Origin of the sequence: Methylosinus sp. Sm6 (assembly GCF_019802345.1) — a bacterium.
In the GTDB taxonomy this organism is placed as follows: domain Bacteria; phylum Pseudomonadota; class Alphaproteobacteria; order Rhizobiales; family Beijerinckiaceae; genus Methylosinus.
Window position 1 is genome coordinate 1 of record NZ_JAINDZ010000041.1, and the last position, 40655, is coordinate 40655.

Genomic DNA, 40655 nt, shown 5'->3' on the forward strand with positions numbered 1-40655 from the left:
AACCCCCGCAACGCCCACCGAAACCCCTCGTTCGGCGAGCCGCAACCATTTCCGTACAAGGCCTCAATGACAATATCCAATAGGGTAGGAGAAAGTAATCTATCGAGTAGCAGGAGCAATCCGCTCAGGCTGTTTATATGGCGCCGCAAACAGGCTCGTCCCTCCCCAGCCGACAAGGTCGGAGCGGCGCCCACACGCCCGATAAAAGCTCAAAATAAACAACTTGCTTTGCCAGATTCCGGACCGCCGCTCCGCCCCTGCCCGAATGCCGACCCGATAGGGCGTGCGGACAGCGCCGTAGCGGCAGTGCGGCGCCGGGTTCACGCGGAGGACCGGCGCCGCTCGGCGGTCAGCGGGCCGCGGCGCTGTCGGTCCGCGACGACGGGAGCAGCGCATTGCGCAGATCCGCGGCGCGGGCGTCGCGGTCCGTCAGCGGCTCGAGACCGAAGCGCATTTCGATCGTGCGCAGGATGGACGTCGTGTCATAGGCCGTATGGTCGACGAAGCCCTTTTTGGCGAGGGGCGAGACGATTAAAGTCGGAACGCGGGAGCCCGGCCCGAATCGGTCGATCTTCGGCGGCGCCACATGGTCCCACGCGCCGCCGTTCTCATCGGCGGTGATGATGATCAGCATGTCCTTCCAGTTCGGGCTGGCGCGCAGCCGCGCCACCACCTCGGCGATATGCGCATCGCCGCTCTTCAGATCGGCGTAGTCGGGATGCTGATTCACGCGGCCGATCGGCTTGTAGAAGGAGACGGCCGGCAGGGTTCCGGCCGCCGCGGCGGCGAAGAAATCCTCGGCGTCCTTCAGATGCCGCTCGCGCTCGGCGCTTCCCGGCGCATATTTCGCAAAATAGAGGAACGGCTGGTGATGCGTCTGGAAATAATCCGGCTTGTCCCGCTGCCGGATGCGCCCGGCGCGCATATCGTTCCAGCCGCCCGCAAACCAAGCCCAGCCGACGCCTTTTTCGGTGAGGCGGTCGCCGATCGTCGGCGCCGCCTGCGGCGGCAGCGTCTGCTCGGCGGGAACCGGCAGGTCGATCGGCGAGAGCGGCGACGGCGGCTGCAGCGTGCTCACGGCGAAGCCGTCCGGCGTCACGCGACCGGTTTTGCGATAGCGCGGCGGACCGTCGAGCGCGCTCTTGGGCGAATTGTCGGCGCGCGCCAGAAAGCCGGTCTTCTCGTCGATCTCGGCGACGAGGCTCGGCGGCGGCGAGGGATAGACGGGCGCGCAGGCGCAGACCAGGAACACGTGATTGAGAAAGGAGCCTCCGAACGCCGCGTGAAAAAAATGGTCGGCGAGCGTGAACTCTTCGGCGAGACGCCATTGCGCGAGGCCGCGTCCGTCGTAATAGCCCATGACGAGGCCGCCGGCGCTGGAGACCGCGGCGAAGCGGTCCATCCTGCCGCCGTTGATCTGCTCCTGCTCCTGATAGAAGTCATGGGTGAGATCGGCCGTCTTCTCGCCATTGGGCGCGAAAGCGTCGATCGGGAACGGCGCATTGGGCAGGCTCTGGGGAAAGCGCGGGTCGAGGCTCTTATGCGCCGGAATGGGCGGCAGCTTCGTCAAGACGGAGCCGTCGGCGTCCGCCTGGGCGAAGCGGTCGGCCGCGACGCCGAGGCCATCGGCCCCCGGAAACAGCCCGAACACATTATCGAAGCTGCGGTTTTCCGTGTAGATGACGACGATGTGCCCGATTTCGGCGAAGGGATTGGCGGCTTCTTGCGCCGAGCCCGGCGCGTTCGCGAGCGCGAGCAGAGCCGTCGCTGCGGCGAAGGAACGGAAAATCGACATTCTCATGGGCGATCCGGCTGCTGTCGTTTCGGGGAATGCGTCGAAATGCGAGCCTGAAAGGCTCGCGGTCCGACATCCCCGGACCACGGGCCTAAAAGGCTCGCTCTCGACCAGAATGAGGAAACAAGCAGACGGAATCGTGACGGCCCCGCCTTCGCGCCGGCGGCGCGAAGGCGTTTCGTCACGCGCTCGCGCGCGTCAGTGTCCGCCGGCGGTCGCCGTGGTCGTGGTCTGCGCGGGACGCGGCGTGTCGTTGGTGCGCCCCGGCAGCACGGGATAGTCCACGCGCGGCTGCTCGCCCGTGAGGGAGCCGAGGAAGGCGACGATCGCCTTGGTCTCGTCTCCCGCGAGCTTCACGCCGAGCTGGTCGGCCGCCATGATCGACACGGCCTCCTCCAGCGTCCACACGCTGCCCGTGTGGAAATAAGGCGCGCGCAGCGCCACATTGCGCAGCGGGGAGGCGCGGAACACATAATCGTCCGACGCGCTCTTGGTGACGGCGGCGCGGCCCTTGTCCGCGGCCGGCAGCACGTCTGCCGAGGGCTTCTGCGCGACGCCGAAGGGGAAATAGCCGGCGCCGCCGACATTGACGCCGCCGTGACAGGAGACGCAGCCCTTGTCCATGAACAGGCGAAGGCCTTGCTTCTCGGTCGCGTCGAGCGCGGCCTCGTCGCCGGCGAGGAATTTGTCGAAGCGCGAGCCGGGCGTGATCAGCGTCGCCTCGAAGGCTTCGATCGCCAGAGCGAAATTGTCGAAATTGGCCGGCTTGGCGTCGCTCGGGAACGCCTTCTTGAACTCGGCGACATAGGCGGGAATCGAGTTCAGCGTCGCCTCGACATTGGCGGGCGTGTTGTTCATCTCGACGCCGGCCTGCACCGGGCCCTTCGCCTGCGTCTTGAGATCCGGCGCGCGGCCATCCCAGAACTGCGCGACGTTGAACACGGCGTTGAGCACGGTCGGCGCGCGGCGCGGGCCCTTCTGCCAGCCGTGGCCGATCGAGGTCGAGCCGGCGTCGACGCCGCCGAGGCTCAGATTGTGGCAGGAGTTGCAGCTGATGATCTGGCTCGACGACATGCGCGGATCGAAGAACAGCTTCTTGCCGAGCTCGATCTTGGCAGGCGTGATTTCATTGCTCTTCACGGCCTTGGCGGCCGCGGCCGACGTGATCGGCGCGAACAGGGCGTTGGCGTCCGCCCTCAGATCGCCCGCCATGGCGGCGGCGGGCAGCAACAGCATCGCGCTCAGCGACGCGACAAAGGAACGAGACATTTTTGGACGGGCTCCCTCGAATGTGTCGAGCGTGCGCTGCGAACAAGGCCGCTCGAGCCACGTCCGCCTAGCACAACCGCGGCCGCCGAGCAAAGGCGAACGACTGCAGCTAAATCCGAAATTTCAAGTATCTGTGACGCTGCCATGACAGTCGCGGCGGTTCTCCGCCAAAGCTGAAGTCGTATTGCGTTTCTTGGCATGTCATCGCGGCGAATGCCTGAGCATTTACTGCGCCGCACAAGCCCGGATACTGCGCTGGCGATAATCGAGAAGAGACGAATGTGGACGGATTTGTCACGACGACGCCTTGCCGATCGGTCGGATTGGGGGCAAGATCGCGGTGAATAGCGTCCAAAACAGAAGCGGCTCACGTCCGACAGGCGCACAAGGGGAGGAAAACATGGCCGTGCTCATGCGCGTCGCGACGGCGCTCGCGGCTTGCTTCAGCCTTTCGGGCGCGGCGAAGGCCGAGCCGCTCGGCCTTCCGCCCATTCCCATTCCCGCCGACAATCCGCAGAGCGCGGACAAGATCTCCCTCGGCAATCGGCTGTTTCACGATCTGCGCTTCTCCAGCGACGGAACAGTCGCCTGCGCGACCTGCCATGCGGACGACAAGGCCTTCACCGATGGTCCGCTGCGCACATCGGAGGGGATCGGCAAGAAGACCGGCACGCGCAATGCGCCGACGGTGATCAACTCCGCTTATTTCACCTCCTTCTTCTGGGACGGACGCTCTGCTTCGCTCGAGGATCAGTCGCAGCATCCCTTCGTCAATCCGGTCGAGATGGGCCTGCCGACGCATGAGCCGATCCTGAACATCGTCCGCTCCGACGACTTCTATGTCGATCTGTTCAAGCGCGCCTTCGGCAAGACTGGCGACGCCATCACCATGGAGGAGGTGAAGAAGGCCATCGCCTCCTATGAGCGCACCCTCGTCTCCGGCGATTCGCCCTTCGACCGCTGGCGCTTCCGCAAGGAGGAGAATGCGATCTCGGCGGACGCCAAGCGCGGCTTCGACCTCTTCGTCGGCCAGGGGCGCTGCGTCTCCTGCCATGTGATCGAGGAGACGCAGGCGCTGTTCACCGACAATCGCTTCCACAATATCGGCGTCGGCATCAATCGCGCGCAATTCGACGTGCCGCGGCTCGCGGCCGAGTTCCTGACCGCCAAGGCGAAAGGGGCCGATGTCGACAAGACGGTTCTTTCCGATCCGAAGACCTCGGAGCTCGGCCGCTTCGCCGTCACCGATCAGTTCGACGTGATCGGCGCCTTCAAGACGCCGACGCTGCGCAATGTCGCGGTCACCCCGCCCTATATGCACGACGGCTCGCTGAAGACGCTGAAGGACGTCGTCAAGCATTACAACAATGGCGGGCGCAGCGACGGCGATCCGGCGCAGGTCAACGACTATCTCTCCGGCGGCATCAGGCCGCTCGGCCTCACCGAGCAGCAGATGGACGATCTCGTCGCCTTCATGGGGACGCTCACCACGCCCGCCTATTTCGGCGCGAAGACCAAATGAGACGCCGAAAGGCGCGAATGAAAAAGGGGAGCAGCCGATGAGCGAATTGATCACGAGGCGCAGCGTGCTCGCCGGCGCGAGCGCCGGCGCGGCGATCGCGACCCTGCCGATCAGCATGGTCACTCTCGCCTTCGGCGGAACGCGCGAGGACTTCACCTTCACCTATATTTCCGACGCCCATATCCAGCAGATCAAGGGCGCGACCTTCGTGCGCAATTGGGACCAGGGATTGAAGCGCGCGGTGGCCGAGGCCAATCTGGTGAAGCCCGAATCCGACTTCGTGATGTTCGGCGGCGATCTCGCCCAGCTCGGCAAGCGCGAGGAGCTCGACCACGGCGCCGAGATGCTCTCCAAGCTCGAGGGCAAGCTCTATTGCGTGATGGGCGAGCACGACTATTACCTCGACCTCGGCGATTATTGGAGCAAGCTCTATGGTCCGCATTATTACAGCTTCGACCATAAGGGCGTGCATTTCGTCGTGCTGAACTCGATCCTGACCAGCGAGCATTGGACCTTCCATCGCTGGCCGACGGCCGAGCAGCGCATGCTGGAAATGGCGGGATTGGACAATCCAAATGGCTCGCCCTTCATGGTCGGCGACAAGCAGCGCAAATGGCTCGCGAACGATCTCGCCAAGGTCGACAGAGCGACGCCGCTCGTCGTCTTCTCACACTCGCCGCTGCAGAAGATCTACAAGGGCTGGAATTTCTGGACCGACGACGCCGAGGACGTGCAGGCGCTGCTCGCGCCTTACGACAATGTCACCGTCGTCTACGGCCATGTGCATCAGATCCAATATAATCAGATCGGCAACATCAGCTTCAACTCGGTGATGTCGACGGCCTGGCCCTGGCCCTATCCGCAAACCTATTCGCAGGCCGAGAGCCATCTGCCGGTGCTCACCATTCCGATGAATCGCGCCGATCCCTTCTTCGAGCGCGACGCCACCGGCTGGCAGCTGATCGATATCGGCTCGGGGCGCGTCGCTGCGCGCTATCAGCTCTGGGACAATGAGCCGCGCACCGTGGCCTATGACCGCAAGGCCGGGCGTCCGGTCGATGTCGCCTATCAGGAGCCGACGCAGCGCCGTCCGCCTCAGACCCATTATTGATCGGGAGCTCGACATGCCTCGCTCGACATTGCTTCTCGCCATCGCGCTCACCGCCTTCGGCGCCTCGGCGCGGGCGGACGAGTTCACGCGCGCCGATGTGGACCGCTATCTGAAGGAATTCGAGAGCGTGGCCGCGGAAGGCCGCAAGCTGTGGACCAATGGCTCCGTCGGGACCAATGGCGTCGCCTGCGCGCAATGCCATCCCAACGCCGCCAACACCCATCCGGAAACCTATCCGAAGTTCCAGAAGCAGCTCGGCAAGGTGGCGCAGCTGTTCGAGATGGTGAACTGGTGCATCCGCAATCCGCTGCAGGGCCAGAACCTCGCGGCCGATGATCCGCGCATGACCGCGCTCGTCTCCTACATCACTTTCGAGCGGCGGGGCATGAAGCTCACGCCGGGCGTTCATTGAAGGAGCTTGTCATGCGACGAGCATTGCTGATCGCTTTGCCGGCCGTCTTCCTCGCCTGCGCCGCAATGGCCGCGCCAAATCCGGAGGACGCGCCGGCGCAAGCGTGGCAGTCCGCCCCGGAGTCTGGGCAAGCGGTCGCGGCGCCGTCGCCCTGCAGCGGCTGCGCCGGCCATGATTGCGCGAATTGTCCGCTCGCGCGCGCCGCGCTGGCGCGGGCGGAAACGCTTCCGCCCTGCCCGCACTGACCGCCTATTCCACGATGGCGGGCGCGGGCGCCGTCGCGATCAGCGGAATGCCGAAAAAGCTCTCGTCATCGGCGCCGGCGGCCTTGTGCAGTTCGAAGGCGTCCTTCCAGACCGCCGTCTCGGTCGCGTCGGCCGGCCGATAAGTGCATTTGCCCTCGGCATTGCCGGCCTGCAGCCATTTGCGGCTGTTGCGGACGAAGCGGTCGAGGGCTTTCTGATCGGTCGGGCGAATCACGCAGCGCGGAACGCCATCGACCATCACGACTTGCGGAAGCATGTCCGATCTCCGACAAAGGGCCGCGGTCGTCTCGTCGGCGCGCTCCACCCTCCCCGAAAGGGGACGACGGAAACGCCGCGTCCGGGCTGAGATCGCCTTTCGGCCCGTCTGATTGCTCGTCTCATAATTTGAGAGCAATCACGGCGCCACCCGTCCGATCCCCTCACCCCGAGGAGCCCGCGCAGCGGGCGTCTCGAAGAGCGGGCCACAGCGCGCGCTCTGAAACATCCATCGACACGCGCGCTGCGGGCGCTCCTCAGGATGAGGCGTTCGACTGCAGTGATCGAGCCGAAGCCGTCTCAGCCGATGAAATCCTGCACGACATCGCCCAGAATGCGGTTCACATCGTCGAGGGTCGAGAGGTCGTAACGGGCGGTCTTCTCGCCGGCCTCGTTGTCGCGCTCGAATTTGGCGTGGCCGAGTGTGATCGAGGCGCCTTCGATCTCGAAGGGAACGCCAAGCGGCTCCTTCAGCGGCCGCGTGACATAGAGGAGCCCCCTCACCTTCTGCTCGACGGCGCTTCCCATGAGGGTGACGTCGACGCCGAATTTGGGCCCGATATCCTTCTTGATCATATCGTCCAGAAAGTCGATCCACCGGAAAAAGCTGGCGAAACTCCTGCGCACCTCGGCGATGAGCTGCTCTTCGGCCCTGACGAGGCTCTCGCTCGACTCGGTCATGATAAGTCCCCGCTCGCCGGCGCCTGTCGCCGGACTTGCGGCAAATTACGCGAAATTTGTGCCGTGAGGGCCTGAAGCGAGCCCGAAGAGGCTCGCGGATCAGTGGGCGCCTTTGGACCGATGCGCCGACTGACGCCCTATCTCATAGGCGCGGACATGGGTGAGCGCGATCTCGAGAAACGGCGTCTCCACTCCGGCGCGCGTCGCGCGCGCGTGCATGTCGCCTAAAATGTGCTCGCCTTCTGTCGGCGCGCCGCGCTCGATGTCGCGCAGCATCGAGGCTTTGAGCGGCGAGTCGCGCTCTGTCAGAACCGCGAGCAACGCCTCCGCCTCGGGCGACGGACGCCAGCCCTCGGCGCGGGCGACACGCTCACATTCGTCGCGACAGCGCAGCGCGAGACGCTCGCCCGCAGGCGTCGCCAAAATATCTCCGACGCTCGCGCGCATCAGCGAGGTGACGCCCGCGAGCGCCGCGAGCAGCACGAATTTGTCCCACATCCAGCAATCGATGTCGTCGACATGGCGCGCATCGACCGGAGTCTTCGCAAAGGCTGCGTGAAGCACCGCGAGCCGTGCGTCCGCCACGCCGTCGCGCACGCCGAAAATCATGCGGTTGCGCTCGCCGAAATGACGGACGGAGCCGTTCTCGCCCAGTGTCGCGCTGATCTGCGCCACACCGCCGAACACTCTCGCCCGCGAAAAGCGCGCGGCGATGAGATCGAGATGAGCGAGTCCGTTCAGCAATGGCAGGATCGCCGTCCCCGGCCCCACGGCGCCGGCGATCGTCTCCAGCGCCGTGTCGAGGTCATAGGCCTTGCAGGTCAGGATCACGAGATCAAAGGCCGAATCGGCCCGGGTCTGCGTCGTCACGGCGAGCCGCGCATCGCCGAGCGGGCTCTCGATCACCAGCCCGCGCTCGGCGAGAAGGCGCGCCCGCGCCTCGCGCACGAGAAAGGTCACATCGGCCCCGGCCTCGACGAGCCGGCCGCCATAATAGCCGCCGACCCCGCCCGCTCCGAGAACCGCGATGCGCATCTCAGGCGCCGCCGGTCGGATAGTTCGGGCTTTCGCGTGTGATCGTCACGTCATGGACATGGCTCTCGCGCAGGCCGGCGTTGGTGATGCGCACGAATTCCGCCTTGGATTGAAATTCGGGGATGGTCGGCGCGCCGACATAGCCCATCGCCGAGCGCAGGCCGCCGGCGAGCTGATAGAGGATCGGCGCCACCGGCCCGCGATAGGGCACCTGTCCCTCGATCCCTTCCGGCACCAGCTTCAGGCTCTCCTTCACATCCTGCTGGAAGTAACGGGCCGCCGAGCCCGCCTCCATGGCGCCGACCGAGCCCATGCCGCGATAGGATTTGAACGAGCGGCCCTGATAGAGGAACACGTCGCCCGGCGCCTCCTCGGCGCCGGCGAGCAGCGAGCCGACCATCACCGCCGAGGCGCCGGCGGCGATCGCCTTGGCGAGATCGCCGGAAAATTTGACGCCGCCGTCGGCGATCACCGGCACGCCGGCCTTATGCGCCTCCTCGGCCGCGTCCATGATCGCGGTGAGCTGCGGCACGCCGACGCCGGCGACGATGCGCGTCGTGCAGATGGAGCCCGGGCCGATGCCGACCTTGATCGCGTCGGCGCCGGCGTCGATCAGCGCCTTGGCGCCGTCGCGCGTCGCAATATTGCCGGCGACGATCGACACTTTGTTGGAGATTTTCTTGATTCGGCCGACCTGATCGAGCACCGCCTGCGAATGGCCGTGCGCCGTGTCGATGACGATGAGATCGACGCCGGCGTCGATGAGATGCTGCGCGCGCTCGAAACCGCGGTCGCCCACGGTCGAGGCGGCGGCGACGCGCAGCCGCCCTTCGGCGTCCTTGGCGGCGTGCGGATGCAGCGTCGCCTTCTCGATATCTTTCACGGTGACGAGGCCGACGCAGCGATAATCCTCGTCGACCACCAGCAGCTTCTCGATGCGATGCTGGTGCAGGAGGCGGCGCGCCTCGTCCTGGTCGACGCCCTCGCGCACGGTGATGAGCTCTCGCGTCATCAGCTCGGCCACCGGCTGCGAGCTGTCGTCGGCGAAGCGCACGTCGCGGTTGGTGAGAATGCCGACCAGCTTGCCAGGCTTGTCGGAGGCGCCGCGCTCGACCACCGGAATGCCGGAAATGCCATTGCGCGCCATCAGCGACAGCGCGTCGGCGAGCGTCTCGTCGGGATGGATGGTGATCGGATCGACCACCATGCCGCTCTCATAGCGCTTGACCTTGCGCACCTCGGCGGCCTGGGCGGCGGGGGTGAGATTCTGGTGGATGACGCCGAGACCGCCGGCCTGGGCCATGGCGATGGCGAGCCGCGCTTCGGTCACCGTGTCCATGGCCGAGGAGATGATCGGCAGGTTGAGCGTGATCTCGCGCGTCAGCCGGGTCGAAATATCGACATGCGAGGGCATGACCAGCGAATGGCGAGGGCGCAGCAGCACATCGTCGAAGGTCAGGGCCTCGTGCAACGCCGGTCGTGCGTAGGATGTCATGGAGCCAACTCCCTCGGGGCGGTGAAAACGGCAATGAGGCCGTCTTCCGGGTTGGCGCGTGCTCATAGCATCAATGTGACGGAAGGCAAAATCACCGAAGACGGCGGTGGAAAACTGCAGCCGGCTCGCAAGGCGCGCGAAGCTCTTTGTCGCGCCTTTCGCGGCGCTCGCAGCCGCCCGACTGAACGCAAAACGCCGGGCGAGAGCCTCGCCCGGCGAAAGCTGCGCGGCGGGATCGCTCCCGCCGCGATGAGGATCCGGCTCAGGGACGGATGATCTCGTAAACGCGGTTCTGGCCGTGCTGCTTGGTGAAGAAGGCGCGGCCGTCGACGAGCCCGCCCACCGTGCCGACGATCGCGCTCTTCAGAACGCTGCCGTTGGAGGTGATGAGGCCGGTCGGCTCATTATCGCTGGCGCCGAGCGGAGACGTGAGCGAATCGCTGCCGAGGGCGACGAGGCGCTTCGACGACAGTCCGCCACGCACGGAGAACGTCCAGATCGAGTCGAATTTCTTCAGCTGATCATGAAGCTTGTCGCCGCGGTCCTCGGTGATGAACAGCTGATTGCTGTTGGCGAAGGCGATATTGTCGAAGGCGGCGTGGTCGGCGTCGCCGAGATAGGCGGTCGAGATCACGCCGTCATAGGCGACGCTGCCGGCGAGCGGGAAGCGGCCGATCTTCTCGATGCGCATGATCGCGCCCCAGGCGCCGCGCTTCGCCAGCTGCGGAACCTGGCCGGTCGGCGCATCGGTGTCGCCGGTCACGGTGATGTAGAAGGTGTTGAAGTCCGAGGTCGGGTCGAACACCAGATTCTCGGGACGCTTGAGCGGCGTCGCGCCAGCCGCCCGCGCCGCCGCGGTGGCGTTGAAGGGCGCGGTGTCGCCGGCATTGGAGGTGTGGATGGTGACCCACTTGAACGGCCAATAGCGGCCCGGCGAATAGAGGAGACGCTGCTTGGTCGAGGTGATGTCGCCCACGACGTCGTCGGCATGGAACTTCAGCACTTCGCCGTCGACCGTCGCCTGCAGAGCCTGCAGCTTGCCGCCGGCCGACAGGTCCTTGGGATTGTTCGGCAGGTAGCGATAGATGAAGGAATGGGGCTGTTTCGCGTTCAGCAGCGGCACATTGCGGACGCCGTCGACCGTCGCCTTCGTGCCCGCCGGAGCCGTGACGCCGCCGATATCCTCGACGAGGTAGATATTGCCCTTGTTGTCCGGATGAACGCCCTCGAAGCCGCCGAGGCCGATGAACGCCTCATAGGACTTGTGGACGGGCGGCCAAGTCACCGAAACCGAATGAACAGTGCCGGCGCCGTTGAGCGAGGCGTCCTCGTTCTCCTCGGCGAACAGAAGCGTGTCGTTGAACGGGTCGTAGGACGAGCCGTCGATGCGGTTGAGCGCGGTCTTGCCGGTCGCCTCGTTCACGGGCGTCAGCAGAGTAATGCGATGCGCCGGATCGGCGACATCGAGATTGATGCGCGTCACATAGGCGAGGTCGCCGCCATTCTCATGGCCCTGGAACAGGAAGTGCGTGCCGTAGTCATAGCCCGCCGTCGGTCCGCCCGGATTCGCCGGCAGCACCAGATAGGTGTTGATGTCCGGCACGGTGTCCGCGCCGGTCGAGAGCCTGCCGAACTGAGTGATGACTCCGCTCGGATTCTCGATCGGGTCTTTGAAGTAGGCGACCTGCTTCAGGGTGAAAGGAGCGGCGACGACGTTCGGCTTGGCATTATTCGTGATCGGCTTCACCGCGTCGGGAACGCTGTTCGAGATCGTGCCGATGCCGTCGCGCGCCTGCGCGGCGCCCGCGCCGTAGACGAGGAGCGCCGCGACTGCGGCGCCACAGAAGATCGAAGTTTTCATACAGCCCCTCCTTGGGGATCGATGCGTCAGCGAGGGAGGCTATAGGTCGGCTGTATGACGCTTTTTTCACGCCGCGCGTCGATCGCCGGCTCCGCAGCGTCGCAAAACGTCTCGAACCGCGCCGCGGCCGCGCCGGACGACGAGCGAAAAAATGCGATGAGAGAAATCTGCTTTTCGCCGAATGGCCTACGCCTCGCGCTCCCCGCCTCCGGCCCATCGCCGAATCGTGAGCGCGGCCGCGAACGCGCTTGACGCCGCGGCGGCGGCCGGGGCATTTGTGCCCCTCTCATCCATCGCCGCGCTGTCCAAGGGCTCCATGATCCGATCCGCACTGATGAATGTGATGACGGCCGCCGTCATCAAGGCCGGCCGCGGCTTGAAGCGCGATTTCGGCGAGGTCGAGAATCTGCAGGTGTCGGTCAAAGGGCCCGGCGATTTCGTCACCGCGGCCGACAAGCGCGCAGAAAAGACCTTGTTCGAGGAATTGTCGCGCGCGCGGCCGGGCTATGGATTCCTGATGGAGGAAGGCGGCGCGGTCGAAGGCTCGGACAAGAGCCACACCTGGCACATCGACCCGCTCGACGGCACGTCGAACTTTCTGCACGGCATCCCGATCTTTGCCGTGTCGGTGGGGCTCGAGCGCGAGGGACAGCTCGTCGCCGGCGTCGTCTATAATCCGGCGAGCGACGAGATGTTCGTGGCCGAGAAGGGCCAGGGGGCCTATTTCAACAATCGGCGCATGCGCGTCTCGGCGCGCAAGACGCTGCCCGAGTCGCTCGTGGCCTGCGGCATTCCGCCGCTCGCCGGAATCGAGCGGCATGCGCGCTTTCAGACCGAGCTCGCCGCGGTCATGGCGAAGACCGGAAACATCCGCCGCCTCGGCGCCGCCGCCCTCGATCTCGCCTTCGTCGCGGCGGGGCGTTGCGACGGTTATTGGGAGCGCGGCATCAAACCCTGGGACATCGCCGCGGGCATTGTCCTGGTGCGCGAAGCGGGCGGCTTCGTCACCGATGTCGACGGCGGCTCCGACATGCTGTCCAGGAACGCCATCTGCGCGGGCAATGAGGCGATCCATCGCCAATTGCTCGAGACGCTGCGCAAGGCCTGAAGACGATGCCGCGGCCGGGCCTCGCCAGCCCCCGCATCTCCGCGCGCCGGACCGAGGACTGGCCGGCCCTGCTCGAGCTCTGGGTCGAGGCTTGGCGCGTGACCTATCCGGATATCGATTTTGGCGCGCGCTGCGACTGGCTGCGCGAACGGATCGCCGGCCTCGAGCGCAGCGGCTCGCGCACGCTGATGCTGCGCGAAGGCGCGCCGCCGACCTCGATCGGATTTGTCGTGATCGATCCGACGACCCATTGGCTCGACCAGATCTGCGTCCATCCTTCGCGCTTCGGCTCGGGCGCGGCCGAGGCGTTGATCGAGGCGGCGCGCAGCATCTCGCCGGCGCGATTGCGGCTCGATGTGAACGCCGACAATCGGCGCGCGGTCGCCTTCTACGAGCGCGAAGGCTTCGTATGTGTGGGCGACGGCGCGCCGAGCCTCTCGGGCCGGCCGACGCTCGTCATGGAATGGACGAGCGCCCTGCCCGCTCAGCCGTGATCGACGATGGCGATGCGCACCATATTGGTCGCGCCCGGCGAGCCGAACGGCATGCCCGCGACAATGATGACGCGATCGCCCGGCGCGGCGAAGCCCTCGCGCGCCGAATTCTCGCAGGCGCGCTCGGCCATGTCCTCGACGTCGCGCGCGTCCTGGGTCTCCAGCGCATGCACGCCCCAGACGAGCGCGAGGCGGCGAGCCGTGTCGCGGCTCGGCGTCAGCGCCAGAATGGGCGGACGCGGCCGCTCGCGCGCGATGCGCAGCGCCGTGGCGCCCGATGACGTCCAGGCGCAGATCGCCACCGAATGCAGCGTTTCCGCCACATCGCGCGCAGCGACGGCGATGGCGTCGGCGGCGGTCGGATCGGGCGCGGCGGCGCGCTGGGCGTTGATGATCGAGCGATAGACGGCGTCGGTCTCCACCTCCTCGGCGATGCGGCTCATCGTCGCCACCGCCTCGATCGGATATTGACCGGCCGCGCTCTCGGCCGAAAGCATCACGGCGTCGGCGCCCTCATAGACTGCGGTCGCGACGTCGGACACTTCCGCGCGCGTCGGCAAGGGAGCGAGAATCATCGATTCGAGCATCTGCGTCGCGACGACCACCGGCTTGCCGAGCCGGCGCGCGGCGCGGGTGATCCGCTTTTGCAGCCCCGGCACCTTCTCCAGCGGCACCTCGACGCCGAGATCGCCGCGCGCGACCATCAGCGCGTCGGCCACCTCGATCACCTCGTCGAGCCGCGCGATCGCCTGCGGCTTCTCGATCTTGGCCATGATCTGCGCGCGCTTGCCGGCGATGCGCTTGACCTCGATCACATCCTCGGGCCGCTGCACGAAGGAGATCGCCACCCAGTCGACGCCCTCCGCCAGCGCCGCATCGAGGTCGGCGCGGTCCTTTGTCGTCATCGAGGTGATCGGAATCTCCGTGTCCGGCAGGCTGACGCCCTTGCGGTTGGAGATGCGGCCGCCGACGTCCACCATGGCGCGCGCCATCGCGCCCGATGTCTCGACGACATGCAGCCGCACCTTGCCGTCGTCGATCAGGATCGTGTCCTTCGCCTTGAGCGCGCTCAGGATTTCTGGATGCGGCAGCTGCACGCGCGACACGTCGCCCGGCGCCGGATCGGCGTCGAGCACGAAATAATCGCCTTTGCGCAGATGCACCGCTCCTTCGGCGAAGGCGCCGATGCGCAGCTTCGGCCCCTGCAGATCGGCCAATATTCCGATGGCGCGGCCGGTCTCGGCCTCGATCTCGCGGATCATGCGGACATAAGCGGCGAGGCCGGCGTGATCCGTATGACTCATATTTATCCGGAACACATCGGCGCCGGCCGTCGACAGGCCGGCGACGATCGATTTCTCGACGCTCGCCGGGCCGAGTGTCGCGATGATCTTGACGCGCCGCAACCTTCTCATTTCTCCAGCCATCCCATTCTGCCGAGCCGTATCCGCCTGCGCCGTCATCTCGTGGTCGTCGGCGTCGGATCGGTGAGCTGCACCGTCCAGTTCTTGGCGTCGCGCCCCGTGTCGATCTCGAAGAAGCCGGTGCGGTCGAAGCCGCGCGCGAAGCAGTCCTCGCGGCCGTCGACGCGGAATTCCCGATCACGCGTGCACATGAACGCTTTGCCTTTCCATTCGCCGCCGCGCTCGTCCATCGCGTAGATGTAGTAATATTGAGCCGCGAGCGGCCCGCGCAGCAGCGTTTCGCAGGCGGAGGAGCGCAGGTTCCACCACCCTTCCGACAACCAGCCGCGCCCGTCGGTGTAGGCGAGCGCGACGCTCACCCTATTGGCAGTGTTGTTGCACAACCGAAAATCCGCCTCGGCCGCTGTGGTAGCGCAGAGCCAACACGAAAAGATTACAATCGGGGCAAAACGTCCGGACATGGGGGCTGCTGCGTGGAAGATCGGTCATCTTCGCGCCGCATCGCGGCGTGGCGCACAGCCAAACCACGGGACGGCCGCTTTGTCCACCCCAAGCGAGCGCTGCGCCCCGCAAAGCTCTCTTCAGCCGCGCTTTAGCGCCGCCGCCGCGCGCGGCGCGAAATAAGTGAGGACGCCCACCGCTCCGGCGCGCTTGAATGCGAGCAGGCTCTCCATCATCGCCCGCTCGCCGTCGATCCAGCCATTGGCGGCGGCGGCCTCGATCATCGCATATTCGCCGGAGACCTGATAGGCGAAGGTCGGCGCATGGAATGCCTCGACGATCCGCCGCACGATGTCGAGATAAGACATGCCGGGCTTCACCATCACCATATCGGCGCCCTGCTCGAGATCGAGCGCCACCTCGCGCAGCGCCTCGTCGCCATTGGCCGGATCCATCTGATACGTGCGCTTGTCGCCGCGCAACGTCTTGTCGGTGCCGACGGCGTCGCGGAAAGGGCCGTAGAAGGCCGAGGCGTATTTCGCCGCATAGCTCATGATCTGCACATTCTCGAAGCCCTCCGCGTCGAGCGCGGCGCGGATCGCGCCGATGCGGCCGTCCATCATGTCCGACGGCGCGATCACATCGGCGCCGGCGCGCGCCTGGTTGAGCGCTTGCGCGACGAGAACGGCGACGGTCTCGTCGTTGACGATCTCGTCGCCGACGAGAATGCCGTCATGGCCATGGCTCGTATAGGGATCGAGCGCGACATCGGTGATCACGCCGATCTGCGGCGCGGCCGATTTCAGCGCGCGGCAGGCGCGGCAGACGAGATTTTCCGGATCGAGCGCCGCCGAGCCGCGCGGGTCGCGCAGGGCGGGATCCGTGTTGGGAAACAAAGCGACCGCGGGAACCCCGAGCGCGGCCGCTTCGGCGATCGCCTCGACCGCCAGGTCGATCGAGTGGCGAAATACGCCCGGCATCGAGGACACCTGCTCGCGACGGCCGGCGCCGTCGACGAGAAACACGGGCCAGATGAGATCATCGACGGAAAGGCGCGTCTCGCGCACCAGTCGCCGCGCCCAATCGCTCTTGCGATTGCGGCGCGGACGTTGCGCCAGCGTCAGGCGCGGCGCGCGCGCCTCGTCGCCGGGCGCGGTCTCGAATGCAGCCATTGCGTCGGCCTCCAGCGCAGCCGCGCAAGCGAAGTTCGCGGCAAGCCCTGCCTAACACGATGGCGCGGGAGTCGAAAGTCCGCGGCCCGCCCGCGTTGACGCCCGCCGTCGGTTCGGTCTAGAGCGGCCGAACGCATCGCTCGTGACAGAGCGCTTCGCCGCGCTTCGCGGCGCCGTCACAACGGAAGCGGATGGCCATCCGACGCAACGCCCGCGCGGGCGACAGCTCCCGAAGCTCCGCGAGAAAATGCGCGGCGATCGTCGGCGCGATATGGTGCTGCGTCGCCGCGGCCGTAGCGGCTCCCGATGTCGCGACGCCTGCGCGGCAGCGCAGCAGCCATGCCGCGCCCGCCGCAAAACGCACGTTGCGCGCTCCCCTGCCCCCGCCTCGGCCCATCGCGCCGCCCCTCGCCGTCGAGCAGCCGCCTGCGCCGCCGCCCGAGCTGCCGCCGCTCGATACGTCGACGCCGCCGCCGTCCCTGCCGCGAGCGCCGCGCGAGCGCATGAAGCTCTGCGCGACGCAATGGCTGAAGCTCAGGCAGGAACGGCAGACGGGCGGAACGACATGGCGGGAATTCGCGACCGAATGCCTCGCTCGCTAGCGACGCAGCGACGGGATCGAGCGATCGGGCGTCGCGAGCTCCTCTGACGGCTCGCTGCGCCGATCGGCGAAACGTCGCTCGCGAGCCGGCTGGACTGCGGGCTGCGGTGTGCCGCGCTTCACTCGGTCTCCGGGGTTTCCGGCGCCGCGATCGGCTCCTTGACCTTGCGCGGAGCGCGACGCTTGACGGGCGCCTTGCGCACGGCCTTCTTCGTGGCCTTCTTCGTCACGCCGCGCTTCTTCGTGGCCGTCTTGCGCGTGGTCTTGCGCGCAGCCTTCTTCGTCGCGGTCTTGCGCGTGGTCTTGCGCGCAGCCTTCTTCGTCGCGGTCTTGCGCGTCGCTTTCTTGACTGTCGTCCGCTTCTTCGTCGCCGCCTTCTTGGTCGCCGACTTCTTCGTCGCCGCCTTCTTCGTCGCCGACTTGCGGGCGCCCTTCTTCGCGGCGGCTTTCTTCGCCGGCTTACGCTTCGTCGTTGCTTTCGCCATCGTCAGTCCCCTTGATCCCAAATCGCCGGAATGTCGCTTCACCGGACAATAGGCGCCAATAGCGTAACGTGGTTAATCATGGGTTCAAGTGGCGTGATTGCGAATTGTGCGCGCGATGATGCGCGACACGCATGAGCGCAACGCTTCGCGGCGCGACGAAGCGCAGCGCGCGCGTCGTTCTTGCGCGATGCGCGTCGCGCAAGAACGCCGCGTCGAGACGATCGCCGCCGCTCCGAACACATCGCATGCGCGGCGTCGCGCAGCGGCGCGACACGAGCGACGACTCGCCCGTAGCTGAAGTTTAATCCCTTGTTTTATTGGGTGAATGCGCAATGCGCTCCGGTGTGCTCGACGCGCTTCTGCTTCAGCGCGCGCATGCGCGCCAACGGCTCGCGGCCTTCGCGGCGGAATGCGCCCGCCGTTTGTCGACACGCGCCAACGCATGACCGGCGGACGCGACGAGACATTCGCGCGCATGGCGAACACAGGTTCCGAGGACACAAAAAAATTTTGTGCGCAGCGCTTTCGATAGAGACGCGAATGGCGCCGACGCGGTCGTCGACGCCATTCCAATTTCCGAATCGTGATCGTTGGCGATTCGCTTTCGAGGCCTCAGATGTCGAGACGGCTCTTCAACAGCTCGTTGACGGCCTGCGGATTGGCCTTGCCGCCCGTCGCCTTCATCACCTGGCCGACGAACCAGCCGAGCATGGTCGGCTTCGCTTTGGCTTGCGCGACCTTGTCGGGATTGGCGGCGATGATCTCGTCGATCGCCTTCTCGATCGCGCCTGTGTCCGTCACCTGCTTCAGCCCGCGCGTCTCGACGATCTCGCGCGGATCGCCGCCCTCCTGCCAGACGATCTCGAACAGGTCCTTGCCGATCTTGCCGGAGATCACGCCCTGCGAAATGAGATCGACGATGGCGCCGATCGCCTGCGCCGAGACCGGCGAGCGCGTGATGTCGAGTCCCTCCTTGTTGAGGCGGCCGAACAGCTCGTTGATTACCCAATTGGCGACGAGCTTGGCGTCGCGGCCTTTCGCCGCCTCCTCGAAGAAATCCGCGCTCGCGCGCTCGGCGACGAGCACGCCCGCGTCATAAGGCGGCAGGCCGTACTGCGCGATGAAGCGCGCGCGCTTGTCGTCGGGGAGCTCCGGCAGCTCCGCCTTCAGCGCATCGACGAAAGGCTGATCGAATTCGAGCGGCAGCAGATCCGGGTCCGGGAAATAGCGGTAGTCGTGCGCCTCCTCCTTGGAGCGCATCGAGCGCGTCTCGCCTTTGCCCGGATCGAAGAGGCGCGTCTCCTGCGAGATCTTGCCGCCGTCCTCCAGGATGCCGATCTGGCGGCGCGCCTCGACCTCGATCGCCTGGCCGATGAAGCGGATCGAATTGACGTTCTTGATCTCGCAGCGCGTGCCGAAGGGCGCGCCCGGCTTCCTCACCGAGACATTGACGTCGGCGCGCAGCGAGCCCTGCTCCATATTGCCGTCGCAGGAGCCGATGTAGCGCAGGATGGTGCGCAGCTTGGAGACATAGGCGCGGGCCTCCTCGGCCGAGCGGATATCGGGCTTGGAGACGATCTCCATCAGCGCGACCCCCGAGCGGTTGAGGTCGACATGGCTCTCGGTGGCGGAGAGATCGTGCAGCGACTTGCCGGCGTCCTGCTCGAGATGCAGCCGTTCTATGCCGACGGTGATCCGCTCCGTCGGCGTCACATCGACGACCACCTCGCCCTCGCCGACGATCGGATGCTTGTACTGCGAGATCTGATAGCCCTGCGGCAAATCGGGATAGAAATAATTCTTCCGATCGAACACCGAGCGCAGATTGATCTTGGCCTGCAGGCCGAGACCGGTGCGGACGGCCTGGCGGACGCATTCCTCGTTGATGACCGGCAGCATGCCCGGCATGGCCGCGTCGACCAGCGACACATGGTCATTGGGCTCGCCCCCATATTCGGCGCTGGCGCCGGAGAACAGCTTGGCCTTGCTGCTCACCTGGGCGTGGATCTCCATACCGACGACGACCTCCCAGTCGCCCGTCGCGCCTTTTATGAGCTTGGATGGAGAGGCGGTTGTGATCGTCATCGTGGTCCCTCGACATTCGAAAGGCGCCGCGCGGGCGCTCCGGCGCTGGAGACTATATAAGCAAAAGCCATGCGTTGCGATAAGAGGGTCCGGAGGACACGGCGCGGGTCACGTCGGCAGGGACAGGGAAGAGATGCGCGCGATCCCCTCGACGAGCGCTCGAAAGCTGGCGGAGCGATTGCGCGTATAGGACAAGCGATGCGCCATGCGGCGCGCGCCGTCGATCTTTTGAAAGGCGGGGCAGAGCTTGACCAGTTCCCTCGACGGCTTGGCGATCGCGTCGGGGTCACGATACGCGGCCTTGGCAGAGAGATTGCGCAGGGACGGCTCGCCGAGGACGTTTGCAAGAGTATCGGGGTCGCCGAAATACCACGCTTCCAACTCCTGACATACGATACGCACCAGCGTGTCATCCCGCCCCGCCTCCGCGCAAATCTCCGCGAGTGCGGCTTTCAGCGCCTTGCAGTCCTTGCCGTCGCTGTCTCGGATCACGACGAAGCGATCGTCGGGGCGGTTCCACGCCTTGAGCTTTCGAGGCGGGCTCTTTTCCAGATCGCTCTTGCCTTCATGAGCTATGCAGAGGATGTCGAGAGCCGGAAACAGCCGCGGGAGAAGCGCTTCGAGCAGAACTTTGATCGACGGCTCTTCCAAGAGGAAGACGAGCCGGCTCATCGAGGATGCGCTCCTTCGAACAACCCCTGCTTCCACAAGGCTCCCGGCAGATCGCCCTCCGCGAAGAGGCTTACCAGGAGCGGATCGTCCGACGCCCGCCGAACCTCAGTGAAGCCCTCGCGCTTCACGAGCCAAAAAATTTCTTCGAGGCGCGCGCCGTTCAAGAAATCGGGAGAATGGGTGGAAACGAAAACCTGCCCGCCGCGCTCGGCATAGGCTCTGAATTCTTCGATCAGTTCGATCATCAGCTCTGGGTAGAGCTGGTTCTCGGGCTCCTCGACCGCGAGCAGCGGAAACGGTTTCGGATCGTGGAGCAGCACGAGATAGGCGAACATCTTGATCGTGCCGTCGGACACGTAGCGCGCGATGAACGGGTCCTTGAAGCTGCCGACCTTGAAGCGCAGGACGAGGCGGCCGTCCTCGGTCGGGCGCGCCTCGACTCCGGCGACGCCCGGCACCCGCCGCTTCATGGCGTCGAGCACCTTGTCGAAGCGCTCGCGATGATGCTCGTAGAGATATTGAGCGACCTGGGCGACATTCTCGCCACGTGTCGACAAGTGTTCGGACTCCCCTGCCTCGACGCTCGGACGCGCGTCGGCAATATGGAAGTCCGACACGTACCAGCTTTCGATCAGGCTGCGGAACTCCGAGACCACCCGAAACGCCCGGAACTGGCCGAGGCCCTTTATGGCGAGCACGCTCGGGTCGTCGAGTTGATAATCTTGCCGAAGCTCTTTCGCGCCCGCCTCGCCGTAATCGGCCTCGTTGGTGATCGCCGCCCCGCGGCCTCGGGAAAAATCGACGAAATGCCAAGGCTGGCCATAACGGCCACGTCGGAATTTCAAGATTTCCCGTTCGACGACCGCTCTCCCGCCATCCGCTGCGATCTGCAGGTCATAAGTCGCGAGCCGGCCGCCGCTCTCACGAAATTTCACCGTGATGCCGATAGGGCCTTTTTCACCACGGCTCACGAGCTCGTTGAACCCACCTCGTCGCGTGACGGCGGTCGCGACATTCTGCGTCAGCGCCTCCTTCAGGAAGCTGAACACATCGAACAGGGTCGACTTGCCGGAGCCGTTGGCGCCCACGACGACGGTTAGCCGAGCGAGATCCGAGAACTTCATATCATTGAAAAGACGGTAGTTTCTGATTTCGAGCGATTCGATCTGCATCGGCTGTGACATCATGCGGTCCTCAGCGTGGGTACAGACAGCCGAACTCGAATGCACACGTCAGTCGGCGGACGGTCCCGTCCTTCCATGGTCCCGCTCGCCCATCAGCTGCTCCTCATGCGCGATCGACCATTCGATCAGCGCGCGCCACAGCGCTTGCGCCAGATCGGCCGACATTCCCTCGCGCCGCGCCGCCTCGGCGACGCGCGCCAAAACTTCGTCCACGCGCTCGGGCACGCGCGCGGAAATGCCGAGGCCGGGCTTCACCGCCGCGGCGCGCTCGATCTGGCGCTGGCGGCGGGCGAGCAGCGCGACGAGCTCGTCGTCGAGCGCGTCGATGGTCGCGCGCACATCCGCCATCTCGTCGCGCGGGTCGAGCTTTGCGGCCTCTGCTCTGCGCGTCATCACGCCTTCGTCCACCAGGGCTGCGGGAAGTCGATTTTCGGAGCCGCGCTCTCCAGCGCCGCGGCCAGCGAGAACAAGGTCGCCTCGTCGAAGGGGCGGCCGATCAGCTGCAGGCCGAGCGGCAGGCCGTCGGCGCCGAGCCCGCCCGGCACGGCGATGCCCGGCAGGCCGGCCATGTTCACCGTCACGGTGAACACATCGTTCAAATACATCTCGACCGGATCGGCCTTGCCCTTCTCGCCCTGCGCGAATGCGGTGGAGGGCGTCGCCGGCGTCAGCACGGCGTCGACGCCAGCCGCGAAGGCCTCGTCGAAATCGCGCTTGATCAGGCTGCGAATCTTTTGCGCGCGCACATAATAAGCGTCGTAATAGCCGTGCGAGAGCACATAGGTTCCGATCATCACGCGGCGGCGCACCTCCGGCCCGAAGCCGGCGGCGCGCGTCTTCTCGTACATATCGGAAATGTCGCGGCCCTTCTCGCGCAGGCCGTAGCGCACCCCGTCATAGCGCGCGAGATTGGAGGAGGCCTCCGCCGGCGCGATGATGTAATAGGCCGGCAGCGCATAGCGCGTATGCGGCAAGGAAATCTCGACGATCTCGGCGCCGGCGTCGCGCAGCCAAGCGGCGGCCTGATCCCACAGCGCATTGATCTCGGCGCCGCCGCCGATCCGGTATTCTTTCGGAATGCCGATGCGCCGTCCCTTCACCGAGGCGCCGATCGCCGCCTCGTAATCGGGAACCGGCGCATCGACGCTGGTCGTGTCCTTCGGATCATGGCCAGCCATCGAGCGCAGCATGATTGCCGCGTCGCGCACCGTGCGCGTGATCGGCCCGGCCTGGTCGAGCGAGGAGGCGAAGGCGACGATGCCCCAGCGCGAGCAGCGTCCATAGGTGGGCTTGACGCCGACCGTGCCGGTGAAGGCGGCCGGCTGGCGGATCGAGCCGCCCGTGTCGGTCGCCGTGGCGCCGAGCGCGAGACGCGCCGCCACCGCCGCCGAGGAGCCGCCCGACGAGCCGCCGGGAACGATCTTCGCCTCGTCGACGCCATCGCCCTTCTTGCGCCGCCATGGCGAGACCACCGGACCGAAAGCGCTGGTCTCATTCGATGAGCCCATGGCGAATTCGTCGAGATTGAGCTTGCCGAGCATCACCGCGCCGTCGCGCCAGAGATTGGCGGAGACGGTGGATTCATATGTGGGCGTGAAATCGTCGAGGATGCGGCTCCCCGCCGTCGTGCGCACGCCCTTTGTGCAATAGAGATCCTTGATGCCGAGCGGCAGGCCTTCGAGCGGTCGCGCCTCGCCGCGCGAAAGGCGCGCGTCGCTCTCCTGCGCGGCGGCGAGCGCGAGCTCCGGCGTCTTTGTAATAAAGGCGTTCAAGGCGCCGGCCTTCTCGATCGCGTCGACATGGGCGTGCGTCAGCTCGACGGAGGAGAGCTTCTTGGCGACGAGCGCGTCGCGCGCCTCGGCGAGTGAGAGATGCGTGGGATCGGACATGAAGCTCATGGCTCTCGGATGGAAGGGCGTCCCCGCTCTGCCGCGGGACGTTCGCTCGATGATCTTATTCGACGACCTTGGGGACCACGAAATAATGGTCCTCGCGCTCCGGCGCATTGGCGAGAACGTCGTCGGCGAAGCCGCCGTCGGTGACGACATCCTGCCGCTTCTTCATTTGCATCGGCAGGACGGAGGTCAGCGGCTCGACGCCCTCGACATCGACACTGCTCAGCTCCTCGACGAAGGCCAGAATGGCGTTGAGCTCTCCGCCGAGCCTCTCGACCTCGTCGTCCTCGACGGCGATGCGCGCGAGATGGGCGATGCGGCGAACGGTGGCCTGATCGACGGACATTTTCTGAAAGCTCCGTTCCGGTGTCGTCTGCGCGCTATACCACTCGCGGCTTCGGCGGCGCAATGCGCGCGCCCCGGGGAAGCGCGCTCCATGCAACGGCCGCGCCGCAATTTGCGCCGGCGCGCAGGCGTGCTAGGCGAGAGCGATGACAGGCGAAAAGATGACGATCGAGGAGCTGGCCGCGCTTCTGCCCGCCAAAGGCCGGCTGATGGGGCTCGATGTCGGAACCAAGACCATCGGGCTCGCGCTCTCCGACGTGGAGCGCCGCCTCGCTTCGCCTCTGGAGACGATCCGCCGCGGCAAATTCACGGCTGACGCGGAGCGTCTCGACGCGCTCGCAACGCAATTCGACATCGCCGCGCTGATCGTCGGCCTGCCGCTCAACATGGACGGGTCCGAAGGCCCGCGCGCGCAAGCGACGCGGGCCTTCATGCGCAATCTCGGCGCGCGCTTCGCGCTGCGCTACGCCTTCTGGGACGAGCGGCTTTCGACCGCCGCCGTCACCAGAGAGCTGCTGGCGCAGGACGCCTCGCGCGCCAAGCGGGCGGCGGTCGTGGACCGCATGGCCGCCGCCTATATTCTGCAAGGCGCCCTCGACAGGCTCAGGCGCCTCGCCTCGCCGGCCTAGGCCGGACAGCTCACCACCAGCCGCCGCGACGCCAGCCGCCGCCCCAGCCGGGACCGCCCCAGCCGCCGCCGCCGAAGCCGATGTTCAGCGCGCCGCCGATCAGCCCCGCGCCGGCGCCGAGCAGGCCGCCGCCGCCATAGCCGCCGCCATAGCCACCGCCATAGCCCGGATAGGCCACGGCGACGACCGGCACCGCGACCGCCGCCGCGACCGGCGCCGCCACATAGGCCGTGCGGCGCTCGATGATGTAGCGGGTGCGCGGAATATACGCCGTGCGACGCTCGATGATGCGGTTCACATAGACTGTCCGATGCTCGACGCGGCGCGGCGGGCAGTAATGAGCCGAGCGGCCCATATAGGCCGAGCGGCCGGAACGATAATGCACCGACTCCGTCGCCGCGGGCGGAGCGACCTTCGCCGCATCGGCGAGACCCACGGGGCCCGCGTAAGCAGCGCCGCCGACGGCGAGGAACATGACAGCGCTGGTCGCGCCGAGCATCGACAACTTCACAACCTTGGTCATGACTGAGGCCTCCTTGTGGTTGGCCAGGCTCTGCCCCCCGTTTCCCCGCCGCCCCGAAGGGCGACGAGACCGCTGCTCGCAGCGCGCGCTGAAGGCCGGCGGCGCCGGCCAGAGGCTCAGCGCCGCGAGTGATGATCCGATTGTCGGCGGTGATGGTCGCGCCGGCGCGCGTCGGCCGCGATCCCGCGCCGGAATGGCGCGGCGCGCTCCTCCGAGAGCGGGGACCAGATGCGAAAGCGAAAGTCCATAGGAGACCTCCAAGTCGCAGCTCTAGAAAAATTCAAATCATCCCAGTCGCGTCCCGTGAACGATGTCGCGGGTCACCGGGAACTAACGCGCCGCTCTCGCGCGTCCAGTCCCACGGCCTAAAACAGCCGCGGCGGGCCTGCGCGAGCGGAGCAGAAATGCTACTTTAAGTTGTTACCAGGTCGAAGCCGTGCGAGCCGGGTGCGTGTCGCGCTGCTCGACACGGCCAAAATTCAGGCAGCCGAGCGCTGCCTCGGGCGCGTTGACAAGACGCTCCGCCGCTGGCAACCTACGACCATAGGTTGAAATTCGGATTGGCGCGGCGCCGCCGCGGAAGCGCAACGAGCGCGGAGCGACATGAGCAAGAACCCGGACCTTCATCCCGCCCGCGATGTCTCTTCGGACATCGACGACGAGGGCCCGCCGGCAGGCGAGACGACGGCGGCGGCGCTCGCCTCCTATATAGCGGAAATGGCGGCGGAGCTGGCGATCCTGGCGGAGCGCGCCGATTTCGAGATGCTCGGCTATTTTCTTCGCCTCGCGCGGGTCGAGGCCGAAGACAAGGCGCGGGCGCTCACCGCGCCCGCTCCGACGGTCGAAGGGTCCGGCCGCGCCTAGCGCCTTGCGTCAGCCGGTCCGAGGGGCTTCGAAGAGCGAGCCTGACGCGCGCCAGTCGTGTGCTCTGCGCTCCAGCGACTTCGAGCGATCGGAAGGCGCTCCCGACGGAAGACGGTTTTAGAGGAGCGAGACGAGATTGCCGCCGTGCCGCGCCACGCGGCCGGCGAGATCGAGCTCCAGCAAGGCGGCATGGACGTCGCGCGCCGGGAGCCCGGCCGCGCGGATCAGCTCGTCGATGGTCACGGGCGCGGGGCCGAGCAGCGCGACAACATGGGCAAGCGCGTCGGCCGGCGCCGCGACCGGCAGCTCCGCGGCGGGCGGCTCAGAGCGCGGCGGTCGCGGCGGCGCATCGGCGAAGCTCGGAGGCCGGCGCTCCTGAAAGGAGAACAGATCGACCTCGTCCCACAGCGGCTCCTCGTCGACGGCGGCGCCGTCGCCCTCGCCGAACAGGTCACGGCCCGGCGTGGGCGTCTGGGCGAGCGCGCGCGTCACATCGTCCGGCCCCGTGCAGATCGTCGCGCCTTGGCGCAGCAGATCATTTGTTCCTTCGGCGCGCGGATCGAGCGGCGAGCCCGGCACAGCGAACACCTCACGTCCCTGCTCCGCCGCAAAACGCGCGGTGATCAGCGAGCCCGAACGGCGCGCCGCCTCGACGACGATCACTGCTCGCGCAAGTCCCGAAACGATGCGGTTGCGGCGCGGGAAATCGCGGCCGCGCGGCTCCCATTCGAGCGGCATTTCCGACACCACCGCGCCGCCGCGCGCCGCGATCTCGTCGATGAGCGGCGCATGCTCGGCCGGATAGGGGCGCGCATGCCCCCCCGCCAGCACCGCGACCGTCCCGGTCTCGAGGCTCGCGCGATGCGCGGCGAGGTCGACGCCGCGCGCGAGGCCGGAGCCGATGACGTAATTCTCCCGCGCCAATCCGCGCGCCAGCCGCTCTGTGAAGGCGAGGCCGGCGGCCGAGGCGTTGCGCGAGCCGACAATGGCGACGCAGGGCCGCGCGAGAACCTCCGCCGAGCCGAGCAGCGCGAGCAGCGGCGGCGCCGATTCGATCTGCCGCAGCAGCGGCGGATAATCGCCGTCGCCGCACGCGAGAAAGCGCACGCCGAGCGCCGCCGCTTTGTCCAGCTCGGCGCGGACGTCGTCCGGCTCGGCGATGCGGATCTTGCGTCCCTGCGCCGAGCGCGCGGCCAATTCGGGCAGCGCGTCGAGCGCCGCCTCGGCGCCGCCGAAGCGATTGACGAGCTGGCGAAAGGTGCGCGGGCCGACATTCTCGGACCGAATGAGCCGCAGCCAATGGAACAGCTGCTCCGGCGTCAATCGGACCGGCGACGACGGCTCGCTCATGTCTTCTGTCCGATGCGGCTTTCGCGGCCGGCGATCAGTCGGCCGATATTGTCGCGGTGCTTCCACCACAGCAACGCCGCCATCACGATGAAGACCGCAGCCTCCGGAACGCGGCCCGCATAGGCGAGGACGAGCGGCGCCGCGACGCTCGCCGCGAGCGCGGACAAGGACGAGTAGCGGAAGAGGCCGGCGACGGCGAGCCACACCGCCGCGAATGCGAGTCCGGCCGGCCAATAGAGCCCGATGAGCGCGCCGAGAAAGGTGGCGACTCCCTTGCCGCCGCGAAAGCCGAGCCAGACAGGCGCGATATGGCCGACGAAGGCCGCCGCCGCGGCGACGACGCCGCCATCGGGCGCGATCTGCGCGCCGATCAGCGCGGCGGCGACGCCCTTCAGCGCGTCGAGCAGCAGAGTGGCTGCGGCGAGATCCTTGCGCCCGGTGCGCAGCACATTGGTCGCGCCGATATTGCCGGAGCCGATCGTGCGAATATCCGTCGTCCCGGCGAGACGGGTCAGCAGCAGGCCGAAAGGGATCGAGCCGAGAACATAGCCGAGCGCGAGGGCGGCGAGATCTTGAGCCGAAAAGGACACGACGCGTTTGTTCCAAGGGGTTGACGGCCTCGGAGCCGCACACGAAGACGTTAGTCGCACGCGCCGCTGCTCGCAAGCCGGATCGCCCGCTCGTCGCTACCGCCTGTTCAAATCGTCGTCGGCTTCATATTCGCCATATAGCTTCGAGTAACGACCCCGGCCCAAAGATCCATGATGCTTCCGACGTCCAGAGCGAAGCCGCCTGCAGCGCGCACATCCTCGCAATAGACCTTGCCGCATGGGCCTGCTCCGACGAGGACGAGTTCGCAGAAATGGCCCGCTTTCAGCTTGGCTCGCACGTCATGATAGACGATCGGGAAATGTGGCTTCTTCAGGGACCAAAGTCTCCGACTGTCTGGCCCTTCGAATTTATATTCGCCCGGGACGGCTATGTGCTGCAGCGAGGTGTCGGGAAATTTTTCGCGCAACGCGGAGGCGACGTTCCTGCAACCGATTAGCGTCGCGCTTCGGCTACGCGACATCAGATCGGCCAGGACGCCCGCATGCTCGAGGTGGATATGTATGTTTGCATGAGTGACGATGCCACGTAGATCACCGAGCCGAGAAACGTGATAGTTCAGAAACAGGCGCTCAGCGGCGTTTTGGGCGGCGTTCTGCTCCGCGGTCCGGACGGCGATCGCTCCCAAGGACAGCAATAGTTCACGGCCCGCTTCGGGATCGGTCAACCGCGCCCCGCCCGTGCCGACGACGTCGGCGCCCCGTATTGCGCGTTCGAGGTCGTCCTTCAGCGGCGCATAGACGGTATCCTCTCCGGACGACGGACCAAAAAAATTGCTCATCCAATTGCGATAGTGCGAAGGATGGCCGAATTCAGGATAACCCAATATCGCCGACTCGCCATCGCCCAGGCGAATGAGAGACCACGGCCTGCGGTCTCGGTAAGCCGCTTGCAGCTCTTCGATTACTTTCTTGTATGGAACGTGCTGAACGGGTTCGGACGGTAAGATCACGAGCGCCTCGAAAAGTCATCGCGTTAAATTCCGATTCGCGACGCGGCCGACTCGTCGCGCATGCCTTATATGCGTCTCAGCCCATCCTCTCCTGCAAGCGCTCTTCCATCGCGTGGTCTGGCGCATCGAATTGCAGCCGCGCCAGCCGCGCATAGAGGCCGCCGGCGGCGACGAGACTGGCGTGCGTTCCCGTTTCGACGACGCGGCCCTGCTCCATCACCAGAATGCGCGTCGCCTCCAGCACGGTGGCGAGGCGATGGGCGATGACGAGCGTGGTGCGTCCCGCCATCACATCATGCAGCGCTTCTTTCACCAGCGCCTCGTTCTCGGCGTCGAGCGCGGAGGTCGCTTCGTCCAGCAGCAGCACCGGCGCGTCGGCGAGAATGGCGCGCGCGATGGCGAGCCGCTGGCGCTGGCCGCCCGACAGAGTGACGCCGCGCTCGCCGAGCTCGGCGTCATAGCCCTGCGGCAGCGCCTCGATGAAGGAGGCCGCCTGAGCGCGCCGCGCCGCCGCGACGATGTCCTCGCGCGACGCACCTTCCCGCCCATAGGCGATGTTCTCGGCGACCGTCGCGCCGAACACGATCGGGTCTTGCGGCGCCAGCGCGATGCGGCTGCGCAATTCGTCCGGATCGAGCCGGCGCAGATCGACGCCGTCGAGCGTGATTGCGCCGCCGGTCACATCGTAGAAGCGCTCGATGAGCTGGAACACGGTCGATTTGCCGGCGCCCGATGGGCCGACGATGGCGACACGCTCGCCCGGCTCCACGACGAAGCTCAGATTCTCGACAGCCGCGCCGCCGGAGCCGGAGGGGTAGGAGAAGCTCACATCGTCGAAGACGATGCGTCCGCGCGTCGGCCGCGGCAGAGCGAGAGGCGCATCAGGCGCGGCGATCGCCGGACGGATCGACAAAATCTCGCCGATGCGGCCGGCGGCGCCTGCCGCCGCGGCCACCTCGCTCCACACTTGCGACAATTCTCCGAGCGAGGTCGCCGCGAGCACGGCGTAGAGCACGAATTGCGACAACAGGCCCGAGGTGATGCGCCCCGAGAGCACGTCATGCGCGCCGAGCCACAACATGGCGACGACGCTCGAGAAGACGAGGAAGATCGTCACCGCCGTCACCAGCGCCCGCGCGCTCGTCGCGTCGCGCGCGGCGTCATAAGCCTCCTCCGCCGCGGCGGCGAAGCGGCCGGTCGCGGCCGTCTGCGCGTTGCAAGCCTGCATGGTGCGAACCGCGGAGAGGTTCTCGGCCGCAAAGGCGCTGGCCTGCGCCAGCTTGTCCTGCGCATGGCGCGACCGCTTGCGAACGGCGCGGCCGGAGAGAATGAGCGGCAGAACGATCAGCGGAATGGCGGCGAGTGCGACGGCGGAGAGCTTGGCGCTGGAGAGCGCCATCATGATCGCCGCGCCGATAAAAAGGAACAGATTGCGCAGCGCCACCGAGGCGGAGGCGCCGAACACCGCTTTCACCTGCGTCGTGTCGGCGGTGAGGCGCGACATCAGCTCGCCGGTCTTGTTGGCGTCGTAGAAGCCGGCGTCGAGGCGCGTCAGATGGCGGAACAAATCGGCCCGCAGATCGGCGACGATCCGCTCGCCGAGCGTGGTCACGAGATAATAGCGGGAGGCCGAGGCGACGGCCAAAATGGCGACCACGGCGACGATCGCGCCGAAATAGGCGTTGACCGCCGCCGGATCGTCGGTGGAGAAGCCATGGTCGATCATGCCGCGGACGGCGAGCGGCAGCGCGAGCGTCGCCAGCGACGCGGCGGCGAGCGCGATGACGGCGAGGCCGATTCGTCCCCGATAGCGCAGCGCGAACGGCGCAATCCGACGTAGAGGGGTGACGATGCGGCGCCAGCGCGCGTCGGAGTCAGGAGAGGTTTCGCCGGTCATCGCGGCGATATAGCCCGCAAATCGGAGTCATTCCAACTTTTTTCCCGCCGCCGCCCGGGGAAGCCTCGTCGACGCCGCGACGTAGAGACTTGACTTCCTTGAATGTCGCCAAAAGCCCGCAATTCGCGGGCGCGATCCAGCGAGAGAGCGACTGGACAGTCGATAAGGTTATGTTAGGCTCTGCATGTCGAGAAGACACCCCCGCTGCAACGGGGGTCTATGCGCACCCGTCACCTCGAACAATGATAAGGCGGGACGCACTGGAAACCGGAAGGAGTGACAGCAATGGCCGAGAAAGAATTCGAACCCACGCTCTCCACCAACGTCTACCTCTTCGCCGGCATCGGCGCGCTTCTGCTCGGCGGCCTCGGCGCCGCCGGCCTCGGCGGCATCGCCAACACGGTCTCCGCCGCAGTCGTCGGCGGCCTCGCGGGCGGCATTCTGGGCTTTTATTTCAAATAAGCCCAGGTCTCTCGCGCGTCGGATACGTTTCGCACGCGAGTCTCTCGTCGTCCGCCCGACCGGCTCTCACCGCTGTGGCGCAGATCACCGTAACGCCGACGGTTGCCGCCGTCGGCGTTATGATTCGCCAGTCCGCCGTCGACCCCTGCACCAAACCATGAAGCACGGGCGTCGGTAAATGCGCCAGATTGTCGCGCCCCCTGCGCACCCTGGCGCTCAGTCCTCGAAGTCGAGGTTTTTCAAGCGGCCGAACACGCGGTCGGCGTCGAACTGATCTTCTTCCTGCTCGACCGGGGCCGGCGTGCTCTTGCCGAACACGTCCTCGGTCGTCGTCGGCTCGTGATAAGGCCTGGTGGTCACCTCGGCCGGCTGCAGCGTCTGGCCCTGCTCCTCCAGCGCGGCCGGGCGGTCCTTGGCGGCGCGATTGACCTCGAAATCGAGATCGATCTGCGAGCAGAGGCCGAGAGTGACGGGGTCCATCGGCGCCAGCGCGGCGGAATTCCAATGGGTGCGCTCGCGCACCGCCTTCAGCGTGCTCTTGGTCGTGCCGACGAGGCGCATGATCTGCGCGTCCTTCAGCTCCGGATGATTGCGCACCAGCCAGAGAATGGCGTTGGGCCGGTCCTGGCGGCGCGACAGCGGCGTGTAGCGCGGCCCGCGCGCGCGCTTGATCTCGGGCACCTTCACCTTGGAGACGGAGAGCGCCAGGCGATGAGCAGAATCGCGCTCGCCACGGGCGATCTCCTCGCGCGTCAGCTGGCCGGAGGTGATCGGATCGAGGCCGCGAATGCCTGCGGCGACCTCGCCGTCGGCGATGCCTTTGACCTCGAGCGGATGCAGCTTGCAGAAGTCGGCGATCTGATCGAAGCTCAGCGATGTGTTCTCGACGAGCCAGACGGCGGTCGCCTTGGGCATGAGCGGAGCGGTGCTCATCTTCTGATTCTCCTTCACGTGCGATGGCCGCGGCGCGCGTGGCCGCGCGGCCCGAGGCATCCGCCTCGTCACTCGATCACCATGCTGGGGGATAGAAATGATATAGCGTGTGGCGCCGTAAAGCGCAATGCGCGTACGGAGCTCCGAATGGAACGCCTTGCTGCGCTTGCACGCACTGCGAGCCTGAAGGCTCGCGCTCGACGGTCACTGCCCCGTGCGCGAAAACCACTCCTCCTCGCTGATCACTTCCACCCCGAGCTCCTTGGCCTTGGTCAGCTTGGAGCCTGCGCCGGGGCCGGCGACGACGAGATCCGTCTTTTTCGAGACGGAGCCGGAAATCTTCGCGCCGAAGCGTTCGGCCTGCGCTTTCGCCTCCTCGCGCGTCAGGCGCTCCAGGGCGCCCGTGAACACCACCGTCTTGCCGGCGACAGGCGACGCGCTCTCGACCTGCGGCATCGGCTCCAGCGTCACATGCGCGAGCAGCGCGTCGATCTCGCGCTCATTGTGCGGCTCGGCGAAGAAGTCATAGAGCGCCTCGGCGACGACGCCGCCGATCCCCTCGATCGATTCGATGCGCTCGCGCGCCTCGCTGCCGGGCGCAGCCTCCCGTGCGGTCTCGCGCAGGCCGGCGAAATCGGGGAAATGCCGCGCGAGGCGGCGGGCGTTGGTCTCGCCGACATGGCGGACGCCTAGAGCGTAGAGAAAGCGATTGATCGGGACGCTCCGCCGCGCGTCGATCGCCGCGAACAGATTGCGCACCGATGTTTCGCCATAGCCCTCTTTGTTCTCGAGCTTCGTCAGGCTGGCGCGGTCGCGCTCGGCGAGCGTGAAGATCTCGGAGGCGGTGCGCACCAGGCCGTCGGTGAAGAAATATTCGATCTGCTTGTCGCCGAGCCCTTCGATATCCATGGCGTTGCGCGAAGCGAAATGCTTCAGACGCTCGATCGCCTGCGCCGGGCAGACGAGAGAGCCGGTGCAACGGCGCACGACGTCCTCGACACCCTTCTCGTCGATCTCGCGCACGGCCGCAGAATGACACTTCGGACACTCATGCGGGAATTCATAAGGCGTCGCGCCTTCCGGCCGCTTGTCGAGAACGACCTCGACGATCTGCGGAATGACGTCGCCGGCGCGCTGCACCACCACCGTATCGCCGACGCGAATGTCCTTGCGGGCGATCTCGTCCTCGTTATGCAGCGTGGCGTTGGAGACGACGACGCCGCCGACGGTCACCGGCTCCAGCCGCGCGATCGGCGTCAGCGCGCCGGTGCGGCCGACATTGATTTCGATGTCGCGGACGATGGTCTTCGCCTGCTCGGCCGGGAATTTGTGCGCGACCGCCCAGCGCGGCGCGCGCGAGACGAAGCCGAGGCGGATTTGCAGGCCGATGTCGTCGACCTTGTAGACCACTCCGTCGATGTCATAGCCGAGCGTCGCGCGCAGCGCCTCGATGTTGCGGAAATGCGCGAGCAGCTCCTCGGCGCCTGTGCAGATTTTGGTCAGCGGATTGGTCGGTAGGCCAAAAGCTGCGAAGGCCTGCACCATGCCGAATTGCGTGTCGGCGGCCATCAGGCTGACCTCGCCCCAGCCATAGGCGAAGAAGCGCAGGGGCCGGCTCGCAGTGACGGCGGGATCGAGCTGGCGCAGCGAGCCGGCGGCGGAATTGCGCGGATTGGCGAAGAGCGGCTTGCCCGCCGCCGCCTGCCGCTCGTTGAGCGCGAAAAAATCCTCGCGGCGCATATAGACCTCGCCGCGGATCTCCAGCACGTCGGGGATCACGTCGCCGCGCAGGCGCTGCGGGATTTCCTCGAGCGTGCGGATATTGGCGGTGATGTCCTCGCCCTCCTCGCCGTCGCCGCGCGTCGCGGCGGAGACGAGCTCGCCCTTCTCATAGCGCAGCGAGCAGGAGAGGCCGTCGATCTTCGGCTCGGCGGTGAACAGCAGCAGCGCCTCGTCGGAGAAATTGAGGAAGCGCCGCACGCGCGCGACGAATTCGTGGACCTCCTCGTCGGCGAAGACGTTGCCGAGCGAGAGCATGCGCACGACGTGCTTGATCTTGGCGAATTTCTCGGCCGGCGCGGCGCCGACCTTCTTCGTCAGCGAGGCGTCGCCCGCGAGCTCGGGGAAGGCTTTTTCGAGCGCCTCGTGGCGCTGGCGCAGCGCGTCATATTCGGCGTCGGAGACGGTCGGGGCGTCTTCCTGATAATAGCGCCGGTCGTGCTCGGCAATCTCCTCCGCGAGCCGCGAATGCTCGAGCTTGGCGCGGCGGGGAGACAGTTCTTCCACAGGGGGGCGTTCTCTTTCGCCTCGCTTGCGGGGAGAGGGACGGAGGTTGTCGGCGCTCATGACAATTCCCTTAATGGTCCCTGTCTCGTTTACGATTATTCGTCGGCCGGCGCCAAGAGGTCCGAACTCGCTCGGGGAACGCCGACCACAGCGGGATGACTGGCGGCGACGGCGGCGATATAATGGGCTCCATTCCCTCGAGGAGGCGCGGTCGTGAGTGAATTGCATCGCATCACCGTCGATCCACTCCAATGCGGCGGGCGTCCCTGCATCCGTTCTCTCCGCATCCGCGTCAAGGACGTGCTGGACCTTCTCGCCGCCGGCGCTTCGCGTGAGGAAATCCTGGAGGATTACCCCATGCTCGAGACGGCGGACGTCGCCGCCGTCCTGGAATTTGCGGCCAGGCAGAACGACCATCCGATCCTGCGCGTCGCGTGACGCGCTTTCTCGTCGACGCACAATTGCCGCCGGCGTTGGCGCGCTGGCTCGTCGCCGTGGGCGATGAGGCGGAGCATGTTTCCGATGTCGGCCTCGGCGGCGCGCGCGACGACGCGATCTGGAGGTTCGCGCTCGCCTGCGGCGCGGTCGTGGTCACAAAAGACGAAGATTTTGCGTAGCGGAAGGCTCTCGAAAAAGACGGGCCGGCGATCGTCTGGATCAGAGTCCGCAACACGCGAAAGCGCGAGCTTCTGCGCTGGTTCGAGATCATGCTCCCAGAGATCCGCGCGGCATTGGAGCGTGGCGAGACCTTGATCGAAGTCGTTTGAACGCGGCGGCACGCGCGTCTCCGCGCTACGCCGCCTCCGGCGCCGCGCCGACCAGCCGCCGCGCCTCCATCGGCGTGATCGGGCGGCCGAAGGCGTAGCCCTGCGCATAGGCGCATCCCAGCTGATAGAGCTCGATCGCGTCCGACTCCGTCTCCGCGCCCTCGGCGATCACATCCATGCCGAGATCATTGGCGAGCGCGATCAGCGAGCGCAAGATCACCGCGCGCGAGCCCCTGCCCGTCTGCCGCACGAAGCCCCGGTCGATCTTGATCGCGTCGAAGGGAAAGCGCTGCAGATAGGCGAGCGAGGAATAGCCCGAGCCGAAATCATCGAGCGCCAATCCGGCGCCGAGCTCCTTCACCCGCGCCAGCATCTCGACCGCATATTCGGGGTTTTCCATCACCAGGCTCTCGGTCAGCCCGAGCTTGAGGCTGCCCTTGGCGATGTCGTTGCGCATCAGCACGCTCTTCACGTCGCGCAGGAGATCGTGGCGCAGCAGCTGCCGCGAGCCCACGCCGACCGTGGCGAAGATCGGCGGATCGACGGCGAGCGCGCGCTGCCAGGCCGCGAGCTCGCGCGCCGTGCGCTCCAGCGCCAGCAGGCCGAAATCGACGACGAGGCCGGTCTGCTCGGCGACCTGGCCGAACTCGCGCGGATCGAGCTGGCCGAGACGCGGATGATCCCAGCGCAGCATGGCCTCGAAGCCTGCGATGGTGCGGTCCTCGAGCCGCACCACCGGCTGGAACAACACCTTCACCTCGCCGCGCTCCAGCGCGCGGCGCAGCTCGGCTTCGAGCGTCAGCCGATCGGAGCGCTGCGAGCGCATCGCCGGGCGGAACACCTCGATGCGGTTGCCGCCGTTGCGCTTGGCGTGGCGCAGCGCGATCTCGGCGTCCTCCAGCATGTCGTGGTCGTCCGGGTGCAGCTCCTTGTCGAACAGCGCGACGCCGATCGACACGGACAGCGAGATCTCCCGGTCGGTGAAGCGCACCGGCGTCGCCAGGGCGCGGCGCACGGAGTCGGCGAGCGCGATCACATGGTCGACATGGGTTTCGGAGACGAGAATAATGGCGAAGCGATCGCCGCCGAGCCGCGCCAGCGTGTCCTGCTTCTGCAGCAGGCGGGTCAGCCGATGAGCGATGGTCAGCAGCACGGAATCGCCGGTGGCGACGCCGACCTGCTCGTTGGTCTGGCGGAAACGGTCGACGTCGATGCTGAGCACCGTCGGCCGCACGCCGGAATCGAGCCCGGCGAAAACGAGAGCGGCGGCGAGACGATCGGCGAACAGTTCGCGATTGGGCAGGCCGGTCAGATTGTCGTGAACGGCGTCGTGCAGCAGCCGCTCCTGCGCATTGCGCATATCGGTGACGTCGGTCAGCGTGCCGACGACGCGGATGACCTCGCCGTCCTGGCCGATCACCGGGCGCGCCCGCAGCCGATAGCACATATAATGTCCATCGGCGCCGCGCAGACGGAACTCCTGATTGATGCGGCCGCGCCTCTGCTCGAGGATGGCGTCCAGAAAGGCGCGATAGCGGTCGTGCTCGAAAGGATGCAGCAGCGCCAGCCAGGACGAGGCCGCGCCCTCGAGCCCGCCGCGGTCGAGGCCGAGCTGCTCCTCCACCTCGGGGCTCACATAGATGTAGTCCCCGGGCACGTCCCAGTCGAAGACGATCTCATTGGCTCCGGTCAGGGCCAGCGCCTTGCGCTCCACCTCGGAGATCGCGCCTTGAGCGAGGCCGCCGCTGGCGAAGGCATTCTGCATAACGGTGAAGCCGATCAGCATCACGATCAGCACCAGACCGCCGACGAGAGCGGGCGAGACCAGATCATTGGTCAGCCAGCCGGCCACGGTGAAGCCCGCCGCGCACACCCACAGCAGCAGCAGGAACCAGGTGGGGATCAGCATGATCGCGCGGTCGAAGCCGTGCGTCGCCAGATACAGCACCAGCACGAAGCCGACCACCGCCACCGTGGCGAGCGAGATGCGCGCGACGCCCGCCGCGACCGGGGCGTCGAACACGGCGAGGCCGACGAGATCGGCGAGGATCAGCAGCCAGAGCGCGGCCACATGCCAGGCCCGCACATGCCAGCGGTTGAGGTTGAGATAGGCGAAGAGAAACACCACGAGCGTCGCCGAGAGCACTGTCTCGGCGCCCGCGCGCCAGATGCGGTCGGCGTTGGGATCGGCGCCGAAAATTTTGGCCCAGAAGCCGAAATCGATGCAGACATAGGCGAGCACGGTCCAGGCGAGCGCGGCCGCGGCCGGAAAGATCACCGCGCCCTTGACCACGAAGACGATGGTCAGGAACAGAGCCAGAAGGCCGGCGATGCCGATTACGATGCCCTTGTAGAGGGTGAGGCTCGTCACCTTGTCCTTGTAGGCGTCCGGCTCCCAGAGATAGAGTTGCGGCAAGTTGGGCGTGCGCAGCTCGGCGACGTAAGTGATGGTCGCGCCCGGATCGATGGTGAGGCGGAAGACGTCGGCGTCGGCGCTGTCCTCGCGCTCGGGCGCAAAACCCTGGCTCGCGGTGACGGCCGAGATCCGCGTCGCGCCGAGATCGGGCCAGATGACGCCGGAGCCCTGCAGCCGGAAATGCGGCGCGACGATCAGCCGCTCCAATTGCTCATCCGTATCATTGGTGAGCGCGAACACGATCCAGCTCGGCCGCGTGCCCGGCTCCCTGGCCCCCACCTCGATGCGGCGGATGATTCCGTCGGAGCCCGGCGCGGTCGAGACCTGCAGCCGGTCGCCTTGCGACGAATAGGTCTCGACCGCATGAGTGAGGTCGATGGCGGACGCGTCCTGCGGCACGCGCACCGAGTCGATGGCGAGGGCGCGAGACGCCCAGAAGACGACAAAAAGCAGAGCGATCAGATATCTGGTCGAGGGCACGAATCACGTCTCTGGCGCGATGGCCGATGGGCCCGGGGCGAAGCGGGAGGCGCCCCCGGGCTTTCGGATGACTTCTTGTCGGAACTTTGACTGGTATCGGCTGCGTCGCCGCTCCGCAAGGCGGTCGAAAACGGTATGGTCCTTGCGAGGGCGCCGCGGCCGCGCAGCCGCGCTTGCGGAGGCGGAAGGAGGCCAATATACGCTGGTAAGGCACGGCGCGCAGATATTGGAACGGGTCTAAATCGTAGCGGGGGCGGCCCTTCGGCTCGCCCCCGAAGGCATGTCGTCGGAACAGGAACACTGGATGCGTAGCGCTCTCGGCGGACCCCGCTTGCTGCTCCGCCGGCTTCGCGAGGTGATGGCGGAGCCGGTGAGCGCCCAGGCGCGGCTCGACAAGATCGTCGTCCTGATCGCGTCCAACATGGTCGCGGAAGTTTGTTCCGTCTATGTCCAGCGCGCCGACCAGACGCTCGAGCTCTACGCCACCGAGGGCCTGAACCGCGAGGCGGTGCATCTCACCACCATGCGCACGAGCGAGGGCCTCGTTGGCCTCATCGCCCGCAGCGCCGAGCCGCTCGCCCTCTCCGAGGCGCAGGACCATCCCGCCTTCTCCTACCGGCCGGAAACCGGCGAGGAAGTCTATCACTCCTTCCTCGGCGTGCCGATTCTGCGCGGCGGCAACACGCTCGGCGTGCTCGTCGTGCAGAACAAGGTGCGGCGCGTCTATTCGGACGAGGAGATCGAGGCGCTGCAGACCACGGCGATGCTCGTCGCCGAGATGATCGCCTCGGGCGAATTGCGCTCGATCGCCAAGGCGCCGGAGAGCTTCGCCCTCGACCGTCCGCTCGTGCTGAAGGGCGCGCCCATGTGCGAGGGCGTCGGATTAGGCTATGCGGTGCTGCATGAGCCGCGCGTGATCGTCAAGCAGCTCATCGCCGAGGATATCGCCGCCGAAGAGCGGCGTCTCGACGCGGCGATCGAGGCCATGCGCGTCTCGATCGACGAGCTCGTCGCCCATGGCGACCGCATGGGCGCCGGCGAGCATCGCGAGGTGCTCGAGGCGGTGCGCATCTTCGCCAATGACCGCGGCTGGGTGCGCCGGCTGCACGAGGCGGTGCTCAGCGGCCTCACCGCGGAAGCGGCGGTGGAGCGCGTGCAGAACGACGCGCGCGCCAAGCTGCAGCGCCAGACCGACCCCTATCTGCGCGACCGGCTGCATGATCTCGACGATCTCGCCAATCGCCTGCTGCATCAGCTCACCGGCCAGAGCTATGTCGCCGACCGCGACCTCATCCCCGAGAACGCCATCGTCGTCGCCCGCAACATGGGCCCCGCCGCTTTGCTCGACTACGACCGCATGCGGCTGCGCGGCCTCGTGCTGGAGGAAGGCGGGCCGGCGAGCCATGTCGGCATCGTCGCGCGCGCGCTCGGCATCGCCACCGTCGGCCTCGCCCCCAATGTCTCCGATCTCGTCGAGGCGGGCGACGCGATCATCGTCGATGGCGTCACCGGCGACGTGCATATTCGTCCGCCGCCGGACGTGCAGACCGCCTATGGCGAGAAGGCGCGGCTGCGCGCCCGCCGCATGGAGCAATACGCCAAGCTGCGCGACGTTCCCGCCGTCACCAGGGACGGCGTCGAGATTGCGCTGCATATGAACGCCGGGCTCATCGTCGACGTGCCGCATCTGCACGAGACCGGCGCGCTCTCGATCGGCCTGTTCCGCACCGAGCTGCAATTCATGGTCGCGCCGCGCTTTCCGCGCATGAACGAGCAATATCTGCTCTACAAATCCGTGCTGGACGCGGCGCCCGGACGCCCGGTGACCTTCCGCACGCTCGACATCGGCAGCGACAAGATCCTGCCCTATATGGCGACGATCGAGGAGGAGAACCCCGCGCTCGGCTGGCGCGCGATCCGCATCGGGCTCGATCGGCCGGGCCTGTTGCGCATGCAGCTGCGCGCCATGCTGAAAGCGGCGGCGGGACGCGATCTGCGCATCATGTTCCCGATGATCGCCAATGTCGCCGAATTCGAAGCCGCCAAGGGAATCGCGCTGCGCGAGCTCGCCCATCTCGAGCGCCACGGCCATGCGACGCCCTCCGATCTCCGGCTCGGCGCTATGGTCGAGGTGCCCTCGCTGCTGTGGGAGCTCGACTCGATCGCCGCGCGCGCGGATTTTCTCTCGGTCGGCTCCAATGATCTCGTGCAATACATGTATGCCGCCGACCGCGACAACACGCGCGTCGCCAAGCGCTATGACCCGCTGTCGACGCCGGTGCTGCGCGCGCTGGAGCGCATCGCCGACGCCGGCCGGCGCGCCGGCAAGACGGTCACTCTGTGCGGCGAGATGGGCGGGCGTCCGCTGGAGGCGCTGGCGCTGCTCGCCATCGGCTATCGCTCGCTATCGATGTCGCCCTCGTCGATCGGCCCGGTGAAGGCGATGATCCTCGCCGCCAATCTCGACGAGGCGCAGGTGTTCGTCGCCACGCTCCTTGCCGAGGAGGACGGCGCCCCGAGCCTGCGCGAGAAGCTGCGCGAGTTCGCGCTGTCACGGGAAATCCCGGTGTAGTCCGATCTCCAGCTCGCCGAGTCTCGCCGCCGCGCCCTTCTCCCGCGCGCGGGAGAAAGCAGCCCCGCGAAGCGGGGTCGGATGAGGGCCCGCGCCGAAAAGCCGTTTTGATGCAAAGCCGAGCGGCCGAGCGCCACACGACCGGCACCCTCATCTAGGGCAATCGGGCGAAGGATAAAATCCCCAACCCTCGTCCTGAGGAGCCGCCGCAGGCGGCGTCTCGGAGGACGGCCGCGGGGCACAACCAAAGGATTCTTCCCATTGCCATCCTTCGAGACGCTCGCTTCGCGGGCTCCTCAGGATGAGG

The 40655-nt window shown here is 66.7% G+C and carries 38 protein-coding genes; 13 read left to right on the forward strand and 25 right to left on the reverse strand.

The window, feature by feature from the left end; all coding sequences use genetic code 11:
- Positions 1 to 349 precede the first annotated feature (349 nt).
- Complete coding sequence (acpA, locus tag K3F48_RS20100; RefSeq protein WP_222577224.1) at positions 350 to 1801, reverse strand: acid phosphatase; 1452 nt, start codon at positions 1799 to 1801, stop codon at positions 350 to 352.
- Between the two features lie 192 nt (positions 1802 to 1993).
- On the reverse strand, positions 1994 to 3064 hold the full coding sequence (locus tag K3F48_RS20105) for a cytochrome-c peroxidase (RefSeq protein ID WP_222577225.1): 1071 nt from the start codon (positions 3062 to 3064) through the stop codon (positions 1994 to 1996).
- A gap of 400 nt (positions 3065 to 3464) precedes the next feature.
- Between K3F48_RS20105 and K3F48_RS20110 the strand changes: the two genes are divergently transcribed.
- The 4 genes from K3F48_RS20110 to K3F48_RS20125 are packed head-to-tail and all read left to right on the forward strand — an operon-like array spanning position 3465 to position 6354.
- Positions 3465 to 4586, forward strand: coding sequence for a cytochrome-c peroxidase (locus K3F48_RS20110; RefSeq protein ID WP_222577226.1), 1122 nt, complete (start codon positions 3465 to 3467; stop codon positions 4584 to 4586).
- Between the two features lie 37 nt (positions 4587 to 4623).
- Entirely contained in the window at positions 4624 to 5697 is a 1074-nt protein-coding gene (locus K3F48_RS20115; protein WP_222577227.1) for a metallophosphoesterase, read from the forward strand.
- Positions 5698 to 5710: 13 nt separating this feature from the next.
- Positions 5711 to 6109: a cytochrome C gene (locus tag K3F48_RS20120; RefSeq protein ID WP_222577228.1), complete on the forward strand. Its 399-nt coding sequence runs from the start codon at positions 5711 to 5713 to the stop codon at positions 6107 to 6109.
- Between the two features lie 11 nt (positions 6110 to 6120).
- Positions 6121 to 6354, forward strand: coding sequence for a hypothetical protein (locus K3F48_RS20125; protein ID WP_222577229.1), 234 nt, complete (start codon positions 6121 to 6123; stop codon positions 6352 to 6354).
- Positions 6355 to 6358: 4 nt separating this feature from the next.
- Here K3F48_RS20125 and K3F48_RS20130 read toward each other — a convergent pair whose 3' ends face one another.
- From K3F48_RS20130 to K3F48_RS20150, 5 genes are all read right to left on the reverse strand, one after another.
- A complete protein-coding gene (locus K3F48_RS20130) occupies positions 6359 to 6631 on the reverse strand; it encodes a hypothetical protein (protein ID WP_222577230.1) in 273 nt (90 codons plus the stop codon).
- 299 nt (positions 6632 to 6930) lie between these two features.
- On the reverse strand, positions 6931 to 7311 hold the full coding sequence (locus K3F48_RS20135; RefSeq protein WP_222577231.1) for a hypothetical protein: 381 nt from the start codon (positions 7309 to 7311) through the stop codon (positions 6931 to 6933).
- Between the two features lie 99 nt (positions 7312 to 7410).
- Positions 7411 to 8346: a ketopantoate reductase family protein gene (locus K3F48_RS20140; RefSeq protein WP_222577232.1), complete on the reverse strand. Its 936-nt coding sequence runs from the start codon at positions 8344 to 8346 to the stop codon at positions 7411 to 7413.
- A gap of 1 nt (position 8347) precedes the next feature.
- Entirely contained in the window at positions 8348 to 9841 is a 1494-nt protein-coding gene (gene guaB, locus K3F48_RS20145; RefSeq protein ID WP_222577233.1) for an IMP dehydrogenase, read from the reverse strand.
- A gap of 262 nt (positions 9842 to 10103) precedes the next feature.
- A complete protein-coding gene (locus tag K3F48_RS20150) occupies positions 10104 to 11702 on the reverse strand; it encodes an alkaline phosphatase PhoX (RefSeq protein WP_222577234.1) in 1599 nt (532 codons plus the stop codon).
- A gap of 316 nt (positions 11703 to 12018) precedes the next feature.
- On the opposite strand from K3F48_RS20150, the gene K3F48_RS20155 reads away from it, so the two are divergent.
- Positions 12019 to 12810, forward strand: a complete 792-nt coding sequence (locus K3F48_RS20155; RefSeq protein ID WP_222577235.1) for an inositol monophosphatase family protein — start codon at positions 12019 to 12021, stop codon at positions 12808 to 12810.
- A 5-nt stretch (positions 12811 to 12815) separates the two neighbouring features.
- On the forward strand, positions 12816 to 13304 hold the full coding sequence (locus K3F48_RS20160; protein WP_222577236.1) for an N-acetyltransferase: 489 nt from the start codon (positions 12816 to 12818) through the stop codon (positions 13302 to 13304).
- Here the strand turns inward: K3F48_RS20160 and pyk are convergent.
- From pyk to hemB, 3 genes are all read right to left on the reverse strand, one after another.
- Positions 13295 to 14719 (reverse strand): pyruvate kinase, encoded by a 1425-nt coding sequence (gene pyk, locus K3F48_RS20165; protein WP_222577237.1) that lies wholly within the window; start codon positions 14717 to 14719, stop codon positions 13295 to 13297. The two genes, K3F48_RS20160 and pyk, sit on opposite strands and share 10 nt — an antisense overlap.
- A 44-nt stretch (positions 14720 to 14763) precedes the next feature.
- A complete protein-coding gene (locus tag K3F48_RS20170) occupies positions 14764 to 15111 on the reverse strand; it encodes a DUF1036 domain-containing protein (RefSeq protein ID WP_255609492.1) in 348 nt (115 codons plus the stop codon).
- A 198-nt stretch (positions 15112 to 15309) separates the two neighbouring features.
- Positions 15310 to 16341, reverse strand: coding sequence for a porphobilinogen synthase (gene hemB, locus K3F48_RS20175; RefSeq protein ID WP_222577238.1), 1032 nt, complete (start codon positions 16339 to 16341; stop codon positions 15310 to 15312).
- Positions 16342 to 16532: 191 nt separating this feature from the next.
- On the opposite strand from hemB, the gene K3F48_RS20180 reads away from it, so the two are divergent.
- A complete protein-coding gene (locus K3F48_RS20180) occupies positions 16533 to 16943 on the forward strand; it encodes a hypothetical protein (RefSeq protein ID WP_222577239.1) in 411 nt (136 codons plus the stop codon).
- Positions 16944 to 17061: 118 nt separating this feature from the next.
- On the opposite strand, the gene K3F48_RS20185 is transcribed toward K3F48_RS20180, so the two are convergent.
- The 7 genes from K3F48_RS20185 to gatC all read right to left on the reverse strand — a co-directional run bounded on the left by K3F48_RS20185 (position 17062) and on the right by gatC (position 23609).
- Complete coding sequence (locus tag K3F48_RS20185; protein WP_222577240.1) at positions 17062 to 17427, reverse strand: histone; 366 nt, start codon at positions 17425 to 17427, stop codon at positions 17062 to 17064.
- A gap of 612 nt (positions 17428 to 18039) precedes the next feature.
- Entirely contained in the window at positions 18040 to 19512 is a 1473-nt protein-coding gene (gene gatB, locus K3F48_RS20190) for an Asp-tRNA(Asn)/Glu-tRNA(Gln) amidotransferase subunit GatB (protein WP_222577241.1), read from the reverse strand.
- A gap of 108 nt (positions 19513 to 19620) precedes the next feature.
- Positions 19621 to 20184, reverse strand: coding sequence for a DUF4276 family protein (locus K3F48_RS20195; protein WP_222577242.1), 564 nt, complete (start codon positions 20182 to 20184; stop codon positions 19621 to 19623).
- Positions 20181 to 21371, reverse strand: coding sequence for an AAA family ATPase (locus tag K3F48_RS20200; RefSeq protein ID WP_222577243.1), 1191 nt, complete (start codon positions 21369 to 21371; stop codon positions 20181 to 20183). Before K3F48_RS20200 ends, K3F48_RS20195 begins: the two co-directional genes overlap by 4 nt.
- Before the next feature lie 45 nt (positions 21372 to 21416).
- On the reverse strand, positions 21417 to 21761 hold the full coding sequence (locus K3F48_RS20205) for a chorismate mutase (protein WP_222577244.1): 345 nt from the start codon (positions 21759 to 21761) through the stop codon (positions 21417 to 21419).
- Positions 21761 to 23257 carry an Asp-tRNA(Asn)/Glu-tRNA(Gln) amidotransferase subunit GatA gene (gatA, locus tag K3F48_RS20210; protein WP_222577261.1) on the reverse strand — a complete coding sequence of 499 codons (1497 nt, stop codon included), beginning with the start codon at positions 23255 to 23257 and terminating at the stop codon, positions 21761 to 21763. Before gatA ends, K3F48_RS20205 begins: the two co-directional genes overlap by 1 nt.
- 64 nt (positions 23258 to 23321) lie before the next feature.
- Positions 23322 to 23609 (reverse strand): Asp-tRNA(Asn)/Glu-tRNA(Gln) amidotransferase subunit GatC, encoded by a 288-nt coding sequence (gene gatC / locus K3F48_RS20215; protein ID WP_222577245.1) that lies wholly within the window; start codon positions 23607 to 23609, stop codon positions 23322 to 23324.
- A gap of 145 nt (positions 23610 to 23754) precedes the next feature.
- Between gatC and ruvX the strand changes: the two genes are divergently transcribed.
- On the forward strand, positions 23755 to 24237 hold the full coding sequence (gene ruvX / locus K3F48_RS20220) for a Holliday junction resolvase RuvX (RefSeq protein WP_222577246.1): 483 nt from the start codon (positions 23755 to 23757) through the stop codon (positions 24235 to 24237).
- A gap of 10 nt (positions 24238 to 24247) precedes the next feature.
- Here ruvX and K3F48_RS20225 read toward each other — a convergent pair whose 3' ends face one another.
- A complete protein-coding gene (locus K3F48_RS20225) occupies positions 24248 to 24760 on the reverse strand; it encodes a hypothetical protein (RefSeq protein ID WP_222577247.1) in 513 nt (170 codons plus the stop codon).
- A 603-nt stretch (positions 24761 to 25363) separates the two neighbouring features.
- Here K3F48_RS20225 and K3F48_RS20230 point away from each other — a divergent pair.
- A complete protein-coding gene (locus K3F48_RS20230; RefSeq protein WP_222577248.1) occupies positions 25364 to 25624 on the forward strand; it encodes a hypothetical protein in 261 nt (86 codons plus the stop codon).
- Between the two features lie 117 nt (positions 25625 to 25741).
- Here K3F48_RS20230 and dprA read toward each other — a convergent pair whose 3' ends face one another.
- The 4 genes from dprA to K3F48_RS20250 all read right to left on the reverse strand — a co-directional run bounded on the left by dprA (position 25742) and on the right by K3F48_RS20250 (position 30432).
- On the reverse strand, positions 25742 to 26974 hold the full coding sequence (gene dprA / locus K3F48_RS20235) for a DNA-processing protein DprA (protein WP_222577249.1): 1233 nt from the start codon (positions 26972 to 26974) through the stop codon (positions 25742 to 25744).
- Positions 26971 to 27564 (reverse strand): glycerol-3-phosphate 1-O-acyltransferase PlsY, encoded by a 594-nt coding sequence (gene plsY / locus K3F48_RS20240; RefSeq protein WP_222577250.1) that lies wholly within the window; start codon positions 27562 to 27564, stop codon positions 26971 to 26973. The genes dprA and plsY overlap by 4 nt, the downstream gene beginning before the upstream one ends.
- A 107-nt stretch (positions 27565 to 27671) precedes the next feature.
- On the reverse strand, positions 27672 to 28535 hold the full coding sequence (locus K3F48_RS20245; RefSeq protein ID WP_222577251.1) for a hypothetical protein: 864 nt from the start codon (positions 28533 to 28535) through the stop codon (positions 27672 to 27674).
- Between the two features lie 76 nt (positions 28536 to 28611).
- Positions 28612 to 30432, reverse strand: coding sequence for an ABC transporter transmembrane domain-containing protein (locus K3F48_RS20250; RefSeq protein WP_222577252.1), 1821 nt, complete (start codon positions 30430 to 30432; stop codon positions 28612 to 28614).
- A 285-nt stretch (positions 30433 to 30717) separates the two neighbouring features.
- Here K3F48_RS20250 and K3F48_RS20255 point away from each other — a divergent pair, with 285 nt between their 5' ends.
- Positions 30718 to 30894, forward strand: coding sequence for a hypothetical protein (locus tag K3F48_RS20255; protein WP_222577253.1), 177 nt, complete (start codon positions 30718 to 30720; stop codon positions 30892 to 30894).
- Positions 30895 to 31110: 216 nt separating this feature from the next.
- Here the strand turns inward: K3F48_RS20255 and K3F48_RS20260 are convergent, their stop codons facing one another.
- Positions 31111 to 31827, reverse strand: coding sequence for a DUF1013 domain-containing protein (locus K3F48_RS20260; RefSeq protein WP_222577254.1), 717 nt, complete (start codon positions 31825 to 31827; stop codon positions 31111 to 31113).
- Between the two features lie 204 nt (positions 31828 to 32031).
- On the reverse strand, positions 32032 to 34173 hold the full coding sequence (gene ligA / locus K3F48_RS20265) for an NAD-dependent DNA ligase LigA (RefSeq protein WP_222577255.1): 2142 nt from the start codon (positions 34171 to 34173) through the stop codon (positions 32032 to 32034).
- A 153-nt stretch (positions 34174 to 34326) separates the two neighbouring features.
- Between ligA and K3F48_RS20270 the strand changes: the two genes are divergently transcribed.
- Positions 34327 to 34551, forward strand: a complete 225-nt coding sequence (locus K3F48_RS20270; protein WP_222577256.1) for a DUF433 domain-containing protein — start codon at positions 34327 to 34329, stop codon at positions 34549 to 34551.
- Positions 34548 to 34730, forward strand: coding sequence for a DUF5615 family PIN-like protein (locus K3F48_RS20275; RefSeq protein WP_222577257.1), 183 nt, complete (start codon positions 34548 to 34550; stop codon positions 34728 to 34730). Before K3F48_RS20270 ends, K3F48_RS20275 begins: the two co-directional genes overlap by 4 nt.
- A 175-nt stretch (positions 34731 to 34905) precedes the next feature.
- On the opposite strand, the gene K3F48_RS20280 is transcribed toward K3F48_RS20275, so the two are convergent.
- Positions 34906 to 37776, reverse strand: a complete 2871-nt coding sequence (locus tag K3F48_RS20280; protein ID WP_222577258.1) for an EAL domain-containing protein — start codon at positions 37774 to 37776, stop codon at positions 34906 to 34908.
- A gap of 304 nt (positions 37777 to 38080) precedes the next feature.
- Here K3F48_RS20280 and ptsP point away from each other — a divergent pair, with 304 nt between their 5' ends.
- The gene (gene ptsP, locus K3F48_RS20285) at positions 38081 to 40348 is read left to right on the forward strand and encodes a phosphoenolpyruvate--protein phosphotransferase (protein ID WP_222577259.1); all 2268 of its coding nucleotides are present in this window, start codon (positions 38081 to 38083) and stop codon (positions 40346 to 40348) included.
- The last annotated feature ends 307 nt before the right edge of the window (positions 40349 to 40655 follow it).

Coding starts and splice junctions, on each gene's coding strand:
- K3F48_RS20140 (WP_222577232.1), bottom strand. CDS start 8,346: ATGCGCATCGCGGTTCTCGGAGCGGGCGGGGTCGGCGGCTATTATGGC.
- K3F48_RS20260 (WP_222577254.1), bottom strand. CDS start 31,827: ATGAGCACCGCTCCGCTCATGCCCAAGGCGACCGCCGTCTGGCTCGTC.
- K3F48_RS20155 (WP_222577235.1), top strand. CDS start 12,019: ATGATCCGATCCGCACTGATGAATGTGATGACGGCCGCCGTCATCAAG.
- K3F48_RS20250 (WP_222577252.1), bottom strand. CDS start 30,432: ATGACCGGCGAAACCTCTCCTGACTCCGACGCGCGCTGGCGCCGCATC.
- K3F48_RS20135 (WP_222577231.1), bottom strand. CDS start 7,311: ATGACCGAGTCGAGCGAGAGCCTCGTCAGGGCCGAAGAGCAGCTCATC.
- gatC (WP_222577245.1), bottom strand. CDS start 23,609: ATGTCCGTCGATCAGGCCACCGTTCGCCGCATCGCCCATCTCGCGCGC.
- K3F48_RS20150 (WP_222577234.1), bottom strand. CDS start 11,702: ATGAAAACTTCGATCTTCTGTGGCGCCGCAGTCGCGGCGCTCCTCGTC.
- K3F48_RS20115 (WP_222577227.1), top strand. CDS start 4,624: ATGAGCGAATTGATCACGAGGCGCAGCGTGCTCGCCGGCGCGAGCGCC.
- K3F48_RS20130 (WP_222577230.1), bottom strand. CDS start 6,631: ATGCTTCCGCAAGTCGTGATGGTCGATGGCGTTCCGCGCTGCGTGATT.
- K3F48_RS20110 (WP_222577226.1), top strand. CDS start 3,465: ATGGCCGTGCTCATGCGCGTCGCGACGGCGCTCGCGGCTTGCTTCAGC.
- acpA (WP_222577224.1), bottom strand. CDS start 1,801: ATGAGAATGTCGATTTTCCGTTCCTTCGCCGCAGCGACGGCTCTGCTC.
- K3F48_RS20160 (WP_222577236.1), top strand. CDS start 12,816: ATGCCGCGGCCGGGCCTCGCCAGCCCCCGCATCTCCGCGCGCCGGACC.
- hemB (WP_222577238.1), bottom strand. CDS start 16,341: ATGGCTGCATTCGAGACCGCGCCCGGCGACGAGGCGCGCGCGCCGCGC.
- ligA (WP_222577255.1), bottom strand. CDS start 34,173: ATGAGCGCCGACAACCTCCGTCCCTCTCCCCGCAAGCGAGGCGAAAGA.
- K3F48_RS20255 (WP_222577253.1), top strand. CDS start 30,718: ATGGCCGAGAAAGAATTCGAACCCACGCTCTCCACCAACGTCTACCTC.
- K3F48_RS20200 (WP_222577243.1), bottom strand. CDS start 21,371: ATGATGTCACAGCCGATGCAGATCGAATCGCTCGAAATCAGAAACTAC.
- K3F48_RS20185 (WP_222577240.1), bottom strand. CDS start 17,427: ATGGCGAAAGCAACGACGAAGCGTAAGCCGGCGAAGAAAGCCGCCGCG.
- K3F48_RS20230 (WP_222577248.1), top strand. CDS start 25,364: ATGAGCAAGAACCCGGACCTTCATCCCGCCCGCGATGTCTCTTCGGAC.
- ruvX (WP_222577246.1), top strand. CDS start 23,755: ATGACAGGCGAAAAGATGACGATCGAGGAGCTGGCCGCGCTTCTGCCC.
- K3F48_RS20125 (WP_222577229.1), top strand. CDS start 6,121: ATGCGACGAGCATTGCTGATCGCTTTGCCGGCCGTCTTCCTCGCCTGC.
- K3F48_RS20180 (WP_222577239.1), top strand. CDS start 16,533: ATGGCCATCCGACGCAACGCCCGCGCGGGCGACAGCTCCCGAAGCTCC.
- dprA (WP_222577249.1), bottom strand. CDS start 26,974: ATGAGCGAGCCGTCGTCGCCGGTCCGATTGACGCCGGAGCAGCTGTTC.
- K3F48_RS20105 (WP_222577225.1), bottom strand. CDS start 3,064: ATGTCTCGTTCCTTTGTCGCGTCGCTGAGCGCGATGCTGTTGCTGCCC.
- K3F48_RS20225 (WP_222577247.1), bottom strand. CDS start 24,760: ATGACCAAGGTTGTGAAGTTGTCGATGCTCGGCGCGACCAGCGCTGTC.
- ptsP (WP_222577259.1), top strand. CDS start 38,081: ATGCGTAGCGCTCTCGGCGGACCCCGCTTGCTGCTCCGCCGGCTTCGC.
- K3F48_RS20120 (WP_222577228.1), top strand. CDS start 5,711: ATGCCTCGCTCGACATTGCTTCTCGCCATCGCGCTCACCGCCTTCGGC.
- guaB (WP_222577233.1), bottom strand. CDS start 9,841: ATGACATCCTACGCACGACCGGCGTTGCACGAGGCCCTGACCTTCGAC.
- gatB (WP_222577241.1), bottom strand. CDS start 19,512: ATGACGATCACAACCGCCTCTCCATCCAAGCTCATAAAAGGCGCGACG.
- pyk (WP_222577237.1), bottom strand. CDS start 14,719: ATGAGAAGGTTGCGGCGCGTCAAGATCATCGCGACACTCGGCCCGGCG.
- gatA (WP_222577261.1), bottom strand. CDS start 23,257: ATGTCCGATCCCACGCATCTCTCACTCGCCGAGGCGCGCGACGCGCTC.
- K3F48_RS20205 (WP_222577244.1), bottom strand. CDS start 21,761: ATGACGCGCAGAGCAGAGGCCGCAAAGCTCGACCCGCGCGACGAGATG.
- K3F48_RS20195 (WP_222577242.1), bottom strand. CDS start 20,184: ATGAGCCGGCTCGTCTTCCTCTTGGAAGAGCCGTCGATCAAAGTTCTG.